Below are 57,328 nucleotides of genomic sequence, written 5' to 3'. Positions count from 1 at the left end.
AGGCCCTGGAGCAGGCGTGGGGCAGCCACTCGCCCCTCAAGCTGATCCAGCAGGACGACGCCGAGGCGTGCGGCCCCGACGGATGCGCGGTGCCGCAGAACTGACGGGGACGGCAAAAGCGCAGGTCGGGGCGGATCCATAAGCGCTGCTTGGTGAAACCACGTAGAAGTCGGCAATGGACGGGGAGATGCCCGGGCCGCAGAGTGGTCCCATGGAGACCTTCGAGACCCTCGTCCGAGCCGAGTTCGCCGCGAAGAACACCTATCTCAACACCGCCAGCACCGGGCTGCTGCCGGTCCGCGCGGTCGACGCCATGCGGGCCGGCGTCGAGTCCGTGGCGGCCGGGCAGCCGCAGGACATGTTCGCCGACGTGGAGGCGGCCCGCGCCTCCTTCGCCCGCCTGGCCGGCGTCCCGGACCGCCGTGTCGCGGCCGGGGCCTCCGTCGCCGTCTACAGCGGACTGATCGCCGCCTCGCTGCCGGAGGGCGCCGAAGTCCTCACCGCCGAGGCCGACTTCACCTCCGTGGTGAACCCCTTCCACGTGCGCAGCGACCTCAAGGTGCGCACCGTGCCGCTGGAGCGGATCGCCGAGTCGGTGCGCCCCGGCACCGCGCTCGTCGCGGTCAGCGCCGCACAGTCCGCGGACGGCCGGATCGTCGATCTGCCGGCGCTGCGCGAGGCCGCGCGCGAGCACGGGGCCCGTACGTACATCGACGCGTCCCAGGCCATCGGGTGGCTGCCGATCGAGGCGGGCGCGTACGACTATGTGTCCTCCGTCGCCTTCAAGTGGCTCGTCTGCCCGCGGGGCGTGGCTTTCCTGGTCGTTCCGGAGGACCTGGGAGGACTGAACCCGATCTTCGCGGGCTGGGTCGCGGGAGAGCACCCCTGGGACAGCTGCTACGGGCCGGTCGAGGAACTCGCCCACTCCGCACGGCGGTTCGACGAGAGCCCGAGCCTCTTCTCGTACGCAGGCGCCCGCCACTCGCTGGAGCTGATCGAGGAGTTGGGCGTGGACGCCGTGCACGCCCATGACCTCGCCCTCGCCGACCGCTTCCGCGCGGGCCTGGCCGGCCTGGGGCAGGAGCCGGTTCCGGCGCCGGGCTCTGCGATCGTCTCCGTGCCCGGACTCGGCAAGAGGCAGCCGGAGTTGAGCCGGGCGGGGATCGAAGTCTCGGACCGTGCGGGCAACTTGAGGGCCGCGTTCCACCTGTACAACACGGCCGCGGATGTCGACCGTCTGCTGGACGTCCTGTCGGGCTGATTGCGAGACCCACTGGCGCGGGCTCCACGGGGACGCTAGGAAGGGCGTCACGAGGTGGTGGTGCCGGTGGAGCCAACTCTCCACAAGTCCGAACGGCCGCCCGCGGATGCCGAGTTGCATCAGCGGCTGGTGTACGGCGACGAGTCCGCGCTGTCCGAGGCCTACGCGGCGTACGGCGGACTCGTGCGGCGGATCGCCGGGCGCGTCACGAACAGCCCGGCGGCCGCCGAGGACGTGGCGCAGGAGGTCTTCGCCCAGCTGTGGAGCAGGCCGTACGCGTTCGACGCGCGCCGGGGCTCGCTGCGCACCTGGCTGTCCGTGCTCGCGCACCGGCGGGCCGTGGACTGGGTGCGCAGCGAGGCCCGGCATCGCAAGGCCGCCGGGGCGGACGACTCCGCGCTGCACGCCATCCCCGACACCGGGCCCGGGCCCGACGAGGCGGTCGTCGACCGCGAGCGCTCGCTGCTGCTGCACTCCGCGCTGGCCGAACTCCCGCAGCCGCAGCGGGAGGTGGTCCATCTCGCCTACTTCGCGGGCCGCACCTACCGCCAGGCAGCCGTCGAGCTCGGCATCCCGGAGGGCACCGCCAAGACCCGCCTGCGGTCCGCGCTGCGCAAGTTGGCCGAGACTTTGGCCGAGCCGCCGGATCCGGCGTGGGAAAGGGGCGCATGATGGCGACAGGGGAAGGGGGCGTCCGGTGACCGACGACCACGACGGTGCGCCCGAGCTGCTGGCCGCCTGGGCCTTCGGTGCGCTGCAGCCCGCGGACGAGAAGGCGGTACCGGCGCATCTGGCCGACTGCGAGAGCTGCGCGGCGGAGGCGGAACGGCTCCGCGAGACCGTACGGCTGCTGGACGTGTCACCGGGGACGTCCACGGGCAGCGGATCGCCGGCCACGGCCGCGCGGAACGGTTCCGGCGCGGTCTCGCAGAACGGTTCGGCCGCCGGAGTGACGGACACCGAAAGCCCGGGCGGTTCCGCGGATGCGTCCGTCGGCGGCGGTCCGGCCGGAGCGGACGGTGTGCTCGCCCTCGCGCTGCGCTCCAGGCCCGCCCTGCCGCGGGTCGCCGCGCACGCGGCCCCTTACGCGGCCGCCGTCGCCGGACTGCGCGCACTGCTGCGGGAGGTGGACGGCCATGGCCCGTGGGGCACGCCCGTCGTGCACGACTGGGACGTCCGCGACACCGTCGGCCATCTGATCGCCGCCGACGAGCAACTGGCCGTACGTCTGGGCCTTCAGACCCACACACCGCCCTCACGGACCGCCGAGGACACACCGTGGGAGGAGGCCTGGAACACGCGGACCGCCGACGTCATCGCGTACGAGCGGACGCGCGACCCCGAAGAGACGGTGGCCGCCTGGTCCGCGCGGGCCGCCGCACTGCTGGCCACGCCCGAGGCCCGGGATCCCGAACGGGCCGCGCACGCGACGACGTTGATGGGTGTACGGCTGCCGGTCTCCGACCACTTCGTCGTGCGCGCCTTCGAGACGTGGATCCACACGGACGACATCGGCCGCGCGCTCGGTCTCGCCGTGCCGCCGCTCCCGGACGCCCATCTGTGGCGACTGGTCCGGCTCGCCGTACGCATCCTCGGCATGGCACTGGGGCCCACGGCACCGCCGGTGCTGTTCGCGGTGACCGGCGGCGAGAGCTCCACCGAGTGGGTGCTCGGCTCCGAGGACGAGGCTGTCCGGGGCGAACTCGTCCTGGACGCCGTGGACTTCTGCCTGCTCGTGGGCGGCCGGTACACACCCGAGGAGGTTCCGAGGGGCACGGCGGGCGACGAGGCCGTCGTACGCGACGTACTGGAGCGGGCTGCCGCCCTGTCCTGGCTGTAGCGCGGCTCCTACGGCCCGGGGAGCGCCCCCTGGCCCTATGAGCTACGAGCTACGACGAGCCCTGGGCCGGGCAGCCCCCCGTCTCCGTGCAGAGGTTCGCCTCGACCCGGGAGAGGAGAACGACGAGCTGGGTCCGCTCGGCCGCGCTCAGGCCCGCGAGGGTGTGCTCCTCGAGGTCGGCCCAGGCGTGTGTGACCTCGTCGAGCAGTCCACAGCTCTTGTCGGTCGCCTCGACGAGTACCGCGCGCCGGTCCTTCGGATCCGGGCTGCGCGTCACATGCCCGGACTGCTCAAGGCGCTGGAGCATCTTCGTGATCGTGGACGGATCGAGGTCGACCGCCTTGATGAGGTCCGACTGACGCACCGGGCCCCGGTCCCACAGGTGCATCATCACGAACTCCTGCCCGGGGTAGAGCCCGGCCCCGCGCAGCAGCTTGCCCGCGGCCGTGCGGTGCAGCCGGGCGACCCGTGAGATGGCGTGGCTGACCGGGCCGCCGCGCGCGGCGGAGGGCAGCTCGTCGATACAGGCGGGGTCGGCCTGCGGGGCCGCGGCCTCCTGGCTGGCACTCATCTCGACTCCCGGGTTCGTGCGGACGTGCTGTCCACCGTACGTCCCACCGCCTCGCCCGCCTTCTCGCGCCTGCGCCGGACCGTCTTCCGGCCTTCCTCCATCGAGATTACCTTGGCCGACCAAGGAATGGTTTAGGGTGGCTCACGGTTCAGATGATTGGCCGACCATGTAAATATTCTCCGGGAGCTGTTTTGACCACCGCATACGACCCGATCGACCTGTCCGGCACATCCCTCGCCAACCGGATCGCCATGGCGCCGATGACCCGCAGCAGGGCGGGCGAGGGCGGCGCCCCCACCGACCTCACCGTCGAGTACTACGCGCAGCGCGCCTCCGCGGGGCTGATCATCACCGAGGGCATCCAGCCGTCCGCGACCGGCCAGGGCTACCCGGACACCCCCGGCCTGCACAGCGCCGAGCAGATCGCCGCCTGGCGGAGGGTGACCGACGCCGTGCACGCCGCCGGCGGCCGGATCTTCGCGCAGCTCATGCACGCGGGGCGGATCGGCCACCCCAGCCTGCTGCCCGACGGACTCGTCAACGTCGGCGCGTCACCCGTACCGGCCCAGGGACAGGTCTACACGCACGAGGGCCCCCTCGACTTCGTCGCCCCGCGCGAGCTCACGGGCGACGAGGTCCGCGCCACCGTCGGCGAGTTCGTGACCGCCGCGCGGGGCGCCGTCGAGGCGGGCTTCGACGGGGTCGAACTGCACGGCGCCAACGGCTACCTGATCCATCAGTTCCTCGCCCCCGGCTCCAACCACCGCACCGACGAGTGGGGCGGCTCCGTCGAGAACCGCATACGGTTCGCCGTCGAGACCGTGAAGGCCGTCGCCGCCGAGATCGGTGCCGGGCGCACCGCCATCCGGCTCTCGCCCGGCAACCCGTACAACGACATCCAGGAGCCCGAGCCGGAGCCGACGTACACCGCGCTGGTGAACGAGCTGGAGCCGCTGGGCCTCGCGTATCTGCACGTCACCGAGGCGGTCGAGATGCGTGAGCTGACTCTCGAACTGCGCAAGCGGTTCAGCGGAGCCCTCGTCCTGAACCCGGCCACCGAGGGGCCGACCGGACCGGAGTCCCTGGCCCTCGTCGAGGACGGCGTCGCCGATCTCGTCGCGTACGGCCAGCTGTTCCTGGCCAACCCGGACCTGCCGGCCCGTCTGCGGACCGGCGGTCCGTTCAACGACCCCGACGGGGCCACGTTCTTCGGCGGGGACGCGAAGGGCTACACGGACTACCCGGCGCTGTAAGGCAGTTGGCCCGGTGTCCGTCTCGTACGAGACGGACACCGGGCCAATCACCCGTGGGCGTAGGTCACTTCACCGGGGTGAAGTCCCGCGCTCCGATGAAATCGGGCCGGCGTACCGGCGCCGAGAACGGCTCCACCGCCGCGTTCTCCACGCTGTTGAACACGATGAAGACGTTCGAGCGCGGGAACGGCGTGATGTTGTCGCCGGAGCCGTGCATGCAGTTGCAGTCGAACCAGGTCGCCGAGCCGGCCTTGCCCGTGAAGAGCTTGATGCCGTGCTTGGACGCGAACTTGGTGAGCGCCTCGTCGGAGGGCGTGCCCGCGTCCTGCATCTGCAGCGACTTCTTGTAGTTGTCCTTCGGCGTGGCTCCGGAACAGCCGAGGAACGTGTTGTGCGACCCCGGCATGATCATGAGGCCGCCGTTGGTGTCGAAGTTCTCGGTCAGCGCGATCGAGACGGACACCGTCCGCATGTTCGGCAGACCGTCCTCGGCGTGCCAGGTCTCGAAGTCGGAGTGCCAGTAGAAGCCGCTCGCACCGAAGCCGGGCTTGACGTTGATCCGCGACTGGTGGACGTACACGTCCGAGCCGAGGATCTGCCGGGCACGGCCGACCACGCGCTCGTCGCGTACCAGCTGGGCGAAGATCTCACTGATCTTGTGGACCTCGAAGACCGAGCGGATCTCCTGCGACTTCGGCTCCACGATCGAGCGCTCGTCGGCACGGATCGCCGGGTCCGTCACCAGGCGCTCCAGCTCCGCGTGGTAGAGCGCGACCTCGTCCTCGCCGATGATCTGGTCGACGGCGAGGAAACCGTCACGCTCGTACGACTGCAGGTCGGCCCCGGGGATCGGTCCCGGCGTGCCGGGCTCGCTCCACACGACCGGGTCCTGCCGGGGCACGGACACCTCGCTGGTGCCGCGGCTGGGATACAGGTCGGTGATGGTCGTCATCGGTTCAGACCTCCTCGGGCTCGGTCAGCAGGGGGTAGACGCCGTTCTCGTCATGGTCCTCCCGTCCGGTCACCGGCGGATTGAAGACACAGATGCAGCGGAAGTCCTCCTTGATCCGCATCGTGTGCCTCTCGTGCCCGTCGAGGAGGTACATGGTTCCCGGCGTGATCGTGTACTTCTCGCCGGTCTCGTCGTCGGTGAGTTCGGCCTCGCCCTCCACGCAGACGACGGCCTCGACGTGGTTCGCGTACCACATCGACGTCTCCGTACCCGCGTAGAGGATCGTCTCGTGCACGGAGAAGCCGACCCTCTCCTTGGCGAGGACGATGCGCTTGCTCTCCCAGGTACCCGACGCCGATTTCACGTGTCGGTCAGTGCCTTCGATCTCCTTGAACGAACGGACTATCACGGTGCTGCGAAGCCTCCTTCAGGCTGATGTGCGGCTGGTGCGGTTGGTGTTGCCGGTGTGGCTCAGGCCGTCTCGCGGACGGCGCGGGCGAGGGTGCGCAGGCCCTCGTCCAGCTCCTCGGGGGTGATGGTGAGCGCCGGGAGGAGTTTCACGACCTCGCTCTCCGGGCCCGACGTCTCGATGAGCAGGCCGAGTTCGAAGGCCCGCTTGGCGATCCGGCCCGCGCGCGCCTTGTCGTGGAACTCCATGCCCCAGACCAGGCCCCGGCCGCGGTACTCCTTGACGTCGGCGAGGTTCTCCTCGGTGATCGAGATGAACGCCTCCTCGACCTGCTCGCCACGGGTGCGGGTCTGCTTCTCCATGGCGGGACCGTCGGACCAGTACGCCTCCAGAGCGGCGGCGGCCGTCACGAACGCGGGGTTGTTGCCGCGGAAGGTGCCGTTGTGCTCGCCCGGCTCCCAGATGTCCAGCTCGGGCTTGAACAGGCAGAGGGACATGGGCAGTCCGTAGCCGCTGATGGACTTGGAGACGGTGACGATGTCGGGGGTGATGCCCGCCTCCTCGAAGGAGAAGAACGCCCCGGTCCGGCCGCAGCCCATCTGGATGTCGTCGACGATCAGCAGCATGTCCTGGCGCTCGCACAGCTCGGACAGAGCGCGCAGCCACTCGGGGCGTGCGACGTTGATGCCGCCCTCGCCCTGCACGGTCTCGACGATCACGGCAGCGGGCTTGTTGAGGCCGGAGCCCTGGTCCTCCAGGAGCCGCTCGAACCAGAGGAAGTCCTCGACCTTGCCCTCGAAGTAGTTGTCGAAGGGCATCGGCGTGCCGTGCACGAGCGGGATGCCGGCGCCGGCCCGCTTGAAGGCGTTGCCGGTCACGGCGAGCGAGCCGAGCGACATGCCGTGGAAGGCGTTGGTGAAGGAGACGATCGACTCCCGCCCCTTGACCTTCCGGGCCAGTTTCAGCGCGGACTCGACGGCGTTGGTGCCGGTCGGGCCCGGGAACATGACCTTGTACGGCAGGTCGCGGGGCCGCAGCACCAGGTTCTGGAAGGACTCCAGGAAGCCGCGCTTCGCGGTCGTCGACATGTCGAGACCGTGCGTGACGCCGTCGCGTTCCAGGTAGTCGATGAGGGCGCGTTTCAGTACGGGGTTGTTGTGGCCGTAGTTGAGTGATCCGGCGCCGGCGAAGAAGTCGAGGTACTCATGGCCGTCCTCGTCGAACATGCGGCTGCCCTGCGCGCGGTCGAAGACGGTGGGCCAGGCGCGGCAGTAGCTGCGCACCTCCGACTCCAGGGTCTCGAAGACGCTCAGGTCGGGCTGGGTGATGCTCACGGAGTTGCTCCTCAAGGCGTGGGGGGTTCGTCAGTGCGACAGGGGGCCGATGCGGTACAGCACCTCTGGGTCGTGCGGTCCGTCGGGGAAGTGCGCTGTGTCGAACAGGACCTCGCGCTCGACGGTCGCTCCGTGGCGTGCGGCATACGACGTGAACAGCCGCTCGGAGGCGGTGTTGCCCGGCGTGATGGTGGTCTCGACGGTGGTCAGCTCGTGTGTGCGGGCGATCCGCAGGGTCAGTCCGTCGAGGAGCGCGGCGGCGAGGCCGCGTCCGCGCTGTTCCGCGTCGACGGCCACCTGCCACACGAGAAGCGTTTGCGGGCGCTCGGGCCGGATGTAGCCGGTGACGAAGGCGACCGGCTCGCCGTCGGCCGTGCGCGCCACCGCGGAGGTGCCGGCGAAGTCACGGCACCACAGCAGGTAGCTGTAGGAGGAGTTCAGGTCGAGGTTCCCGGAGTCCTTGGCAATGCGCCAGAGCGCGGCTCCGTCCACCACGTGCGGACGGTCGATCCGCAGCCCTTCCGGCATTTCCAGGAATTCCGCTTGCAGGTCTGCTTGTGCGGCGGTCATGCGGATTGAATTTACCCAGCGAAAGTTCAAATTGCATCGCCGGATGGGGTTACGCCAAGGCGTCCGATGTGTTATCACGCGGGCGCGGACGCCGCGTACCACCGGCCGGAAGCCGCCACTTTATCCTGAAAATAATGGAGAAAACGGGCGTCCTGTGTGTTGCGTCACAGCCGTGTAATCACCACGAGATCTGCCCGAATTAAGAGGTTGGTGTTCGCGAAATCTTAGCGTTTAGGTTCGGAGAAAGCGGGCAGAAGAATACGGGGAGCTGCACTGAATAAGACCCCCGAAAAGTGCCGAGAAATAGCCCCCGGATAAATCGAACCGGAATTCCCCGATCCCCCACCGCCCCGCTGGTCAGGCGCCTGTGACCCCGTCGATCCGCTCCCTGACGATGTCCGCGTGACCGTTGTGCCGCGCGTATTCCTCGATCAGGTGGACAAGGATCCAGCGCAGACTGACCTCCAGCCCGGCCACCGGCCCCTCGACAATCCGGCCGAGGTCGTCGAGCGACCGTCCGGCGGACAGCTCCTGCCCGCGCCCGACCTCGCGGCGCCAGTCCGCCAGCGCGTCGTCGAGCCCGCGCTCCGGGTCGAGGGCGTATCCGCCGGCGCCGTCCTCGTACAGCGTCGGCACGTCGAGTCCCGCGAACACCGCCTGGAACCAGTTCCGCTCCACCTCGGCCAGGTGCTGCACCAGCCCGAGCAGCGTCAGCTCCGACGGCGCGGCGGACGCCAGCCGCACCTGGCCGTCGTCCAGCCCCGCACACTTCGACTCCAGGGTGGCCCGGTGGAACGCGAGCCGGCTCTCCAGCATGGGCCGCTCCGCTCCGGTCATGAGCGGGATGGGGCGGCCGTCCGGCAGGGTCTGGTACGTGTCGGTGGTCACGCTCGGCAGCATGGCACCGGGCGTCCGCCGTTACGACCCCGCCGGCCGAGGCTCAGGTGCCGTCTCTCAGGTCCGCCGGCCAGTCCGGGCGGTATTCGATGTGGTCGTAGGTGACCACGCAGCCCTCGCCCATCGGGGACTGGGTCATGAAGCCGATCAGGGCGGCGCCGGTCTCCTTCTCGTCGGCCAGGGTGAAGAGGCGGACGAAGGTCCAGCGCTTGCCGTCCCTCGACGCGTGGAAGGCGAAGGCGCGGCCTGTGCGGCTGATCCTCAGCCACACCGAACTGCCGTCCACCGCGAAGGAGTTGGCGTCGTCGGAGTGGCCCCGGGTGACGACCGTGCAGACGGTGGGCACGTCCGGCGAGTTCTCCAGGCAGAGCTTGGCCCAGGCCCGCTCACCCACGTGTACGTACAGCACGCCCGCGTCGAAGGCCCCGGCGAAACCGACCGTGACCCGGGCGATGAGCTGGAAGTCCCCCTCCGGCGACCCGAGCAGCCGGGGGGCGTCGGACGCGGGGTCCAGCCCCTCGTCGGTCGGCGGCACGAACCGGTCCTGCCGCGCCCCCGCCCACCCGGTGAGCACCCCGTCCTCGTACGACCAGTGCCCGTCGGGCCCGTACGTCCGGAGAGAAAAGGGAAGTTCGGGAAGTTCCAAGTCCATCCCCCGAGTCTGTCAGGTCCACCCCCACGCCCAGAAAGGGGCGCGGGGCCGTATCACCGCACGGCTGCGCCGCAGGGGGCGCCCCTCAACGGGCACGGGGAACTGCGCGATCAGCCACAGCGGGCCCGCAGCCGCGGAACGGCCACGGGCCCGACGGCGCACCCCGCGGAGCGCTACCGCTGCAGACGCCCGTCGTACCGCCGCGGCAGCCCCAACGGGTTGTCGTCACGGAGCTCCGCCGGCAGCAGCGCCTCCGGCGTGTTCTGGTACGCGACCGGCCGCAGCCACCGCTCGATCGCCGTACCGCCGACCGACGTGGACGTGGACGTGGTCGCCGGGTACGGCCCCCCATGGTGCTGGGCGGGCGCGACCGCGACGCCTGTCGGCCACGCGTTGACCAGGACGCGCCCCGCGAGCGGCGTCAGCTCGGCGAGGATCTCCGCACCGCGTCCCTCGCCGGCGGTCTCCTCCGTGGAGAGGTGGACGGTAGCGGTGAGGTTGCCGGGCAGCCGGGCGAGCACCGCGTTGGCCTCGGCCTCGTCCTCGTAGCGCGCGACGACGGTGACCGGCCCGAAGCACTCCTCGAGGAGCAGGTCGTACTCCCCCTCGCTCGCGAGCCGCTCGGCCGGAACCGTCAGGAAGCCGGGGCTCACCGTGTGCTCACTGCCCGCGCCCGGGGTCACCGGGGCGTCCACGTCGGCGAGTTCGGCCCGCTCGGCGACCCCCGCGACGAAGTTGTCACGCATGCGGTGGTCCAGGAGAACGCCCGCGTCCGTGTCGCTCACCGCGTCGGTGAGCGACTTGACCAGGCGGTCACCGGACGCGCCGGACGGCGCCAGCACCAGCCCGGGCTTCACGCAGAACTGGCCGACACCCAGCGTCATGGAGCCCGCCAGCCCCGTACCGATCGCCTCGGCGCGCTCGGCGGCCGCGGCCTCGGTGATGACGACGGGGTTCAGGGAACCCAGCTCGCCGTGGAAGGGGATCGGCGCGGGCCTGGCGGCCGCCGCGTCGAAGAGGGCACGTCCACCGCGTACCGAACCGGTGAATCCGGCGGCCGTGACCAGCGGGTGCTTGACCAGCTCGACACCCGCGTCGAAGCCGTGCACCAGACCGAGGACACCGTCCGGGATGTCGTGCTGGGCGGCGGCCCGGCGCAGGACGGACGCGACCAGCTCGGACAGGCCCGGGTGGTCGGGGTGTGCCTTGACGACGACCGGGCAGCCCGCGGCGAGCGCGCTCGCGGTGTCGCCGCCGGGCACGGAGAAGGCGAAGGGGAAGTTCGAGGCCGAGTAGACGGCGACGACGCCCAGCGGGACCTTGTATCGGCGCAGGTCCGGGATCGGCGGGGTCGCGGTGTCGTCGGGGTGGTTGATCACGACCCCGAGGAACTCGCCCTCGTCGACGATGTCCGCGAAGGCCCGCAGCTGGTAGCAGGTGCGGGCGAGCTCGCCGGTGAGCCGGACCGGGCCGAGCGCGGTCTCCGCGTCCGCGGCTTCGACCAGGTGGTCCTTGGCGCTTTCGAGCTGGTCGGCCGCGGAGCGCAGGAAGGCCGCGCGGACGGTGCGGTCGGCGAGTGCTCCCCGGGCGGCGTGGGCCGCGCGGACGGCCGCGTCCACCTCCTGGGCTGTGGCTTCCACCGCAACCTGCTCGCGCTGCTTCCCGGTTCGGGGGTCGACACTCCAGACTGGTGCTGCTGCCACCGCGGGTCCCTCCAGATGTAATGCCGCAGTACGTGTGCCACTCACCAGCGACGTTCGATATGCTGAACGCTGTCTCTGGTGGTGAATATGCTGTGGAGACTATTTCCCGGCCAACTAGGGGGTCAAGGCGATGTCGGCAGTCGAGACGGGCGGCGGGGCACAGGTCAAGTCCGCGGTGCGGACGGTTGAATTGCTCGAGTACTTCGCCGGACGCCCGGGCATGCACTCCCTGGCCGCCGTGCAGGAGGCAGTCGGGTACCCCAAGTCCAGTCTCTACATGCTGCTGCGCACGCTTGTCGAGCTCGGCTGGGTCGAGACGGACGCCACGGGCACGCGGTACGGCATCGGCGTACGGGCGCTGCTCGTCGGTACGTCGTACATCGACGGCGACGAGGTCGTGGCGGCCGCGCGGCCGACGCTGGACCGGCTCTCCGACGACACGACGGAGACGATCCACCTGGCGCGCCTCGACGGCACGAACGTCGTGTACCTCGCGACCCGCCAGTCCCAGCACTACCTCCGCCCCTTCACGCGCGTGGGCCGCCGGCTGCCGGCGCACTCCACCTCGCTCGGCAAGGCGCTCCTCGCCACGCACACCGACGAGCAGGTACGGAAGCTGCTCCCGGAGACGCTCCCCGCGCTGACCGAGCACACGATCACCGACCGGGAGAAGCTCATCGAGGAGCTGCACCAGGTGCGGGAGCAGGGGTTCGCGGTGGACCGCGAGGAGAACACGCTCGGGCTGCGCTGCTTCGGCGTCGCGATCCCCTACCGGACGCCCGCCCGGGACGCGATCAGCTGCTCGGTGCCGGTGGCGCGGCTGACGCCCGCTCACGAGCAGATGGTGAAGGACGCTCTGTTCGACGCGCGCGACCGACTGACACTCGCCACCCGGAGGCTCTGACATGTCCGAAGTGAAGGTCGTGCTCCGTGCGATCCACGACAGCGATCTGCCGGTGTTCTTCCGGCAGATGATGGATCCCGAGTCGGTGCGGATGGCCGCGTTCACCGCGAAGGACCCGACGGACCGGGACGCCTTCGACGCCCACTGGAAGCGGATCCGCAGCCTGTCCGACGTCGTCAACCGTACGGTCCTCGTGGACGGTGACGTGGTCGGCAACGCGGCGGTGTACGGCCCGCCGGACGAGCGCGAAGTCACGTACTGGATCGACCGGGCGTACTGGGGGCGGGGGATCGCCACGGGCGCGTTGCGGGCGCTGCTCGATGCCGTGCCCGAGCGTCCGTTGTTCGCTCGGGCGGCGGCGGACAACGCGGGGTCGTTGCGGGTGCTGGAGAAGTGCGGGTTTCGCGTCTCCGGGCGGGACAGGGGTTTCGCGAATGCGCGGGGCGAGGAGATCGACGAGGTTGTGCTGACGCTGGAGGGGTGAAGCCCCTCCGGGGTGCCGGTGGGGCGCCGATGGGGCTGCGGGTCGTTGCCGGGTGCGGGTTGTGTGCGGCGGGTCGCGCAGTTCCCCGCGCCCCTCAAGGGGCGGGATCCCTGCGGCCCCGCCTGCCTGAGCGGGCAGGACCCTCCCCCGTGCGGCGGAGATGGATCGTCGTTGCGCAGGACGTGGTCCGGTGGGGTGGGGCGGGAGCGTGGGTGGCATGACGCAGATGCTCTCCTCCGGTTCCGGCTCCTCCCGTCCCGGCTCATCCGCTTCCGCGCCCGCCTCCCCGGCGCCCCTCGGCCCGAGTCGTGTCCGGCGGGTGCTGTGCGCCGTCGCCGTCGTGGCCTGCCTGCCGTACATCGCGCTCAAAGCCACCTGGCTGGGCGGGAGTCGGCTCGGGATTTCGCCGGGCGGCCGACGACGCTGATGAACCTCACCTACGCTGGTCAGATGATCGTCGGCACCCTCGTGGCGGGCGTCGGTGCCTCCGTCCTGGCGAAGCGGTCGACGTGACCGCACTCGCCCGGACCCTGTTCGGGAGGCGGACGCGTCGCCGGTGGATCCATCTGATCCTCGGCGGCGCGCTCGCCATGCCGTACGTCTTCGTCGGCGAGCTGATCGTCGGCCCGTTCACGAACTCCGAGAACCTGTTCAGCTCGCTGCCCCACCAGCTTTTCGCCTTCGGTGCCGGGCTGCCGCTCGCCGCGATCACCGGGCTGTTCCCGCTGACCCGGCCGATGTCGGTGGCCGTGGTCCGGGCCCTGTGCGGGGTCGACGGCGACCGCCTCGCCGACGGGCCCGCGCGCACCCGCCAGGCGAAGGGACGTACGGCGGTGTGGTTCACGCTGCACCTGGGGTTCGGCGGAGTGATCGCCGGAATGTCCCTCGCGACGCCGCCCTTCGCGGTGGTGCTGATCGTGCTGCCGCTCTTCGTGGCGCTGCGCGACTCCCGGCTCGATCTGCCCGAAATCTTCGACCACACCTGGGCGTTGGCGCTCTCCCCGGTCGCGGGTGCGGCGATGCTGGCGGCCCTCGCCGGCTCCGCGGCGGGCGCGGGCGCGCTGCTGGCCCGCTGGGCGCCGGATCTGCTCGGGCCCACCCCCGAGGACCGGCTCGCCGCCGCCGAGGCCCACGCCGCCGACCTCGCCGTGCGCAACCGGCTGGCCCGCGAGCTGCACGACTCCGTCGGCCACGCGCTGAGCGCCGTCACGCTCCAGGCGAGCGCGGCCCGCCGGGTCCTGGACAGCGACCCGGAGTTCGTGCGCGAGGCGCTGGCCGCGATCGAGGACACCACCCGGCGCACGGTGGGCGAACTCGACGCCGTACTGGGCGTGTTGCGCGATGCCGACTCCCCCGGCGGCGCGCCGGGCGTCCCCGGCTCGGCCTCCACGCCCGCTCCCTCGCCCACGCTCGCCGCTGACCTCGACGGTCTGCTCCGCCGCACCCGTGCGGGCGGCCTCGGCGTGGCCGTCGCCATGGAGGCGGACCCCGAGGCGCTGCCCCCGCTCGTCTCCCGCGAGGCGTACCGCATCGTGCAGGAGGCGCTGAGCAACGCCCTCAAGCACGCCGGACCCGGGACGTCCGTGACGCTCCGGATCAGGGTGGTCCTCGACGGCAAGGAGCTGGCCATCACCGCCGAGAATCCCGCGCCGACGGCAGTGGTCCCCCGTCCCGGCGGCGGCCACGGGCTGCGCGGGATCGCCGACCGGGCCCGGCTCCTGGGCGGCACCGCGGAGTCCGGGCCGGTGGACGGGGTGTGGCGCCTGCACGTACGACTCCCTCTGGAAGGACCCGTATGACCATCCGGATCGTCCTCGCCGACGACGAGCGCATGGTGCGCACCGCGCTGCGCGCGATCCTGACGGCCGAGCCAGATCTGGAGGTCGTCGGCGAGGCGGCCACGGGTGCCGAAGCCGTGTCCGTCGTCCGCGGGCTGACGCCGGACGTCGTCCTCATGGACGTCCGTATGCCCGAGATCGACGGCATCCGCGCCACCGAGCAGATCCTGGCGACGCTCCCCGATCCCCCACGCGTCGTCGTGGTGACCACCTTCGAGAACGACGCGTACGTGTACGAGGCGCTGCGCGCCGGAGCGTCCGGTTTCCTCCTCAAGCGGACCGACGCCGACTCGCTGGTCCAGGCGGTTCGGCTGGTCGCGCACAGCGACAGCCTGCTGTTCCCCGCGGCGGTGCGTGCGCTCGCCACCGAGTACGGCCGGGCGAAGGCCGCACCGCCGGCCTGGGTGGCGAGGCTCACCGGCCGGGAGAGCGAGGTCCTGCGGCTGATGGCCGCCGGGCTCACCAACGCCGAGATCGCCGACCGCATCGGTGTCGGGCCCGCGACGGTGAAGACCCATGTGGCGGCCGTCCTGGCGAAGACGGCGACCCGGGACCGTACACAGGCGGTGATCGCGGCGTACGAGGCGGGCTTCATGAAGGACACGGCCTCGTGAGGGCGACGGCTGAGGGGCGCGGCCGAGGGGCCCGGTTTGATGAACGGCACATGAGAAATCCGGGCGGGCGGGAACGATCGGGCGCGTCCCGGTCGTCCTCCAAGCGGGATGAACAAAACGATCAGGCGCGCCTCCGTCTTCACCCTGCTGCTCGTCCTCGCCCTGCTTGTCCGGGCGACCTGGGTGCAGTTCTACGAAGGCCAGGCGCTCGCGGACAGCAAGGACAACCGACGGAACGCGATCGAGCAGTACGCGTACCCGCTCGGGAACATCATCGTGGCCGGCAACGCGATCACCGGTTCCGCGCAGACGAAGGGCGGCGACCTCAAGTACAAGCGCACGTACACCGACGGCAGCCTCTACGCGGCGGTCACGGGCTACAGCTCGCAGGTGTTCGGGGCGACGCAGCTGGAGGGCATCTACAAGGATCTGCTCGACGGCACGGACACCCGTCTGAAGGACCCCCTCGACACGATCACGGGCAAGCGCGCCGACCCGGGTGACGTGGTCACGACGATCGACCCGGACGTGCAGAAGGCGGCGTACGAGGCGCTCGGTGACAAGAAGGGCGCGGCCGTCGCGATCGACCCGAAGACCGGCAAGATCCTCGGCGTCGTGTCCACCCCGTCGTACGACCCCTCGGCGCTCAGTGCCGGCGACTCCGACGCCTGGACGAAGCTGACGAAGGACTCGGAGAAGCCGATGACGAACCGGGCGATGCGCCAGCCGCTGCCGCCGGGTTCGACGTTCAAGCTGGTCGTCGCGGCCGCCGCGCTGGAGGACGGCCTGTACTCCTCGGTGGACACGAAGACCGACAGCGAGAACCCGTACACACTGCCGGGCACGACCAGGGTCCTGGAGAACGAGAGCAAGTCCGCGCCCTGTGAGAACGCGACGATCCGTGTCGCCCTCCAGTACTCGTGCAACAACGTCTTCGCGAAGATGGCCGTCGACCTGGGCCAGGACAAGCTGAAGGCGATGGCCGAGAAGTTCGGCTTCAACGACAAGTCGCAGGACGTGCCCGTGCGGGCGTACGAGAGCGTGTATCCGTCGGACATGGAGAAGTCGTCCACGGCGCTGACGGGCATCGGGCAGTTCGACGTGACCGCGACGCCGTTGCAGATGGCCATGGTGTCGGCCGCCATCGCCAACGGCGGCAAGCTGGTCTCGCCGCACATGGTGTCGCAGATCAGTGACGCGGACGGCAACGTGCTGGAGAACTACGACGACTCGACGGACTCGAAGGAGATCGTCAGCTCGTCCACGGCCGAGCAGCTGCAGTCGGCGATGCAGACGGTCGTCGACGAGGGTACGGGGACGAACGCGCAGATCTCCGGGGCGACGGTGGGTGGCAAGACGGGTACGGCGCAGCACGGTGAGAACAACAGCAAGACGCCGTACGCGTGGTTCACGTCGTACGCGAAGGATGACTCCTCGGGCAAGGAGGTTGCCGTGGCCGTCCTGGTCGAGCAGTCGAATGCGGCTCGGTCGGAGGTCAGCGGTAATGGTTTGGCTGCGCCGGTCGCCAAGGCGATGATGCAGGCCGCGCTGAAGAACTGACGGTTCCGGTCGGTTGGTTGGCTGCCGGCCGGTGAGGGCTGGTCGCGCAGTTCCCCGCGCCCCTCAAAAGCCTGCGGTTCCCCGGGCCCGGCAAGGGTCGCGGGGAACCGCGCGTCTTTCAGGGGTGACCGTTACTTCACGCCCAAGATCTGTTCGATCGGGTCGATGGCGAAGTAGATGAGGAACAGCACCGACGTTCCCCACAGGAGCCAGTGGACCTCCTTCGCCTTGCCGAGGACCGTCTTGATCAGGACGTAGGCCAGGAAGCCCGCCCCGATGCCGTTGGTGATCGAGTAGGTGAAGGGCATCACGGCGATCGTCAGGAACGCCGGGATGGCGATCTCGTAGCGGTCCCAGTCGATGTGCTTGACCTGGGTCATCATCAGGAACCCGACCGCGACGAGAGCGGGGGCGGCCGCCTGGAGCGGGACGATGGTCAGCAGCGGGGTCATGAACAGGGCGAGGGCGAAGAGCCCGCCGGTGACCAGGTTCGCGAAGCCCGTGCGCGCGCCCTCGCCGACTCCCGCCGCCGACTCGATGTACGAGGTCGAGGAGGAGGCGGAGGCCGCGCCGCCCGCGACCGCCGCTGCGCCGTCGATGAGCAGGACGCGGCCGAGGTTGGGGACCTTGCCCTCCTCGTCCAGGAGCCCGGCCTCGGCGCTGATGCCGACGACGGTGCCCATGGTGTCGAAGAAGTCCGACAGGATCAGCGTGAAGACCAGCAGTACAACGGTGATCACGCTCGCCTCACCGAAGGCGCCGAACAGGCTGAAGTCGCCGAGCAGCCCGAAGTCCGGCGAGGCCACGATGTCGTCGGGGATCTTCGGTGTGGTCAGGCCCCAGCTCTTGATGTCAGCGATCTCGTTGATGATGATCGCGACGATCGTCATGGTCACGATGCTGATCAGGATCGCGCCCTTGACCTTGCGGGCGAGCAGCCCGATGGTCAGCAGCACACCGAGGCAGAAGACCAGGATGGGCCAGCCTGCCAGCGCGCCGGTGCCGCCCAGCTGCACCGGAACGGTCGTGTTCGCGACGTCCGGGATGCGGGTGACGAACCCGGCGTCGACGAAGCCGATGAAGGCGATGAACAGGCCGATGCCGACGCTGATCGCCTGCTTGAGCGGCTGCGGTATCGCGTGCATGACGGCCTCGCGCAGACCCGTCACCACCAGGACGCAGATCAGCAGGCCCTCAAGGACGATCAGGCCCATCGCGTCGTCCCAGCTCATCAGCGGGGCGATCTGGAAGGCGACGACGGCGTTGAGGCCGAGCCCGGCGGCGAGCGCGAGCGGCAGGTTGCCGCCGACGCCCATGATGATCGTCATCACGGCGGCCACCAGTGCGGTGGCGGTGACCAGCTGGACGGTGTCGAGCTGGTCGCCGAACTTGTCCTTGGCGCTGCCCAGGATGATGGGGTTCAGGACAAGGATGTAGGCCATCGTGAAGAACGTGGCGAAGCCGCCGCGTACCTCACGGGCGAAGGTGGAGCCCCTGGCGGAGATCTTGAAGTACCGGTCGACGCTGTTCGCCGGGGGTGGTCCGGCGCTCGGCCGGTCTCCCACCTTCTGAGTTTCGGACATGGCGGATGCTCCTCGTTACCTGCGTGATCAGTGTGCGGATGCTGGCTGGATTGTTCCCTCGTTGAACCGTTTTCAGGTTTTCCCCGTGTTACGGAATCGAGTTCGGCCCGCCATACGATGTTCGAAGCGCTGTACGAGCGCCTGATACTCTCTCGGATCTCGCCCCACAGGACACCGTTCCTTCACACCCGCAACGCAGGGGCCGTATACGCACGTACCCCGTGAGAGCCGTCAGGCGTACCGCGCAGGAATCGACAGGGAGAGGTTCGCCCGTGGGCACTGTCGTCGACGACGCCGCCTCCGTGGAGTTCCACGATTTCTTCGAGCGCCACTACGCGGAACTGGCGCGCCTGGCCCATCTGTTGACCGGCGAGTCGGACGCCGCCGACGATCTGGCGGCGGACGCGCTGCTCGCGCTGTGGCACCGCTGGGACCGGGTGCGCGCGGCGGACCACCCGGTGGCGTACGCGCGTGGCGTGGTCGCCAATCTGGCCAGGAGCCGGATCCGCAGTGCGGTGCGTGAGCGCAGACGGATCACGCTGTTCTGGTCGCAGCGCGAGGACAAGACCGAGAATCCCGACATACCGGGCATGGTCGATGTCCAGGGAGCCCTGCGCAGACTGCCGTTCCGCAAGCGGGCGTGCGTGGTTCTGCGGCATGCTTTCGACCTCTCGGAGAAGGACACCGCGCTCGCCCTCGGAATCTCGGTCGGTACGGTGAAGAGCCAGACGTCGAAGGGGATGGCGGAACTGCAGCGGTTGCTGGGGTCCCAGGAGGCCCCGCGGCGGATGCACGCGGCGGTACTGCGTGCCACCGGAGCCGAAGGGAGGGAACGATGAAGGACGTGCACGAGGAGCTGCGCGCCACGCTGCGGGACGCGGCCGAGGCGCATCAGCCCGACCGCGCGCACATCCTGGCCCGTGTCGAACGCGGCATGGCCGACACGGAGAGTGCCCGGCACCCCTCCCCCCGGTCGTCCCCGCTCGGCTGGTTCCGTGTCGTCGGCGCCACGGCTGCCGCCGCCGGTGTACTCGCGGTGGGCGGCTACGCGGTCGCGTCCGCGGTGAAGGACGACAAGGCGGCCGATCAGACGGTCGCGGTCTCGCCCACCCCCGATCCGTCGCCGGAAGCGACGAGCCGTGCTCCGATCCCGCCGGACCCGGCCAAGCCGTCGCCCCCGCCGGACAAACCGAACACGCCGAGCACGCCGACGTCGGAGCCGACGCGGTCCGCCCCGGTCGCTCCGCCCGCGAAGGCGGACAACGAGGACGGCCCGCTGTGGTCGGACGGCTCGGTCGACCCGCACAGCAACGAGTTCTGGGCGCAGAGCAATGTGACCCTGAAGACGAGCAAGCAACTCACCGCGCTCACCGTCGTGTTGAAGGTCAAGCAGACCGGCGGGGTCACCTCGACGGGTGCCTGGCGCTCGGCGCCCGAGGACGACTTCACGGTGACCGTCGACGAGAAGGACGGCTTCCTCGTCTACACGTGGGTGCTCAAGTCGGGCCGCACGGTGTGGCCGGGCGAGTGGGTGTTCGCGGGCCAGTACGACCACGACCGCGGCGGCCGCGACGCCGGCGACGACACATACGCGGTCGGCGCGCAGGCCGGGGACGAAAAGCTGGGCGTGGCGGGCGACTTCGGGCGCGACGCGTCGGACGACGACGGCGACTCGTAAAAAAGTTCCGACGGGCGGCAACCCCCGCCTTCCGGGTGGCGACCAGGAGACGCAAGGTCACTCTCCCCCCACCTGAAGGAATCGGGACATGACTTCACGCGTGGAACCGGAACGCCGTGCACGTCACCGTCGCAGGACCGGCCGGAGGCGTGCCGTCGTAGGCGGGCTCTCCGCGTTCGCCCTGACCGGAGCCGCCATCGTCACCAGCACGATGATGTCCTCGTCGGCGAGCGCCGCCACCACCTGGCCGACCGCCAACGGCAGCGAGGCCGTCTCCGCGACGATCCCCGTGTCGGGGACCCGGGACGGCGGAATGAAGCGCTACTACGGCAGCGGCGATCTGGCCGGTGACGGCCAGGAGGAGGGCCAGGACCCGATCTTCCGGCTCGCCGACGGCGCGACGCTGAAGAACGTCATCATCGGCAAGCCGGGCGCCGACGGCATCCACTGCCAGGGCAGCTGCAATCTGCAGAACGTGTGGTGGGAGGACGTCGGCGAGGACGCGGCCACCTTCCGGGGCGGCAACTCGGCCACCTACACCGTGTACGGCGGCGGCGCGAAGAAGGCCGCGGACAAGGTCTTCCAGCACAACGGCGGCGGCAAGCTCGTCGTCTCCAAGTTCGCCGCCCAGGACTTCAAGACCCTCTACCGCTCGTGCGGCAACTGCTCGACGCAGTACAAGCGCACCTCGATCTTCAACACCGTCGAGGTGACCGCGCCGGGTTCACGGCTGGTCGGCATCAACACCAACTACGGCGACACCGCGGCCCTGCGGGGCATCACGATCATCGGCGACAGCGGCAAGAAGATCGTGCCGTGCCAGAAGTACATCGGCAACAACACCGGTGCCGAGCCGCCGACGAACGGCTCGGGGCCCGACGGCACGCACTGCAACTACACCACCTCCGACCTCACCTACCAGTGACGTACGACCAGGAGCTCCGCACTTGAGCACGCACAAGAAGCACCTCACCCGTCGTCGGCTGCTCGCCTCGTCCGCCGTGGGCGTGGCCGGCACCGGCGCGGCGGTCGTGACCGGCACCGGGCTGCTCTCCCCGGCGTCGGCCGCGACGTTCGGCTACACGGACGACGGCTCCAACTACGTGATCGACACGGGCGCTTCGCTCGTCCTCAAGGTCTCCAAGTCGACCGGCGACCTCAACTCGCTGGTCTACAAGGGCAAGGAGTACGAGGGCTTCGAGGGCAAGCACTCGCATGTCGAGACGGGGCTCGGCGCGTCCACCGTCACCATCAAGCAGGTCGGCACGACGATCCTGGTGAAGGTCGCACGCGGATCGATCACCCAGTGGATCGCCGCCCGCAGCGGCCAGAACAACGTCTACCTGTGGACCGACAAGGCGGACTCGTCCTTCACGGCGACCCGGTTCATTGTTCGTATCAAGCCCGGCATCTTCCCCAACTCGGGTGCCGACGCCTGGACTTCGTCCGACACGACCATCGAGGCATCGGACGTCTTCTCCCGCTCGGACGGTACGACCCACTCCAAGCACTACTCGGGCAAGCGCGTCATGGACTACGAGCACATCGGCTTCACGACCGGTTCGGCCGCGCTGTGGCTGGTGCGTTCCAACCACGAGAAGGCCTCCGGCGGCCCGTTCTACCGCTCACTGTTGCGGCACACCAACTCCACCAGCGCGGCTCTGTACGAGATCCTGCACTACAACCAGTCGCAGACGGAGCCCGAGCGGTACGGGCTGCAGGGCCCGTACGTCCTGAGCTTCACCGACGGCGGCGCGCCCTCCTCCTCGCTGTCCCACGCCAACCTCGACACCTCCTGGGTGGACGGCCTGGGCATCACCGGCTGGGTGGGCAAGTCCGGGCGCGGCAAGGTGGCGGGCGTCGGCCTCAAGGGCATGGACGCGGACTACGCGTACACCGTGGGCTTCGCCAACTCCGCCGCCCAGTACTGGGCGAAGGCCGCCTCCGGCACGGGCGCCTTCTCGTGTCCTGGGATGCTTCCGGGCACGTACACGCTGACGGTCCACAAGGGCGAACTCGCCGTCCACACCCGGGAGGTGACGGTCACCGCGGGCGGCACGACGGCCCTCAACAGCATCACGATCAGCGGTGACCCGAGCACCGCGGGCACCATCTGGCGGCTCGGCGACTGGGACGGCACGCCCGGTGAGTTCAAGAACGCCGACCTGATGACGTACGCGCATCCGTCCGACGGCCGCGCCTCGAAGTGGACCGGCAACGTCACCATCGGCAGCGGCGGCGAGGCCGCGGCCTTCCCCTGCTACATCTGGAAGGACGTCAACGACGGCGTCCTCGTCTATTTCAAGCTGACGGCCGCGCAGGCAGCTGCCGCACACACCCTGCGCGTCGGGGTGACGACGGCCTACATCAACGGCCGCCCGCGCGTGACGGTCAACGACTGGGTGTCGGCGATTCCGGCAGCTCCGTCACAGCCCTCGACACGGTCCCTCACCACGGGCTCCTACCGGGGCAACAACCACACGTTCACGTACAACATCCCGGCGACCGCCTGGAAGTCGGACACCGGTCAGTACAACATCCTCAAGCTGAACGTGGTCAGCGGCTCGACGGGCTCGGCGTTCCTGAGTCCGGGCACGTCCTTCGACTGCATGGACCTGCTGTCCTGACCTCAGAGCCCGTCTCGCGCCCCGGGGACGTAGAACCCGGCGGAGCTGTTGCCGTGGGCCTCGTTGTCGTCGAGGACATGAGCGACCGAAGCACCCCCTCCGCCGAGTTCGAACCCGTGGCCGCCGCCCTCGAAGGCGCGGTCCTTCCAGCGGTTCTTCCCGTTCCCGTACGCCGACGAGTGCTCGACGGTGACCGGACTGGAGAACTGCCAGAGATCCAGGCCGTCGTCGGAGTTGTCGTAGAGACGGGCGCCGACGATCCTGTTGCCCGTGCCGGAGCCGAACTTCACGCCGATACCGTCCGCGTTCCGGCCGTGCCCCGCGGCGTCGTAGTTGCCGTAACTGCGCAGGTTCTGCACGAGGTTGTCCGTAGTGCCGTCCCCGCGCAGCGTGAACCCGGAGTCGCCGTTGTCCGCGGTGACCAGATTCCTGAAGACGCCTCCGACGGACGAGGTGGCGACGAATCCGAGGGCCGGCGAGTTCTGCCAGGTGATGTCCTCGACGGTCCAGTGGTCGCCGTCGATCCCGGCGAGCGAGGATCCGGCGGCCAGCTTCGCACCGTCGATCCGTACCTTCTCGCCGTCGTGCGCCCGGAGCGTGATCCGGGCCGAACTCGTGCCGTTCGCGGCCGACTTGAGGGTCCGCGTCGGGTAGTACGTGCCGCCGCGCACCTGGATGGTGGTGCCGGCCACGGCGTTCCCGACGGCGGACTCCAGCTGCGCCGCGGTCGACACGGTCACCGTCGTGCCGGCGGCGCTCGCCCCGTCGGGCGAGAGGCCGAGGTAGACGCCTCCCGCCCCGGAGGCGACGACCACCGCCGTGGCGACGGAGAGGGTGCCGGTCCTGCGGTGCCGTCCGGTGCCGAGACGCACGGGGACGATCCTTTCCTGGGGAACGGGGGGAGAGGCGGGGCCGGGGCCGCTTTCTTTTCTCGGCCCCGCCTCTGATCCCTGGTCGCCGCCTGCCCGGAAAAGGTTGCCGGGCCCGCGCGAAACGAATCGAAACTTTCGCTCGCCCCAGGTCCGCTTCCACCGATTGACGGCCCCGTCCGCCACTGGTGACACTCCCAGAGCAGTCCATCCCAACAGAATCCACCAGACCCCCACAGGATGTGTCATGCGCCCCCGCACCGTGCGAACGCTCCTGATCCCCCTCTTCGCCCTCCTCCTGAGCCTGCTCGCCGCCCCACCGAGTCCGGCGGCCCAGCCCGAAGCACCACCCGGAGCACCCCACGTGAGCAAACAGAAGTACGCCGGCTACCTCTTCGCCTACTTCACCGGCGAGGGCACGGCGGACGGCGAGCAGATCCGCTACGCCCTCAGCCGGGGCAACGACCCGCTGCACTGGCGGGAGCTGAACGGCGGCAAGCCGGTGCTCACGTCCACGACCGGCGAGAAGGGCCTGCGCGACCCGTTCGTGATCCGCTCCCCCAAGGGCGACAAGTTCTACATGATCGCGACCGATCTGCGCATGTACCAGAACTCCAGCGGCAGTTGGGACGACGTCCAGCGCCACGGCAGCAAGTCCATCATGGTCTGGGAGTCCACCGACCTGGTCCACTGGACCGACCAGCGCCTGGTGAAGGTCTCACCGGACAGCGCGGGCAACACCTGGGCGCCGGAGGCCTATTGGGACGACAAGCTCGGTGAGTTCGTCGTCTTCTGGGCGTCCAAGCTGTACGCCGACGACGACCCGGACCACACCGGCTCCACGTACAACAAGATGATGTACGCGACGACGAAGGACTTCCGCACCTTCAGCGCGCCGAAGGTCTGGGACGACCCCGGCTACTCGGTGATCGACTCGACCGTCGTGAAGAACAAGGGCACTTACTACCGCTACACCAAGGACGAGCGGGACCCCACCTCCTCCAGTCCCTGCTCGAAGTTCATCACCGCGGAGAAGTCGACCTCGCTCACGGACACCTCGTACGACTTCGTGTCGGACTGCATCGGCAGCGGCTCGATCGACCGCGGTGAGGGCCCGACGGTCTTCAAGTCCAACACCGAGGAGAAGTGGTACCTGTTCATCGACGAGTACGGCGGCCGCGGCTACGTGCCCTTCGAGACCACCGACCTCGACTCGGGCAAGTGGACGATGTCGAAGAACTACCAGTTGCCCGCCAGCCCGCGGCACGGCACGGTCATGCCGGTCACGCAGGCGGAGTACGACCGGCTGCTCGCCGCGTATCCGGTGAGCGGCACCTCGGTCGTGGACGCGACGGTGAAGGACCAGAAGGGGTACGCCATCGTCACCGAGGCGGCCTCGAAGGTCGTGCTGCCGATGAAGCCGGGCGAGAACCTCTCACGGCTCGCGCCGAAGCTCTGGCTCGGTGAGGGCGCCACGGTGAGCCCGGCGTCCGGCACGCGCCGCGACTTCCGCAAACCGCAGAAGTACAAGGTGACGGCGGCCGACGGCACGACCCGCACCTGGACCGTCGAGGCCGTGCCGACCCGCAGCCCGGTCCTGCCGGGGCTGTACGCGGACCCCGACATCCAGTACCTGGACGGCCGTTACTGGATCTACCCGACGACCGACGGCTTCCCGGGCTGGAGCGGCACGAAGTTCAAGGCCTTCTCGTCGAAGGACCTGGCCCACTGGAAGGACCACGGCGAGATCCTCGACCTGGGACCCGACGTGTCCTGGGCCGACAAGAACGCGTGGGCCCCGGCGATCGCCGAGCGCGACGGCAAGTACTACTTCTACTTCTGCGCCGAGCAGCAGATCGGCGTGGCGGTGGCCGACTCCCCCGCCGGTCCCTTCAAGGACGCCCTCGGCAAACCCCTGGTGGCGAAGGGCGGTTCGCTGCAGGGCCAGATGATCGACCCGGCGGTCTTCACGGACGACGACGGGACGTCGTACCTCTACTGGGGCAACGGCCACGGTTACGTCGTCCCGCTGAACGACGACATGGTGTCGTTCGACGCGTCGAAGGTGCAGGACATCACCCCGGACAACTTCCGGGAGGGCGCCTTCGTGGTCGAGCGCAAGGGCACGTACTACTTCATGTGGTCCGAGGACGACACCCGCAGCGAGAACTACCACGTCGCCTACGCGACCGGTCCCTCCCCGCTCGGCCCGTGGACCAAGCGGGGCACGATCCTGTCCAAGCGCCCGGAGTACGGCATCCTCGCCACGGGCCACCACTCGGTGGTCAACGCCCCCGGCACGGACGACTGGTACATGGTCTACCACCGGTTCGGCCTGAACGGGCCGGGTCTGGCGGGCGGGGACGGCACGCACCGGGAGACGACCATCGACCGCATGAAGTTCGCGGCCGACGGCACGATTCTGCCGGTGGTGCCGACCCTGGAGTCGATCAGGCCCGTGCGCCGGTAGTACCGGCTCAGTCCATCGTCGCGCCGATGGTGGTGCTGCCCGTGGTCAGAAACGTGGTCACGGGCAGCGCACCGTTCGACTGGCGGGCGTTGTACGTGGTCGTCGCGCTGGTGGACCGGAAGGCCGGCGTCGAGATGCCCGAGTCCCAGTTGTTGCCGGACGAGACGACCGACGAGCCCTTGTTCACCGAGCCGCCGCTGTTGCTCACCGCCAGGTTCTTGCCGAGCCTGGCGGCGCCGGTGGCGAAGTAGTAGCCCCACTTGGCGTTGGCGTAGGCGGTGGTGCGGTTGATGACGATGGCGCCCTTGTTGCTGTTCTCCGTGAAGCCGTTGCCCGCGTTGTCCCAGGCCGCGGAGTTGTTGACGACGTGGGCCACGACCTCGCCGTCGCCGCCCAGCTTGTAGCCGTTGCCGTCGCCTGCGAAGGCCGAGTCGCTCCAGCGGTTCCTGCCGTTGCCCATGGCCCAGGTGTGCTCGACGGTGACCGGCGACGAGAACGACCAGAAGTCCAGGCCGTCGTCCGAGTTGTTGTAGAGGCGCGCCCCGGTGACGAGGTTGCCGCTGCCCGAACCGAACTTGATGGCGATGCCGTCCGCGTTCTCACCGTGGTTGGCGGCGTCGTAGTGGCCGTAACTGTCGATGTTCCGGACGGTGTTGTTGGTGGTGCTGTCCCCGGTGAGCGTGAATCCGGAGTCGCCGCCGTTGATCGTCTTGATGTTGTCCCAGACGGTCGAGGCGCAGGACTGGCAGACGACCGCGCTGTCCGGGGAGTTCTGGAAGGTGATCCCCGAGACCGTCCAGTAGTCGGCGGTCAGCTTGAAGATCCAGTCTCCGTCGGGAAGGTTCGAGCCGTCGATCTTCACGGCCTCGGAGCCATAGGGCTGGAGGTGGATCCGGCTGGAGGACGTGCCGTTGGCGGTCGACTGGAGAGTGGCCGTCGGATAGTAGGTGCCGGCACGCACCTGGATGACGGTGCCCGCGGTGGCGTTCTTGATGGCGTTGGACAGGTCGGTGGAGTTGCTGACGACCACGGTCGCGGCCTGCGCCTGGGTGGGGATCACGGCGAGCCCGGCACCGAGGGCGAGAACTGCGCCCAAGGACAGAGCGGTTCGACGGGACATGGGTGTGGGGACCTTTCGTCGAGCGGTGTGGGGAGAGCTGCCGTTCACAGGGCGGAGTCGAGCCATGCGAAGACCTCGTCCTGCTGGGGCGCGGTGAACACGTGGCCCAGCTCGGGCCAGACCTTGGTGCGCAGCTGCTCCTCGGCATGACGTGAGCGCCAGACGGCGTGCAGCTTCTCGTGCGCGACCCGGACACCTTCAGCGGTGAACAGCGTGTCCAGTGCACCGTGGAAGAAGAGCATCGGCCTGGGTGCGGCGATGCTCGCCACGTCGGGGATGTCGAGGTGCCGGGCAAGCCCGGGGTGGAGCATGTAGTACGCCGACTGCCCGCGCAGCGTGTTGTTGCCGGGCACCATCATTTCCCTGAGCCCGGTCATCCAGGAGACGCTCGCCGCGGCCGCGATGTCGTCGCTGAGCGCGGCGGTCTGCCAGGCTCGGTAGGCGCCCATGGAGAAGCCGAGGGCCGTGACCCGCCGCCGGTCCACACGGTCGAGGCCGGCCAGGAAGCGGGCGGCACGTACGTCCTCGCGGGCCATGAGCCCGGCGAGCGAGGAGCCGAGGTTGTAGAAGTTGCTTGCCAGGGCCTGCTGTTGCTCGTAGGTGATCGGCCCCCGGTCGCCCCAGCCGAGCGCGTCCAGGGCGAGGACGACATATCCGCGCCGGGCCAGTTCGTCGCCGACGAACCGTCCGCTGAAGTACCGGTCGGCCCAGGCCTGGGCGGACGCGAGGCGCGCCTCCCCCGTACCCCAGGGCCTGACCAGCTTCTCCTTTCCGATGTCGAACTTGGAGCCGTGGTCGTGGAGCAGCAGGACCGCGGGGAAGGGCCCCGGGCCGTGCGGGGTGAGCAGGGCGCCGCGGACGCGCTCGTAGCGGGTGAGGGCGAGGGTCACCGACTCCCGTGTGTACCCGTCGCCTTCGGCACGATCGCCGAACTCCGGGGCGTACGACGTGTCTTCGTCCCGCTCCACGAGCAGATGCTCCTCGACCTTGGCACGGGCGGCCCGCCGCCAGGCCCGGAAGTCCCGGACCGGGGAGGTGCCCCAGGCGAGCGGGAAGCGGAGCTCGTCCTTGAGGAGGGGGTGGAAGTCGGGGAGGTTGCCTTCCACGATGCCGACCGCTTCGGCCGCGCCGTCCGCGTCGGCCACGCCATCCGGGTCCGCCGCACGGGCCGGGGACACGCCGGCTCCGACTCCGGCCCCGGCGAACAACCCGGCCGCTCCCGCTCCGGCCACGAACGTCCGCCTCCCCAGGTGGTGTTGCTCAGGACCGGCACTCATAAGGCCTCCAGTCCCCGAGATACGTCTCACGGGTGTGCGAGGCGGCCTCCGCGTCCGTGAGCTGCGGCCGGTTCTCCGGCACCGGAATCACCGCGCCAGGACCGGAGTTGGCGTACTCCCGGAAACGCATGGTCTGCCACGGATACGCCTCGCGCATGTTGGTGTAGGGCTCGACCGCGTCGATGCCGGACCCCAGCCAGGTGTCCCGCACGACGAGCGAAGGCCAGGCGGTCGTCTCGTACGACGGCACCCACGGCCGGGCGATCCTGTACGCGGCGTCCTCGGCACCCGAGGTGACCCGGCACCGCACGGCGAGGAAGCCGTACGGATTCGCGCGTGCCGTGGCCGGGGCGAACACCATGCCCTCGGGCTTGAACGTGACGTCCCGGTCGAGGGTGTGGAAGTGGCACCGTTCGAAGACGGCCCGCGCCCGCCCGAACACGAAGTCCACGTCACCCTCGGCATAGCAGTCCCGGTAGTACTGCCGGTCGAATGCGTCGAGCGCGGTGGTGTCCGCGAACAGCGTGTCCTGGTGGCCGAGGAACCGCACCCGCTCGAAGTGCGACCGGTCCCCGGTGACGTACGCCGCCACGGCCTGTGTGCCTGTGATGTCGGGGTGGTCGGCGCGCAGCCAGTCGTTGGCCAGGGTGAGGTCCCGGACGGTCAGACCGGGCGCCGCCGAGGTGAGGGTGGCGGAGCCCGCGGTGCCGTAGGTGCCGCCCTCGGGCCTGGGAGTGCCGTTGGCGTTGTCGAAGACGACCACGGCGGCCCGTGGATCGCGGGACGCCCCGCGAAGCGTCAACTCCCCCTTGTCGGCAGGGATGTCGACGACTTCACGATACGTACCCGGATGCACGACGATCGTCCATCCCTCCCCGTCCACGGCGTCCACCGCGTCCTGGACGGAGCCGCCGGGGCGGACGTGCAGGACGCGGCGGCGGGCCTCCGCGAAGGCGGGGGTCGTGCCGACGGCCACCAGGCCACCGGCGATCCCGGTGAGCAGTGTGCGCCGGCGCATGTCAGCACCCCTTCCAGGGCGTCCAGTCACCGAGGTACTCGGCCCGGGTGGCGGACGCGGCCTCCGCCTCGGTGAGCTGGGGCCGGTTCTCCGGTACGGAGACCACGGCGCCCGGCCCGGTGTTCCGGTACTCGGCGAACCGCTGGTCCTGCCACGGGAAACCCGACGACATGTTGGTGTAGGGCGCCACCGCGTCGATGCCGGCGCTCATGCGGGTCCCGCGCACGGTGAGCATGGGCCGTGCGGTGGTGTCCGAGCTGGGCACCCACGGGCGGGCCAGCTTGTAGTAGGCGTCCGGCGCCTCGCTGGAGATCCGGCCACCGGTGACCAGGTAGCCGCGCGGGTTGGCGCCCGAGGTGGAGGGCGCGAAGACGAACCCGTACGGGGCTCCGGTCAGATCGTTCCTGGTCAGCGTCCGGAAGTGACAGTTCTCGTACACGGCCGTGGCCCGCCCGAACACGAAGTCCACGTCACCCTCGACGTAACAGTCCCGGTAGTACTGCCGGGCGAATGTGCCGAGCGCCATCGAGTCGGCGTACAGCGTGTCCTGGTGGCCGAGGAACCGGCAGCGCAGGAACGCCGACCGGTCGCCCTGCACCTTGATGGCGACGGCCTGGGTGCCGCTGATCCCGGGGTGGTCGGCGCGCAGCCAGTCGTTGGCGAAGGTGAGGTCCCGCGCGGTGAAGCCGTCGGCCTGCACGAGGGTGGTCGCCGACCCGGTCGTACCGTACGTGCCGCCGCCGGGTTTCGGAGTACCGGCCGCGTTGTCGTACACGACCACGACGTCCCGCGCCTCGCCGGAGGCCCCGATCCAGGTCATGTCCGTACGGGCGACGCTCACGGCGGTCGTTTCCCGGTACGTGCCCGGGGCGATGACGAGCGTGTATCCACTGCCGCTCACGGCGTTCACGGCAGCCTGGACGGTGGTGTGGTCGCCGAGGCCGCCGGCGTGGACGTACAGGGTGCGCTCGTTCAACCGGGCCGACGGCGAGCCGTACCGCCCGAAGGGGGACCGCCCGCGCGCGTGGGCCTGGGAGGAGACGCCCAGAGCGAGCGCGGCTCCCACGCTCGCGACGACGAAGGACCGTCTGCCGACCGACGTGCCTGATGCCGCCGTGGCTCCTGCTGCTGATGCCGGCAAGGTCATGATCAGCAGACCTTTCCGGCGCCGGCGCGGCTGTTGACGATGCCCGGCACGGCCCGCGGCGAGTCGACCTTCGTACGGAGGGTGGGCTTCCAGCCGGCGCCGGACTGGAGGGTCTCCTCGGGAATCTCCGCGTTGTGGACGGCGATGAGGTCCGTCCGCTTGCCGTTGACGTAGTTGTTCTCGGCGGTGAGGGGCGCCTCGTTCCACTTCTTCAGGACCTTGCCGACGGCGGCTCCGGCCGGCAGCGAGATCGCGTTGTCACTGGCGTAGAGCTGCGAGGAGATGCCGACGCCGAAGATGTAGTAGTCGGACTTCTGGTTCTCTGCCACGACGTAGTGGTTGTTGTAGACGTCGACCTGTCCGAACCGCACACGCGGAGAGCGCTGAAGGATCCCGTCGAAGCGGTTGTGGTGCATGGTGACCTTGAGCTTGCCGGCGTCCGTGGTGGCGGTGCTGTCGCTGTTCCCGATCAGCATGTTCTTGTCGTGGTCCTGGAAGCGGTTCCAGGACACCGTCACGTGGTTGGCGCCGCGCACGATGTCCGTCAGCCCGTCGTGCTGCTGGAAGACCTTGCCGAAGTAGACCGGCCGCTCGCTGTCGGGGTAGCGCCCGTCGGTGAACGTGTTGTGGTCGATCCACACGTGATCGGTGCCGAAGACGACCACGGCGTCGTACTCGGAGTTCCAGTTGCCCGTTCTGTTGTCGTCGGTCGGGTCCCACTTCGGGAAGCAGTCGAGCGGGGCCTCGATGGTGAGGTTGCGCATGATGACGTTCGAGACGCCCTTGATCTGGAGGCTGCCGCCGAGGATGCCGGAGTTCTTGCCGACACCGACGATGGTGGTGTTGCTGGGGATGTTGGCCTTGATCTCCGAGTCCTGGTTGGCGGCGGACGCGACCCGCGCGTCCTCCTGCGGACCGCTGGCGACCTCGTCGTTGCCCCAGACCGCCGGGTCGTAGTCCTTGAGGTACTGCTGGAGGTCGTAGCCCCCGGCGACGAAGGCCTCGCACCCCTCGGAGACGGCGTCGATCATGCCCTTGACCTTGATGATCTTCGGGGCGTTCCCGCCGGCCTTCAGCGCGGCCTTGAACTCCGCCCAGGTGGTGACGGTGTGGACGTGCGAGGAGTCGGCGGCCGAGCCACCGGTGGTACCGGTCCCTTCGGAGCCCCAGCCGTCACCGGCGCCGAGGACTTCGCGACCGAGGTCGCGCCCCTGCGAGTGAGCGATGCCGGTCCCGGACACCCCGAGTACGAGAGCGGTGCAGCCGACGACAGCGGTGATGGCATGGGCATGCCAGATACGAGCACGCATGGATGCGGTTCCTTTCAGAACAAGGGAATCAGGGACGCCCGTCGAGGGGCGCGGGGAACTGCGCGACCAGCCGCAGACGGCCGGCAGCATCGAATCGGCCTGGCAAGTCGGCCGCTACGCCTCGGGCCAGGTGATCCAGGACTCGGGGATCTGCTCGTCCAGACGACGGACATCCCGCGGTGCAAGCACCCGCTTCCGCACCAGGCCAGCGACGACCAGTCGCGCCACGGCGATGGCCCCCGGCGGATTGAAATGCGTGTTGTCCTGCTCGGCATCGGTCCAGTTGAAGTACTTCTTCGTCTCCTCGACACCGAGCCGCTGCCAGAGGGCGATCGACGACGCCTGAATATCGAGCAACGCCACCCCCTCCTCCTCGGAGAGGGCCCGAACGGCCGCGGGATATTCGCCATGGGTCCCCACGGCATTCCCGTCGGCGTCGAACTTCCGGCGCTCCACGGATGTGGCCAGCACGGGCCGGGCACCCCGCGCCCGCGCCCCGTCGACGTACTGACGGAGATAGTCCTGATACGTCGTCCACGGCTCGGTGTACCGGGTGTGATCGGCGACCTTGGAGTCGTTGTGCCCGAACTGAACGAGAAGGAGATCACCGGGCCGGATCGCGGCGAGAATGACGTCGAGACGCCCTTCGTCGATGAAACTCTTCGAACTACGCCCGTTCACCGCATGGTTGGCGACAGCCAACTGCTCTCGCAGAAAGAACGGAAGCGCCATGCCCCAGCCGGTCTCGGGCGCGGCATCGGCGTATTTCTGGGCGGCGGTGGAATCACCGGCGATATGGAGCGTGCGCCCACGGGGCCGCCCCGACGGGGAGGCGGCAGTGGCGGGCCCCGTCGCCGCGACGGCGAGGGGAACGGCGGCAAGCGCCGCGGTGGTGACCTGTCTGCGGGTGAGTGACACGACGATGTGCCTTTCGGGCATGGGAGAGCTGCGGTTGGTGCAGGAGGTGGCGCCTTTCACACAGGGGGTTCAGCTGTTTCGGGCAGCAGGAGGCTCGGCGCTTCCTGGCAGGCCGGGGGAATTCGCCCCCCTTCAGGGGCGCGGGGAACTGCGCGACCAGCCACAACGGCCCCGCAGTTCCCCACGGTCAGTCCAATTCCCCAGCCTGAGAAGTGCAGGCCCCGCCTAGCCCTTCTGCTCGTTCCACTCCGTCTGAGCCTCATTGAGCTGATCGGCCAGAGTGTTCAGGAAGTCCTTGGCACTCATCGACCCGTTCATGACCTTCTGGAACGCCGGCTCGTTGTCCGTCTTGGAAATGGTGTTCCAGTCGGGCAGGTAGTACGGCAGCTGAACGATGGTCGTGGAACCGTCGGACAGCGCCTCGGCGGCGAGCTTCGTGGGCTCGGCCTTCGAGACCCACGCGTCCTTCGCCGCGTCGTTGTTCGACGGCACCTGCCCCGCGGACTCGTTGAACATGGAGTTCTCCGCCTTCGAGGTCGCGAAGTCGATGAACTTCCAGGCGGCGTCCTTGTTCTTGGAGCTCTTGAACAGGCCCAGCCCGTCCACGGGGTTGGACACCTGGACCCGCTTGCCACCGGGTCCGACCGGCTGCGGAATACCGCGGAACTTGTCGACGCCGAGCGCCTTCACATGGTCCTGGTACGAGCCCAGGTTGTGGTTCAGCATTCCGATCGTGCCGGAGTCCCACTGGGCGACCATCTTGGTGAAGTCGTTGTTGAGGTCGGCGGCCGGGGTGACCTTCTTGAAGAGGCCCACGTACTTCTCCAGGGCCGCCACGTTCTTGGGGTCGTTGACCGTGGTCTTCTCGTTGCCGCTGTCCCAGAAGGACGTGATGCCGGACTGCCCGTACATCGCGTCGAGCGCCTGGGCTATGGAGCCGGCGCCACCGCGGATGGTGTAGCCGAACTCGTTCTTGCCCTTGTCGGTGAGCTTGTCGGCGGCCTCGTAGAACTTGTCCCAGGTGCTCGGCTCGTCCAGGCCCGCCTTCTTGAACAGGTCGGTGCGGTAGTAGAGGACGCCGTTGTTGGCGGAGGTCGGGATCGAGTACAGCGTGTCGTCCCGGCCACCGGCGGCCTTCAGCGACTTGACCATGTCCTCGTTGAGCTTGCCGTTGAGGGAGGACTTGCCGAGGCGGTCGTCCAGCGGCTCCAGCGCGTTCTGGGCGGCGAACCCGGCGAGCATCGCCGCGCCGACACCGCCGACGTCCGGCAGCCCGCCGCCCTGGAGGGCGGTGTCGACCTTGGACTGGTACTCGGTGGAGGCGATCCCGACGTACTTGACCTTGATGTCCGGGTTCGCCTTCTCGAAGTCGGCGATGATCTTCTTCCAGACGTCGGTGCGAATACCGCCGTTGTTGTCCCAGAAGACGATCTCGCCCTTGCCACTGCCGTCGGCGCCCTTGTCACCGGCCGACCCGCTGCCGTCGTCGCCGCAGGCCGTGGCGGTCAGCGCGAGTACGGCGCTCAGGGCGACGGCGGCTGTCGAACGGCGCCCGCCTCTGCTGCTCCTGTGAATGCTGGTCTTCATCATCGGCTCTCTTCTTCTGGATCCAACGAGGGTTGTGTCGCTGTGAAGTTGTGGGGCTGTGGGGAGTCATGTGGGGCCGGTGGGTGTCAGTGGCGGGTGTGCAGCGCCTTCTGCGGACCGGAGAACCTGGACACGAGCGCGGGAACGGCCGCCGCGGGGTCGAGCCGGTAGTCGTAGAGGTCCCGCGGGTCGAAGGCCGTGCCCCACGTCTCCTGGCGCCCGCTCGTGTTCTTCAGGATCGAGCCGCGCTGCACCAACTCGGCGGTGGTGTCCGCCTGGTAGGGGTGCTGGACGTCCTTGTAGTAGCTGTTCTCGATGACCATCCTGGTCTTGCCGCGGGACCAGTTGCCGTACGTCCATACGGGGTCGCCAGGGTCCGCCTGGGCGGTCATGTAGTTGTTGTAGAGGTGTGCGTAGGCGCAGTTGTCGGCCGACGGGTTGCGCTGCTTCGTACCGCGGAACCAGTTGTGGTCGATGGTGATCTGCGTCTTCACGTTCGGCGTCCAGCCGATGCCGAGGGTCTTGTTGTTGTTCTCGAAGCGGTTGTAGGAGACGGTGACGTACTCGCTGTCCTTGCGGATGTCGAGCTGCCCGTCGCAGATCCGCGAGAAGCGGTTGTGGTCGACCCAGACGTGGTGGACGGTGTCCATCTGGATGCCGTCGAAGTCGGTGTCCTTGCAGTCCCAGTTGCCCTCGACGTACGAGTCGCGGATCGTCAGGTTGCGGATGATCACGTTGTGGGTGCCGGGCGTGAGGTGCAGCTCGCCCTGGACGAGTTCCCCGGCCGTGCCGACGCCGATGATGGTCTTGTCCGAGGCCACGACGACGTTCGCGCCGAACGGCTCGGCCTTGATCGTCCCGGCGACCCGGATGACGTACGGCTCCTCGGCGGCCGCGTAGCGCTCCAGGCCGGCCTGGGTGGTCACGGTGACGACCTTGCCGCCGGCGCCGCCGCTCGTACCGCCTTCGAGGGAGGCGAACCCGTGCGCCTTGTCGGGCCCGCGGGGGGACACCGGGATGGCGTCGGCGGTCGCCTCGGCCGAAGTGACGGCCCCGAGCCCCAGCGAGGCCACCAGAGCGGTGACCGTGACCAGGATCCGGCCGAGCCCGAGCCCGGAACCCGGTCTCGGCAAGCGCTTGCTACGGAAGTGCGTCATTGCGGCTCCCAACAGGCTTACAACGGTGATGACTTGAAGCGGTCAGGCAGGTGGCGCGGTGATGCGGAACTGCGTGAACGTGGCCGCCCCGGCGTGTCCCCCGCCGGTCGGTGCGAGTGCGACGAGACCGAGCAGGGCGCCGACCCAGCGCCAGGGGGTGGCGGCGAAGACCTGGCCGGAGGACTCCCAGCCGGACCCGAGGTCGTGGGAGAAGCGGCAGCGCGCCCCGGCGCCGGCCTCGACCCGCAGCCGCGCCCGTCCCTCGGGGGCCGCCCGCGGATGCGCGGCGTCCCGCTCCCGCTCGGCCACCGACTCGGCGAACCGGTGCACGAGGTGGACCGTCCCGTCTGCCCCCCGTTCGAGTCCGATCCAGCTGAACGCGTCGCCCAGGACGGCGAGTCCGGCCCGCGCGCCGGGCTCCTCGGCGTCGAGCCGCAGCTCGACCTCGACGGTGCACGGGGTGCCGGGCAGCCGCTGGGTGAGCACGTTCGGTAATTTGCGCAGATCCTGCGCGTCGACCGTCCGTACGCAGGCCAGCCGCAGCCCGTCGCCCGAGTGCTGGGTGGCCCAGCCGTCCTGCGGGTTGGCGGTCCACTGCCACTGCCGCCCGAACCGTCCGCCGGGGAAGTCGTCGTCGGTGGCGGGCGCCGACAGCGGCTGCCGCGGCAGGCCGGGCTTGCGGTGTACGGCGACGGGGGCGCCCTCGTCCCCGAGGACCGGCCAGCCGTCCGTGCCCCAGCTCATCGGCTGGAGGTGGACGACCCTCCCGTACGCGCCCTTCTCCTGGAAGTGCGCGAACCAGTGCTCGCCGGACGGGGTGGTCACCCAGCCGCCCTGGTGGGGGCCGTTGACGTCGGTGTCACCCTGCTCCAGGACGACCCTCTCCTCGTACGGTCCGAAGAAGTCGCGGGAGCGCAACGCGCCCTGCCAGCCCGTCTCGACGCCGCCGGCCGGGGCGAAGATCCAGAACCAGCCGTCGTGCCGGTACAGCTTCGGCCCTTCGAGCGTGAACCAGCCGGGTATGCGGTCGCCGTCGACGATCACCTTGCCGTCGTCGAGCAGGCCGGTGGCGTCGGGCCGCATCCGATGGCCGGTGAGCCGGTTCTTGACGCCGGAGCGTGACTTGGCCCAGGCGTGCACGAGGTACGCCTCGCCGGTGTCGTCGTCCCACAGCGGGCAGGCGTCTATGAGTCCCTTGCCCGCCTTGACGAGGTGGGGGCGGGTCCAAGGGCCGCGTATCTCGGGGGCGTTGACCTGGTAGATGCCGTGGTCGGGGTCGCCCCAGAAGATCCAGAAGCGGTCGTCGTGGTGGCGCAACGACGGTGCCCAGACACCGCAGTCGTGGCGTGGCTTCCTGAACTCCCGTGCTGGTTCGAGGAGTTGTAAGGCGTGGCCGACGAGCGTCCAGTTGACCAGGTCCCGGGAGTGCAGCAGCGGCAGGCCCGGGACGCGGCCGAAGCTGGAGGCGGTCAGGTAGTAGTCGTCGCCGACGCGGATGAGGTCGGGGTCGGACCAGTCGGCGTTCAGGACCGGGTTGCGGTACGTGCCGTCGCCGAGGTCGGCGGTGAAGGCGGGTGTGCTCTGGCCGCTCATGGGCTCACCGCCTTGCGGACGAGGGCGGCGGCCCCGCCCCGGTCGAGGCGGCCGTCGGCGACGACGGTGACGACCCGGCGAACGACGGTCTCCCCGGCCGGGATCGGCAGCCGTTCCTCGTGGGCGAGGGACGAGCCGACACCCGGGTACTCGGCGGTGCGCACGAACCACGGGTCGCGGCGGGTCTGCTCGGTGGCCCCGGCGAACACCAGCGTCCAGTTGGCGCCCGCGAGCGCCAGCCAGTCGGCCCGTGCGCCGTGCACGGCCCCCTCGCCCTCGGTGCCGGCCGTGAACACTTCGGGCGCCTCGGCCTCCTTGCGGGCCCGCCAGAAGAAGCCGCCGTAGGCCGCGCCGGTCCTGCCGTTGGTCGCCGGGCTGCCGATCGACAGGGGCTCGGCGGTCGTGTTGGTGAGCGAGAACGTGAAGTCCAACGCCCAGGCGGTGTCGGTGAGTTCGGTCGCCGCGGCCGTACGCCGCTCGCGAAGCAGCTCACCCCCCGCCGCGACCCAGCGCAGCTCCTCCACGAAGCCGTCGGGGTCGCACAGCTGGAACGTGGAGTGCCGCTGGGCTCCGTGGTTGTCCAGCTCGGTCGGCCCCTGGTCGCGTACGTACGTGCGACCGCCCCAGAAGTTGTACCCCTCGACGTCGGGAACGGCGACACCGACGCCGAGGTGGTGGATGTGGTCGGCGGGGCCGATCTCGGTGACAGCAGTGCCGGCCAGGGTGGTGACGGGGTGGAAGTACGGGCGCGGCGACAGCTTCGGCGGCAGCTCGGGCCGGGTGATGTAACGGCCGACCGGGCGGCCCGCGACACGCAGGACCAGCGACTCGTTGTTCATCAGGTACTCACCTCTTTCGGGAGCGCCCAGGAGGCGCCCAGCTCGGAGTAGAGGGCGAGGGTGTCGGCGGCGGCCGTGACGAGTCCGTCGACTCCGTGCACGACCCGGCGGTTCTCGTCGGCTTTCAGGTACCAGGCGTCGGCGGGCAGTGCGACGGGGTCCGGCGCCTGTCGAATCGCTTCAACGACCTTCATGAAGGCGCCCGTCGAGTCCGGCGCGACCAGCAGTTCGGCCCGGCCTTCGAGGTGCTCGACAAGGTTCTCCAGCAGGTCGGTCCTGCCGTACGTGATCTCCTGCGGGCCGTGCCCCGAGCGCTGGACGAGGACGCGGTCCTGCTTGTACCAGAAGGTGATCCGGCCGCTGGTGCCGTGCACGAGGACGTACGGCTCGTCGGGGTGCTCGGCGCACAGGGTCGCGGCGACGGTGATCCGGTGGCCGGCCGCGGTGGTGACGCGGACGCAGGAGGTGTCGTCGGACTCGATGTCGTTGGCGCGCAGCAGCTCGGTCTCGATGCCGGTGACGTCCTCGGCGCGGGTGGCGCCGTCGAGGGCGAGGGCGGTGGCGACGGCGTGCGCGAGGGGGTTGGTCAGCACCCCGTCGACGACGTCGGCCCCGTTCATCCGGCGCCGCCCGGCCCAGGGTGCGCGGCGGTAGTACTCCTCGGCGCGCGCCCAGGCCCCGGCCCCGCCGATGCCGTCCACCCGGCCGATCGTGCCCTGCGCGACCAGCTCCCGGATCGCGGGCACGGCCTGCGAGCCCAGCGACTGGAAGCCGATCTGGCAGACCACCCCGGCCGCGGCGACCCCGTCGGCCATCCGGCGGAACTCGGCGTACGAGGGAGCCGGCGGCTTCTCCAGCAGCACGTGTACGCCCTTGGCGGCGGCTGTCAGCGCGAGGTCGGTGTGGGTGGGGATCGGCGTGCAGATCACGGCGATCGTGGCGCCGGTGGAGTCGAGCAGGGCGCCGAAGTCGGCGGACTGTTCGGGGAGTTCGCCGGGCGCGGTGAAGGCGCCCAGCTCCGCCTCGGTGAGCGGGGTCAGCTCGCAGATCCCGGCGAGGCGTACCAGGCCCTTGTCCTGGAGGCGGCGGATGTTCGCGAGGTGCCAGTGGCCGTGACCGCGGGCGCCCGCGAGGACGACGGGGAGGGGGTACTCGTGCGAGGGCAGGGACCCTGAGGAAGAGTTCATGGGCCCTATCGAAGCGGTTCCGGGCCCGGTGGCGGTGCTCATCGGATCCTCCCCGCTCCCGCGCCGCGCTCGACGTCGCGGTCGGCCTTCGCGGCGCTGTCGACCGTGCCGTGCAGCGTGGGGGTCCAGCCGACGTCGGCGGTCAGGTCGCGCTCGCTGCCGGAGTTGTAGGCGTTGTAGACGGCGAGCAGGTCGACGGGGAAGCCGTTGAAGAGCGTCCCGGTCTGGTGCAGGGCCGTGCCGTTCCAGCTCTTCACCAGGTCGGCGACCTCGATGTGGCCGGGGGTGGTGAACGCGTTGTTCTCGGCGTGGACCGCCGACTCGGTGGAGACGCCGAGCGAGTAGCGGTAGTCGTGGGCGTCGGCCGGGACGACGTACCGGTTGTTGTAGACGTGCACCTGCCCGAAGCGGACGCGCGGGGCGCGCTGGACTACGGACTCGAACTCGTTGTGGTGCAGGGTGACGCGCAGCCTGCCGCGGTCGCCGGTGGCCGTGTCGCCGTTGCCGATCAGCATCGCCTTGTCGTGGTCGGCGAACCGGCTCCAGGAGACGGTCACCAGGTCGGAGGCGTTGGTGATGTCCAACAGGCCGTCGTGGCGCAGGTAGTTGCGGCCGAAGTAGGTCGGCTCGTCCTCGTCGGGGTGGCCCTTGTCGGAGGCCGTGACGTGGTCGATCCACACATGGGTGGCGCCGCGCAGCCAGAGCGTGTCGTACGCCGTCTTCCAGTCGCCGAGGCCACCGGTGTTGGGCTGCCAGACGGGGAAGCAGTCGTAGGCGTCCCGGAGTTCGAGGTTGCGGACGATGACGTTGTCGGCGTCGCGGACCTGGAGGCTCGCGCCCTTGAGTACGGCGCTGTCGCCGAGCCCGACGATGGTGGTGTTGGAGCCGACGGTGAGCTCCACACGCGAGGCCTGGGCCGCGGCCGAGGCCTGGCGGGCCTCCTCCTGCGGGCCGGACGGCTTGGCCGCCCGCCAGGTGCGCGGGTCGTACGCGGCGAGGTACTTCTTCAGGCTGTAGCCGTCGGTCGCGTAGTCGTCGCAGTCCAGCCGCTTCCCCGCGTCGTCGGTGTTGGCGTCGATCGTCCCGGCGACCTTGATGATCTTCGGGGTCGCGCTGCCGCCGTCGAGGGCGCGGACCAGCTCGGTCCGGTTCCGTACGGTGAAGACGTGGGCGTCGTCTGCGGAGGAACCCCCCGTGGTACCTCCGTCGGCGGCGGCCCAGCCGTCGTTCGCGGGCAGGGTCTCGCGGCCGATGTCACGGGACTCGGCGTTCGCCGGTGCCCCCAGCGCGGCCAACAGTCCGCAGGCGAGGGTGATTTGGAGGACGCGGCGCCCTCTTGTCGTGCGCGGCAGGAAGGTGCGTACTCCTCTCATCCCTTCACCGCCCCGGCGCTGAAGCCCGTGATCAGCCACTTCTGGATGAAGGCGAAGACGATCACGACGGGCACGGCCGCGATGATGCCGCCGGCGGCGAGTGCGCCCAGGTCGACGCTGTCGGCGCTCATCAGGCTGTTGAGGCCGACGGGGATCGTCTGCTTGTCCTGGTTGCTGAGGAACATCAGGGCGAACAGGAAGTGGTTCCAGGAGTGCACGAAGGCGAAGGAGCCGACCGCGATCAACCCGGGCCGCAGCAGCGGCAGGACGACGACCCGGAAGCCCGTGAAGCGGTTGCAGCCGTCGACCCAGGCGGCCTCTTCCAGCGAGTACGGCACGTTCCGGATGAAGCCGCTGATCAGGATCATCGACAGCGGCAGCTGGAAGACCGTCTCGGCGATGATGACGCTGCCCAGCGAGTTGATCATCTGGAGCTCGGCGAAGATCTGGAACAGCGGCACCAGGAGCAGCGCGCCCGGCACGAACTGGGAGCAGAGCAGCGCCAGCATGAAGGCGCGCTTGATCTTGAAGTCGAAGCGGGCGAGGGCGTAGCCGCCGGCCAGCGCGACGAGCGTGGTCATGAAGAGCGTGGCGACGCCGACGTAGACGCTGTTCTCGAAGTACGTGCCGAAGCTGCGCTCGTTCCAGACCTTCTCGAAGTGCTCGAAGGTCATGGGCCAGGGCACGAGCGAGGTCGAGCCGGGCTTGCGCAGGGCGAAGAGCAGGATCCAGTAGAAGGGGATGAGCGTGAAGAGCAGGTAGATGCCGAGCGGGACGTAGATCTGCCAGCGCGGGGCCTCGTCCCAGGCGCGCCTGCGCTTCCCCGGGCGCTGCGGCGGCTCGTCGGCCACCGGTGCGGGCACGGCCGGAACGACGGTGTCGATGTCCTTGGTGATCACTTGTCCCCGCCTCCGAACTTGCTCAGCCGCAGATAGACCATCGAGAAGAAGAGCAGAATCACGAACGCGACCGTGGTCAGGGCCGATGCGTAACCGAAGTTGTGTGCGTCGACGCTGGTGTTGGCGATGTAGAGCGGGAGTGTCGTCGTCTCCCCCGCGGGTCCGCCGCCGGTGAGTGTGTAGAGCAGGTCGACGTTGTTGAACTCCCAGACCGCGCGCAGCAGCGTGGAGAGGATGATGGCGTCCTTGAGGTGCGGCAGCGTGATGTGCACGAACTGCCGGAAGCGGCTGGCTCCGTCGACCTCGGCTGCCTCGTACAGGTCCTTCGAGACGGACTGTAGGTCGGCGAGGATGAGGATCGCGAAGAACGGAACGCCCCGCCAGAGGTCCGCGACCACCGCCGCCGGAAAGACGGTCGAGGTGTCGGAGAGCCAGCTCGTGCCGTAGTCCCCGATGCCCATGTCGGCGAGGTAACGGGTGATGCCCGTCTGGGAGTTGTAGAGGAGCACCCAGATCGCGGAGGTGAGCACACCGGACACGGCCCAGGGCGAGAAGACCAGGGCGCGGCCCAGCGAGCGTCCCACGAAGGTCTGGTTGACGATCAGCGCGAGCGCCAGACCGAACAGCAGCTGCAGCCCGACCTCGACGACGACCCACTTGGCGCTGAAGACCAGCGTGTCCCAGAACTGCGGGTCCTCGGTGAAGGCGTGCACGAAGTTGTCGAAGCCCGCGAAGCCGTTTCGCCACGGCTTGGTGGGGTTGTAGTTCTGCAGGCTGTAGTAGAAGACGCTGAGCACCGGGTAGGCGATGAAGCCCAGCATCAGCAGTCCCGCCGGGGCGATCAGCAGGTACGGGAGCCTGCGGGGCGTAGCTGAGCCACGGCGCCGCCGGGGTGGCGCGGGCTTTTTCGCCACGGCTGCGGCTTGGGCCATGACTGTTCTCCGTTCTCGGGGGTGTGCGGGTGGTGCTGTGCGCTCGTTCCGTTCGTTTCTTCGCTTCGATGGAAGCGCTTGCTATCAGGGCAGTACTTGGTGAAGCGCTTCGCACACTTCGTTCGATATCTCGGACAGAAGAGGGCGCCGACGAGCCGGGCCCTCAGCCCGCGTACGGGTCCTGCACCTTGCCCGGCCGTGCGAGGAACGCGAAGTCGCAGCCGGTGTCAGCCTGGGTGATCTGTTCGTTGTAGAGCGCCCCGTAGCCGCGCTCGTAGCGCTCGGGCGGCGCGGTCCACTCCGCCCGGCGCCGCGCCAACTCCTCGTCGTCCACGTTGAGTTGGAGCGCGCGCGACTCGACGTCGAGCGTGATGGTGTCGCCGGTGCGGACCAGGGCGAGCGGCCCGCCGATGTACGACTCCGGCGCCACGTGCAGCACACAGGCGCCGTAACTCGTGCCGCTCATACGGGCGTCGGAGATCCGAAGCATGTCCCGCACGCCCTGCTTCAGCAGATGGTCGGGGATCGGCAGCATCCCGTACTCGGGCATGCCGGGACCGCCCTTGGGTCCCGAGTTGCGCAGTACCAGCACGGTGTCGGCCGTGATGCCCAACTCCGGGTCGTTGATGGTGCGTTGCATGGTCCGGTAGTCGTCGAAGACGACCGCGGGACCGGTGTGCTTGAGCAGGTGCGGCTCGGCGGCGATGTGCTTGATGACGGCGCCGTCGGGGCAGAGGTTGCCGCGCAGGACGGCGACGCCTCCCTCGGCGGCGACGGGGTTCCGACGGGTGCGGATGACGTCGTCGTTGTGCACCTGCGCGGAGGCGAGCTGCTCGCGCAGGCTGTCGTACGAGACGGTCGGCCGGTCGAGGTGCAGCAGGTCGGTGATCCGCGACAGGAACCCGGGCAGTCCGCCGGCGAAGTGGAAGTCCTCCATGAGGTACGTCCGGCCGCCGGGCCGTACGTTCGCCAGGACCGGCACCGTACGGGCGATCCGGTCGAAGTCGTCGAGGGTGAGCCGGACCCCGGCGCGTCCTGCCATGGCGATGAGGTGGATCACGGCGTTGGTGGAGCCACCGAGCCCGAGGACCGTCGTCACCGCGTCCTCGAAGGCATCGGCCGTGAGGATGTCGGACAACTTCCGGTCCTGCCGGACGAGTTCGACGATCCGCAGACCCGAGGCGGCGGCCATCCTGTCGTGCCCGGAGTCGACCGCGGGGATGCTGGAGGCGCCCGGGACCGTGACCCCGAGGGCCTCGGCCGCCGCGGTCAGCGTGGACGCCGTGCCCATGGTCATGCAGTGCCCGGGCGAGCGCGCGAGGCCGCTCTCCAGCTCGGTCATCTCGCAGTCGCCGATGAGCCCGGCGCGCTTGTCGTCCCAGTACTTCCACATGTCGGTGCCGGAGCCGAGGACCTCGTTGCGCCAGTGGCCGGGCAGCATGGGTCCGGCGGGCACGAAGATCGCCGGCAGGTCGACGGACGCGGCGCCCATGAGCAGCGCGGGCGTCGACTTGTCGCAGCCGCCCATGAGGACGGCCCCGTCCACCGGGTACGACCGCAGCAGCTCCTCGGTCTCCATCGCGAGCATGTTGCGGTAGAGCATCGGGGTCGGCTTCTGGAAGGTCTCGCTCAGCGTCGACACCGGGAACTCCAGCGGGAAGCCGCCGGCCTGCCACACGCCCCGCTTGACCGCCTGGGCACGGTCCCTCAGGTGGACGTGGCAGGGGTTGATGTCGGACCAGGTGTTGAGGATCGCGATGACCGGCTTGCCGAGGTGCTCCTCGGGCAGGTAGCCGAGCTGACGGGTGCGGGCCCGGTGGCTGAAGGAGCGCAGGCCCTCGGTGCCGTACCACTGGTGGCTGCGCAACTGCCTCGGTGCGTCCGGGACTTGGCCCTCGTCCGGGGTGCCGTCGGCGTCCGGTGTCGTCGGTTTGGCGTCGGTCATATGGACCACCCCGCGGCGATGGCGGCGACCTCGGCCCGTTCGGACTCGGGAAGCTGCTTGCTCGGCGGCCGGACCTCGCGGCGGCACAGGCCGAGCGAGGCCAGGGCCTCCTTCACGACCGTCACGTTGTTGGCGGAGTTGTTGGCCGCGCGCAGCTCCTCGAAGCGGCGGATCTGCTCCCAGACCTTCATGGCGCCCGCGTAGTCGCCGGATCGAAGCGCTTCGATCATGTTCAGTGAGACGGCCGGGGCGACGTTCACGAGCCCTGAGGTGAAGCCCGTCGCACCTGCCGAGAAGTACGAGGGCGCGTACGGTTCGGCGAGTCCGGCCACCCACACGAAGCGTTCCAGCCCGGCGTCCCGCGCGAACGCGGCGAAGCGGGCCGCGTCCGGCACGGCGTACTTCACGCCGATGACGTTCGGGCAGGTGTCGGCCAGTTCGGCGAGCCGGGCGCCGGCCAGCACCGGGTTGCGGATGTACGGGACGACACCCAGCTCGGGGACCGCCTCCGCGATCGCCCGGTGGTAGTCGACCCAGCCGCCCTCCGAGACGTACGGGTGGACGGGCTGATGGACCATCACCATCTGCGCCCCGAGCTCACGGGCGTGGCGGGCGGAGGCGACGGCGGTCGGCACGTCGTGCCCGACACCGACCAGGATCGCCGCCCGGTCCCCCGCCTCATCGATGGTCAACTCCGTTACGGTGCGCCGCTCTTCGGGGCTCAGGGCGTAGAACTCGCCGGTGTTGCCGTTGGGCGTGAGGATGCGTACGCCGCCGTCGAGCACCCGGCGCAGCAGGACCCGGTGGACCTCCTGGTCGATCGAGCCGTCCTCGGCGAACGGGGTCACGGGGATCGCCACCACGTCGGCCAGAGCGGCCCGCCCGGCCTCGAACGCGGTCGTGGTCGCGGTCATTCCTGCTCACCCTTTCCCTGGGCCTCGGGGAAGGCCCGTTGCACGAACGAGGCGATGTGCGAGTGCAGGGCGCGCGCCGCGCCGTCCGAGTCGCCGTCGAGGGCGAGCCGCAGGATCTCCCGGTGCTCGGTGGCCTCGCGCTCCCAGGACGGGTTGGCGGCCCAGGCGACCGCGGAGACCAGGGCGGCCTGGTCCCGGACCTCGTCGAGCATCCGGCCGAGCAGCGGGTTGCCGCAGCGGACGTAGAGGGAGCGGTGGAACTCCCGGTTGGCGAGGGAGCGTTGGGCGGTGTCGGTGGCGGCGTCGGCGCGTTCGAGCGCCTCGCGCGCCGTGTCGAGGGAGGAGCCGCGCTGGACGGAGCGCCGCAGCGCCTCCGGCTCCAGGAGCAGCCGCACGTCGTACACCTCGCGCGCCATGTCCGCGTCCACCATGCGCACCGTGACGCCCTTGTACTGGTTCATCACGACGAGTCCGGTGCCGGCCAGGGTCTTGAGCGCCTCGCGCACCGGGGTCTTGGACACCCCGAACTGTGCGGCGAGCTCGGTCTCGACCAAAGCCTGCCCCGGGGTCAACTGCCCGGTGAGGATGCGGTGTTTGATCCCTTCCAGCACGAACTGCGTGCGGGAGGGGATCGGCGTGGGCACAGAGGTCATGCGCGCCTCTCGGGGTAACGGAGTCCTCAGGGATCGAGGGCTCGCGTATCTGATCTCACGTATCGCGTCTCATATATGACGTACGAAGTACGACGCGATGAAAGTAGGAGCGCCCCTGTGTTTCGTCAACGCTTCTGACAAAAGAAGTTCGAGACTTCTGGGAAAAGAAGGCCGAGCGATGCCGGGGCTCGATGCCGCGCCGGCGCCCTCGGAAGACAGGCGAACCCGTTCGCCCTCGCGATGCCGAGGGGATGCCGGCCTCGCGCGCTGCGGGGGTGAGCCCGCCGCACACGAGGCTCCGGCCCACCACGAGCCTCGCCACATCCATGTGCCACTGCAACCCGGCGAAGACACCGGCCGGGACCGTGCTCTGTCAGCCGACGGGCGCCCACCCCGGGTCCCGGCCGCTCAGCCCGATCACCCGGTCCAGCAGGGGCGCCCCCTCCGGCACGGGCACGACCGGCCCGAAGATGGTCCCCCGCGACGGATCGTCCACCGAGGCCGCGAGCATCTCGTACGCCGCGTGCAGGGCGGCCGCGTCGGGGGCGTACGGCTGGCCGGTCGCCCGGGCCAGGTCCCAGCCGTGTACGACGAGTTCGTCGGCGGCGACGACACCCGCGACCTCACCGGGCAGGTCCACACCGCCCGCCCGGGTCTCGCCCGTCCAGGCGGCCGGATCGCGCCACGCCTCGGCCAACTCGCCGAGCACCTTGGGCAGTTCGGCTCGCCAGCCGGGCTCCACGTCCGGCCGTCGGGAGGTGGGGGCGGTGTCGGTCGTGGCCCCGAGGTCCTTGCGCCCGGCGTCCCGGAAGGCCGTGGACAGCCCGAGCAGATGCCCGAGCAGATGACGTACGGCGTACTCCGGACACGGCGTCACGGCGTCCAGCTGCTCCTCGCCCACCTCCTCCGCGAGGCGTGCCACGATCAGGGCCTGCGGCCCCAGGTCAAGGGTGGTGGGGGTGGTGCCGCCGTCGCCCATGCCGGGCTCCTCTCGTCAGGGGGTCTTCGGGGGGTAGACCGTCGGCCGTACGAAAACTCATCGCTCCCGCGCCCCAAGATCGTGCTCAGGAGTCTGGTCAGGCGTTCGAGCCACCGAGATGCTCGGTGCAACCGGGATACCCGGTGCCGGGGACCGCGAAGGGGAGCCACGCCATGAAGGCGATCGTTCAGGATGCCTACGGATCAGCGGACCTCCTGGAACTGCGCGACATCGACCGCCCCGTTCCCGGCGACGACGAGGTGCTCGTCGAGGTGCGCGCGGCCGGTGTCGGCCCCGAGGTGTGGCACCTCATGACGGGCCGGCCCTATGTGGCCCGCGTCGCCCTGGGACTCCGTAAGCCCAAGAACCCGGTACGCGGCTGGGACGGCGCGGGACGGGTCGAGGCCGTCGGGGCGAAGGTGATCGAGTTCAAGCCGGGCGACGAGGTCTTCGGCAACTGCGAGGGCTCGTTCGCCCAGTACGCGCGCGCCAAGGCCGCGAAGATCGCCCTCAAACCGGCCAACCTCACCTTCGAACAGGCCGTCGCCCTCCCCGTCTCCGGCATGACCGCCCTCCAGGCCCTCAGCGGCAAGGGCCGTCCGAAGCCGGGCCAGAAGGTCCTCGTCATCGGCGCCTCCGGCGGCGTCGGCTGCTACGCCGTCCAGCTCGCCGCGATGTACGGCGCCGAGGTCACCGGCGTCTGCGGCCCCACCGGCGCCGACTTCGTACGTTCCCAGGGCGCCTCGCACGTCATCGACTACACCCGCGGGGACATCACCGACGGCCCGCACCGCTACGACGTCATCGTCGACAACGCGGGCCTTCGCCCCCTGCCCCTCCTCCGCCGCGCCCTCACTCCGCGCGGCACCCTCGTCATCGTCGGCGGCGAAGGAGGAACCAGCTTCTTCGGCGGTATGAGCCGCGGCCTGCGGGCCGTCATGCTCTCGCCGTTCACCGGCCAGAACCTCGGCAACCTCATCTCGGTCGCGCGCCGCGAGGACCTGCTCGCCCTCAAGGACCTCGCCGAGCAGGACAAGCTCACCCCGCCCATCGACCGCGTCTACCCCCTCGCCGAGGCGGCCGACGCCATCCGCCACCTGGAGAAGGGCCACCCCCGGGGCAAGATCGTCCTCACCGTCTGAACATCCTCACCAGCCGAACCGGGCGGGGAGCCCACCGGGGCCTCTCCTCATCCCGACGACCCCGCTGCCCCTTCCCCGACGCCCCGAGTAGGGCACCTGCCCGATGCCCGGCCCAGGGCCTTAGGCCCACGATGACCAGGCATGACGACATGGACACAGACGTGGGCGGTGACCCGCGTCCTCAGAGACCGCAACGCGGGTCTGTACCTCGGCGGAGTCGTGGTCTCCGGGTTCGGCTCGTCGGCGATGTGGCTGGTGTCCGGGATCTGGGTGAAGGACCTGACCGGCTCGGACGGCCTGGCCGCCCTCTGCGTCTTCGCTCTCTGGGCGCCCACGCTGATCGGCCCGGCCCTGGGCACCCTCGCGGACCGCACCCGCCGCCGGCCCCTGCTGGTGTGGACGAACCTGGGCCTGGCCGCACTCCTGCTGCCCCTGTTCGCCGTCGACTCCCCCGGCACCCTGTGGATCCTCTTCACCGTGCTCCTGGTCTACGGAGCGGCCGGCGTCGTCCACGACGCGGCGGAGTCGGCCCTGGTGGCCACGGCCGTCGACAAGCAGCTCCTCGGCGACTTCAACGGCCTGCGCATGACGGCCAACGAGGGCATGAAACTCCTGGCCCCGCTCGCCGGAGCGGGCCTGTACGCGGCGTACGGGGGCGCCCGCGTCGCGCTCCTGGACGCGGTCACCTTCGCCCTGGCCGCGGGCCTCTACACGCTCCTGCGCGTACAGGAGCCGAAGCCGCTCACGGCCTCCACCCTGGCCGACTGGCGCACACAAACCGCCGAAGGCGCCCGCTACTTGTGGGGCCACGCGACCCTGCGCCGGCTCGTCCTCGCGGGCGGCACGACCATGCTCTTCTCGGGCCTCAACGGCGCGTTCATCTACGCGGTGGTGGAGGGCCTCGGCCACTCGCCCGCGTACGTGGGTGTCCTGTACGTCGCCCAGGGCGTCGGCTCGGTGGCGGTCGGGCCGGCCGCGGGCCCGCTCATGCGGCGCCTGGGCGAACGCCGGTTCGCTGGGTACGGGATCGCGCTCACGGCCGTGGCGGTGACGGCTCGCGCGCTCCCCTACGACGCGGTGGTCCTCGCCTCGGCCGCGGCGGTCGGCGTGGGTCTCCCCTGCGTACTGATCGCGGCACTCACCGCGGTCCAGCGCGAGACTCCGGACGCCCTGCTGGGGCGCACGACGGCGACCGCCAACACGCTGCTGTTCGCCCCGACCGCGGTGGGACTCGCACTGGGCGCGGGCCTGGTCGAACTCGTCGACCACCGCGTGCTGTTGGCGGTTCTCGGGATCGCACGACTCGTCACGGTCGCGCCCATGTTGCGGTACCGCGCTCCGGCAATGGCGCGGGGAACTGCGCGACAAGCCCCCACCGGACCCGCAGACTGACTACCGCGCTCCCAGCCGGGCGAGCGCCTCCGTCACGAGCGTCAGGTCCTCGTCGGACGCCAACCCCGCGTGATACAGCCGCACTTCGGTGGCTCCCAGCTCGACGGCCCGGGTCACGTCCTCGACGAGTTTCGCGGGGCGGCCGCCCATCCCGCTCACCACGGTGAAGTTGGCCGCCAGCACAGCCCCGTCGACTCCCTGCTCGGCGAAGGGGATCAGCGGCTCGGGCCCCGCGGCGCACGGTACGACCACTCCGTCGGCGACCGACAGGATGTGCCCGGGGCCCACACCGGGGTTCGCACCGACGCGGTAGGAGACCGGGTCCGCGTGCAGCAGGATCTGGAACCCCTCGGGCGCGGCCGCGCGTACGGCGAGGACGGCCTCCGTCTGGAGGGACCGGGCGACCGAGTCACGCCACGCGCGCGTGGCCGTCGCGAGTTCGGCGCCGAGCAGCTTCTCCACGTCCTCCCAGCCCTCGACGGGAGCCTCGCCCCGCCACACGGGCTCCAGGGCACGCCGGACCGCGGCCGCCAACTCCTCGGGGTCGAGGCCCAGTTGCGTATACCCGTCCCCGCACGACGGGCAGAAGCACAGCGACATCAGGTACGTGCCGGCGTCCCCGAGTGCCACGCCCGCCGTCTTGTCGTGGGCGTGCAGATGTGGGAGCCCGTACCAGCCGAGGGACTCCAGCTCCGTTCCCGCGGCGCCGGGACGGACCGCCGCCTCGACGGCCAGATCGACCAGGTACGTGCGCGTGTCGGGCTGCGCGACGCAGGGAGCCCACGAGTAGCGGTCCCCATAGGCGTTGACCACGGAGGTGTCCGGAAACTCCACGCCCATACGGGAGTTGTGCGCGAGCACCACCCAGGTGTGCACATCGAGCCCCGCCTCCGCGAGAGCCGACGCGGCCTCCCCGTACGCGTCTCCGGACGCCCAGTCCCCGGCGGCGTACGGCCGGAGCCTGCGGCCCTGCCACCGCGCGGGGTCCGTCGGGTAGAGCGCGGAGGCGTGCAGCGCTGTGACGATGCGGTGCCGGGGATGGCGGGGAGTCAGGGCGCGCGTGGAGTGGTAGGCGGAGGCGAGCGTCGCCTGCTGTACGCCGAGCCCGGCGATGCGTGCCGCCGCGTCGGGGTCGCCGTTGACGTCCCACGGATAGACGAAGGTCGACGCCTTCACTTGCCCTCCTCCAGAAGCGCGTAGCCCCGCTCGATCAGCTGGGCGAGCTGCTTGACATGCTCCTCGGCCGGCTCGTGCAGCGGCGGCCGCACCTCGCCCACGTCGAGCCCCCGCAGCCGTACGCCCGCCTTGACCAGCGAGACAGCGTACCCGCGGCCCTGGGCGCGCAGTTCGACGAGAGGCCGGTAGAAGCCGTCGAGGAGGCGGTTCACGGTGGCGTCGTCGCCGGAGCCCAGGGCCCGGTGGAAGGCGAGGGCGATCTCGGGCGCGAAGCAGAAGATGGCGGAGGAGTACAGCGTGATGCCGATGCCGCGGTAGGCGAGGCCGGTGAGCTCGGCGGTCGGCAGCCCGTTGAAGTAGAGGAAGTCGCCCGGGTACTCGGACCGCACGGCGCTCACGATGCGCTGCATCAGGTCGAGGTCGCCGAGCCCGTCCTTGAAGCCGATGATCCCTTCGGCGCGGGCCAGCGAGACGACGGTGTCGGGCGTGAACACGGCGTTGTCGCGCTGGTACACGATGACGTCGAGCGAGGTGGCGGCGGCCAGCTCCGAGTAGTGCCGCAGCAGCCCCTCCTGCCCGGCGACGACGAGATAGGGCGGCATGGCGAGCAGCCCGTCCGCGCCGGCCTCCTCGGCGAGCCGCGCGTACCGCACGGCGAGCGCGGTCCCGTACCCGGCGCCCGCGACGACGGGGACGCGGCCCGCCGTCTCCTCGACGGCCGCCCGTACGCAGTCCTGGAACTCCTCGGGCGTGAGCGCGTGGAACTCCCCGGTCCCGCAGCAGGCGAAGACGGCGGCGGCCCCGGCCTCGACACCCCGCCGGACGTGCTCGCGGTAGACGTCGAGGTCGACGGCTCCGTCGCGGTCGTACGCGGTGACGGGGAAGAACAGCGGCCCGCTCGGGATACTGAGTCGAGCGGCAAGGGGGGCTGACGTCACGGGCTCTCCCTAGAGCATGAGCATGCACGCACACGCCGACTCGTGCACGTTTCTGATCCATGTCCATATCCCTGAACGCTTCCACGCTAAGGCGCCCTCTTGGGGGCGGTCAAGCGGGCCAACATGCATTGCGGGAGCAACAAGGGGGCAGAAAGAGCACGGAAGGGCAGCGGATTTCACCACTCCGCGCGACACTTGACGCGGTCCGTCGACGATCCTTAGCGTGTCCACGGATGTGAATGCCGCACACGGTGACGGCTGCTGATTCAAGGAGACCCGAGGATGCCCGCTCCCCGCACCGTTCTGCTCACCGGCGCCGCCGGCGGTCTCGGCACCCTGATGCGCGGACTGCTGCCCGCCTACGGATACGAGCTGCGCCTCCTCGACCTGCTCCCGATCGAGGGCGAGCCGGACGCGATCACCGCGGACCTCGGCGACAAGGAGGCCCTGCGCGAGGCCGTGCGGGGCGTGGACGCGATCATCCACCTCGCGGGCATCTCCCTGGAGTCCACCTTCGAGAAGATCCTCAAGGCGAACATCGAGGGCACGTACAACCTGTACGAGGCGGCGCGCGAGGAGGGCGTCCGGCGCATCGTCTTCGCCTCCTCCAACCACGCGGTCGGCTTCACCCCGCACCCCGAGGGCGAGGCACCCCACGCCCCGGACACACTCATCCCCATCGACACCCCGCGCCGCCCGGACACCTTCTACGGACTGTCGAAGTCGTTCGGCGAGGACCTGGCGCAGTTGTACTGGGACAAGCACGGCCTGGAGACCGTCTCCGTGCGGATCGGCTCCTGCTTCATGGAGCCGACCAGCGTGCGCATGCTGTCGGTCTGGATGAGCCCCGGCGACGGCGCCCGCCTCTTCCACGCGGCCCTGACCGCCGAGGACGTCGAGCACACCGTCGTCCACGGCTCCTCCGCGAACACCCGCCTGTGGTGGGACCTGACCTCCGCCCGGGGGCTCGGCTACGAGCCGCAGGACGACTCGGAGCAGTACGCCGAGAAGCTGATCGCCGAGCAGGGCGAGCTGGACCCGCACAACCCGGACCACACCCGCCTGGGCGGACACTTCGTGACCAACCCGCCGGTCTGGCCGTACTGACGCTCGCGTCCGGGCCGGAGCTCCCGTTCGGTCGCACCCGCCACCGCCGGCACATCCGGCCACCACGCACGGACCACCTCACGGGGCCGACGGGCACCGAACGGGCCCGCCCGCCCCGCAGTTCGGGCATGCTCACTGCCCGAATTCCGCTGCACCGCAGGTCCGGCACGGGCAGCCGTCGCTCGTTACGGTCACATACGGGCGCCATCGGGCCCGCAACAGACCTGGTCAGTGGCGCGTACCCGCTGTAGAACTTCCCCCATGGGCCCCACCGGGCCCGAACGGGCAGTGAGCACGGAGAGCGGGTGTCGGGCATGAGCGCGGAAGAACGTCAGCGGGAGATCGTGAAGAGCGCCCGCCGCACCGGCGCCGTCGATGTGAACGAGCTCGCCGCCGAGCTGGGCGTCGCCAAGGAGACCGTACGACGGGATCTGCGAGCCCTGGAGGACCACGGACTCGTCCGCCGCACGCACGGCGGCGCCTATCCGGTGGAGAGCGCCGGCTTCGAGACGACGCTCGCCTTCCGCGCCACCAGCCATGTGCCCGAGAAGCGCCGGATCGCGGCCGCCGCGGCCGAGCTGCTCGGGGACGCCGAGACGGTCTTCGTCGACGAGGGGTTCACCCCGCAGCTCATCGCCGAATCACTGCCCAGGGACCGGCCGCTGACCGTGGTCACCGCGTCCCTGGCCACCGCGGGAGCGCTGGCCGAGGCCGACAACACGACGGTGCTGCTGCTCGGTGGCCGGGTCAGGCCCGGCACCCTCGCGACCGTCGACCACTGGACGACGAAGATGCTCGCCGGGTTCGTCATCGACCTGGCGTTCATCGGAGCCAACGGCATCTCGCGCGAACACGGCCTCACCACCCCCGACCCGGCCGTCAGCGAGGTCAAGTCACAGGCCATCCGGGCCGCCCGGCGCACGGTGTTCGCGGGGGTGCACACCAAGTTCGGCGCCGTGAGCTTCTGCCGGTTCGCGGAGATCAGTGCACTGGAGGCGATCGTCACCAGCACCCTCCTGCCCACGTCCGAGGCCCACCGCTACTCGATGCAGGGCCCTCAGGTCATCCGGGTCTGAAACAGAGACCGCACCCCAGTCCCCAAAGAGTTCGAAAAAACAACTGACCCACTACAGAGGCATCACACTCCCCTGTTTCATCCCATATGTACTGATACATCCAGGAGCGATCCATGCGAACCCAGAGCCGACGGAGGCCGCGCGCGACGCTCGTCGCGGCCGCCGCAGGGACGCTGCTCGCCCCGCTGCTCTCCGGTTGCTGGGCCGGAGCGGGCGGAGCGGGCTCCGGTGGCAACTCCATCAACGTCCTCATGGTCAACAACCCGCAGATGGTGGAGTTGCAGAAGCTCACCGCCGCCCACTTCACCAAGGAGACCGGCATCAAGGTGAACTTCACCGTGCTGCCGGAGAACGACGTCCGCGACAAGATCAGCCAGGACTTCGCCAACCAGGCCGGCCAGTACGACGTCGCCACCCTGTCCAACTACGAGATACCGATCTACGCCAAGAACGACTGGCTGCACGAGATGGACTCGTACGTCGCGAAGGACCCGAAGTACGACGAGCAGGACGTCCTCAAGCCCATGCGCCAGTCCCTCACCGCGGACGACGGCAAGCTCTACGGGCAGCCCTTCTACGGCGAGTCGTCCTTCCTGATGTACCGCAAGGACGTGTTCGAGGCGAAGGGCCTCACCATGCCCGAGCGCCCCACCTGGACCCAGGTGGCCGACCTCGCGGCCAAGGCCGACGGTGCCGAGTCGGGCATGAAGGGCATCTGTCTGCGCGGCCTGCCCGGCTGGGGCGAGGTCATGGCCCCGCTCACCACGGTCGTGAACACCTTCGGCGGCACGTGGTTCGACAAGGGCTGGAAGGCGCGGCTCGACTCCCCCGAGTGGGAACGGGCGGTGAAGTTCTACGTGGACCTCGTCCGCGACCACGGCGAGGCAGGCGCACCCCAGGCCGGCTTCGCCGAGTGCCTCAACAACATGACCCAGGGCAAGGTCGCCATGTGGTACGACGCCACGTCCGCGGCCGGTTCCCTGGAGTCGGCGAAGTCCCCGGTCAAGGGCAAGATCGGCTACGTACCGGCGCCCGTCGAGAAGACCGAGTCCTCCGGCTGGCTCTACACCTGGGCCTGGGGCATCCAGGACGCGTCCCGGAACCCCGACAAGGCCTGGAAGTTCGTCTCCTGGGCGTCCAGCAAGGAGTACGAGCAGCTGGTCGGCGACGAGATCGGCTGGTCCAACGTCCCGGCCGGCAAGCGCGCCTCCACGTACACCAACGCCGACTACCGCAAGGAGGCCGGCGCCTTCCAGGAGATGACCAAGGAGGCCATCGAGGGCGCCAGGCCCACCGACCCCGGCGTACAGCCGCGGCCCGCGCCCGGCATCCAGTTCGTCGGCATCCCCGAGTTCACCGATCTCGGCACCAAGGTCTCGCAGGAGATCAGCGCGGCCATCGCCGGACGCCAGTCCGTCGAGTCGGCCCTGAACAAGTCCCAGAAGCTGGCCGAGGAGATCGCCGAGGAGTACGAGGGACGATGACCGCCACAACAACGGCTCCCATAGCCGCACCATCCGTACACACCGAGAAGCGTCCCTCGGGCCGCATGCGCGCCTGGGCGACCCGGGCCCCGCTCCTCCCCGCCCTGATCTTCATGATCGCCGTGACCCAGCTCCCCTTCGTGGCCACGCTGGTGATCTCCTTCTTCGACTGGAACTCCCTCTACCCGGACGCCCGCAGCTTCACGGGCTTCGGCAACTACTCCGAGGTCCTCACCGACGCGGCCCTGCGCAAGTCGGTGTGGACGACCATCCTGCTGACAGTCGCCGTCGTCCTGGCCAGCCTCGTCCTGGGCCTGGGCCTCGCCCTCCTCCTGGACCGGAAGTTCCGGGGCCGCGGCCTGGTCCGTACGCTCCTGATCGCACCCTTCCTGGTGGTCCCCGTGGCGGCGGCCCTGCTCTGGAAGCATGTGCTCTACAACCCTGAATACGGCCTGCTCAATGGGTTGTTGCACTATGTGGGCGGACCACAGCCGGACTGGATCTCCAACACCCCGCTGCTCGCCGTCGAGATGTCCCTCGTCTGGCAGTGGACGCCCTTCATGATGCTGATCCTTCTGGCGGGGCTGCAGAGCCGCGACCACCAGCAGATCGAGGCCGCGAAGGTCGACGGCGCGAGCGACTGGCAGGTCTTCCGCTATCTGACCCTGCCCCACCTGCGCCGCTACCTCGAACTGGGCGCCCTGCTGGGCTCGATCTACATCGTCCAGAACTTCGACGCGGTCTTCACCATCACATCCGGCGGCCTGGGCACCGCGAACCTGCCCTACACCGTCTACCAGAGCTTCTACCAGGCCCACGAGAACGGCCTCGCCTCCGCGGCCGGCGTCCTGGTCGTCATCGGCTCGATCATCATCGCGACCTTCGCGCTGCGCGTGGTCTCGTCCCTGTTCCGCGAGGAGGTGGGCCGCGCATGAGCGCCACCGCTGTACGTGTACGTCCCCGCACTGCCGAGTCCGGCCACCCCGGTCCCCGCCGCCCCAAGGGAAGGGGCCTCGGCCTGGTCGCCTGGCTGGCCGGGATCGTCTTCTTCCTGCCCATCGCCTGGATGGCCCTGACGTCCTTCCACTCCGAGGAGGACGCGGCGACCAATCCCCCGTCCTTCGGGGCCGCCCTCACACTCGACGGCTACCGCGAGTTCTTCGGCGCGGGCGGCGGCGCGAGCCCCTGGCCGTCGCTGATCAACTCGACGGTGGCATCGCTGGCGTCAACGCTCCTGGTCCTCCTGCTGGCCCTCCCCGCGGCATACGCGCTCTCGATCCGCCCAGTGAAGAAGTGGACCGACGTCCTGTTCTTCTTCCTCTCCACGAAGATGCTCCCGGTGGTCGCGGGCCTCCTGCCCATCTACCTCTTCGCGAAGAACACGGGAATGCTGGACAACATCTGGCTCCTGGTCATCCTCTACACCTCGATGAACCTGCCGATCGCGGTGTGGATGATGCAGTCGTTCCTCTCCGAGGTCCCGGTGGCGATCATCGAGGCGGCGCAGATAGACGGCGCGAAACTGCCCACGATCCTCGCGCGGGTCGTGGCCCCCATCGCCCTCCCGGGCATCGCGGCCACAGCCCTGATCTGCTTCATCTTCAGCTGGAACGAGCTGCTGTTCGCCCGAGTGCTCACGGGCGTGGTGGCGGAGACGGCCCCCGTCTTCCTCACCGGCTTCATCACCAGCCAGGGCCTGTTCCTGGCGAAGGTGTGCGCCGCGTCGCTCGTCATCTCCCTGCCGGTGCTCGCCGCGGGGTTCGCCGCCCAGGACAAACTCGTCCAGGGCCTGTCGTTGGGAGCCGTGAAATGAAGGCCGCAGTCATCGAGTCCGTGGGCCGTGCCGTCGTGGCCGAGGTCCCGGACCCGACGCCGGGCCCCCGCGAGGTCGTCGTGGAGGTCGCCGCCTGCGGCCTGTGCGGCACCGATCTGCACATCCTCCAGGGCGAGTTCGCGCCCAAGCTGCCGATCGTGCCGGGCCACGAGTTCGCGGGCGAGGTGGTCGGGGTGGGCACCCAGGTTACGGAGCTGTCGCTCGGCGACCGGGTGGCGGTGGACCCCTCCCTCTACTGCTACGAGTGCCGGTTCTGCCGTAC

Annotated in this window: 53 protein-coding genes and 1 pseudogene (2 of these 54 cut by a window edge); 24 read left to right on the top strand and 30 right to left on the bottom strand. The window is 69.8% G+C overall.

The window, feature by feature from the left end:
• The 4 genes from OG718_RS40395 to OG718_RS40380 all read left to right on the top strand — a co-directional run.
• Window positions 1-104: the final stretch of a DsbA family oxidoreductase gene (locus OG718_RS40395; protein WP_143637150.1), read on the top strand. 610 nt of this gene lie to the left of the window's left edge; only the last 104 of its 714 coding nucleotides appear in the window; its start codon lies beyond the left edge, outside the window; its stop codon occupies window positions 102-104.
• 107 nt (window positions 105-211) lie between these two features.
• Complete coding sequence (locus OG718_RS40390; protein WP_143637152.1) at window positions 212-1,261, top strand: aminotransferase class V-fold PLP-dependent enzyme; 1,050 nt, start codon at window positions 212-214, stop codon at window positions 1,259-1,261.
• 54 nt (window positions 1,262-1,315) lie between these two features.
• On the top strand, window positions 1,316-1,933 hold the full coding sequence (locus OG718_RS40385; protein WP_143637155.1) for an RNA polymerase sigma factor: 618 nt from the start codon (window positions 1,316-1,318) through the stop codon (window positions 1,931-1,933).
• 25 nt (window positions 1,934-1,958) lie between these two features.
• Window positions 1,959-3,101: a maleylpyruvate isomerase family mycothiol-dependent enzyme gene (locus OG718_RS40380; RefSeq protein ID WP_143637158.1), complete on the top strand. Its 1,143-nt coding sequence runs from the start codon at window positions 1,959-1,961 to the stop codon at window positions 3,099-3,101.
• Window positions 3,102-3,150: 49 nt separating this feature from the next.
• Here the strand turns inward: OG718_RS40380 and OG718_RS40375 are convergent, their stop codons facing one another.
• On the bottom strand, window positions 3,151-3,672 hold the full coding sequence (locus OG718_RS40375; RefSeq protein WP_143637161.1) for a MarR family winged helix-turn-helix transcriptional regulator: 522 nt from the start codon (window positions 3,670-3,672) through the stop codon (window positions 3,151-3,153).
• Between the two features lie 191 nt (window positions 3,673-3,863).
• On the opposite strand from OG718_RS40375, the gene OG718_RS40370 reads away from it, so the two are divergent.
• A complete protein-coding gene (locus OG718_RS40370; RefSeq protein WP_143637163.1) occupies window positions 3,864-4,925 on the top strand; it encodes an alkene reductase in 1,062 nt (353 codons plus the stop codon).
• Between the two features lie 64 nt (window positions 4,926-4,989).
• Here the strand turns inward: OG718_RS40370 and thpD are convergent, their stop codons facing one another.
• From thpD to OG718_RS40335, 7 genes are all read right to left on the bottom strand, one after another.
• On the bottom strand, window positions 4,990-5,877 hold the full coding sequence (gene thpD, locus OG718_RS40365) for an ectoine hydroxylase (protein ID WP_143637166.1): 888 nt from the start codon (window positions 5,875-5,877) through the stop codon (window positions 4,990-4,992).
• Between the two features lie 4 nt (window positions 5,878-5,881).
• The gene (locus OG718_RS40360) at window positions 5,882-6,286 is read right to left on the bottom strand and encodes an ectoine synthase (protein WP_143637169.1); all 405 of its coding nucleotides are present in this window, start codon (window positions 6,284-6,286) and stop codon (window positions 5,882-5,884) included.
• 62 nt (window positions 6,287-6,348) lie between these two features.
• On the bottom strand, window positions 6,349-7,620 hold the full coding sequence (gene ectB / locus OG718_RS40355; RefSeq protein ID WP_306940666.1) for a diaminobutyrate--2-oxoglutarate transaminase: 1,272 nt from the start codon (window positions 7,618-7,620) through the stop codon (window positions 6,349-6,351).
• Between the two features lie 30 nt (window positions 7,621-7,650).
• On the bottom strand, window positions 7,651-8,190 hold the full coding sequence (ectA, locus tag OG718_RS40350) for a diaminobutyrate acetyltransferase (RefSeq protein ID WP_143637175.1): 540 nt from the start codon (window positions 8,188-8,190) through the stop codon (window positions 7,651-7,653).
• 357 nt (window positions 8,191-8,547) lie between these two features.
• The gene (locus tag OG718_RS40345; protein ID WP_143637178.1) at window positions 8,548-9,090 is read right to left on the bottom strand and encodes a DinB family protein; all 543 of its coding nucleotides are present in this window, start codon (window positions 9,088-9,090) and stop codon (window positions 8,548-8,550) included.
• A gap of 40 nt (window positions 9,091-9,130) precedes the next feature.
• Complete coding sequence (locus tag OG718_RS40340) at window positions 9,131-9,739, bottom strand: DUF1349 domain-containing protein (protein ID WP_143637180.1); 609 nt, start codon at window positions 9,737-9,739, stop codon at window positions 9,131-9,133.
• Window positions 9,740-9,912: 173 nt separating this feature from the next.
• Window positions 9,913-11,442 (bottom strand): aldehyde dehydrogenase (NADP(+)), encoded by a 1,530-nt coding sequence (locus tag OG718_RS40335; protein WP_143637183.1) that lies wholly within the window; start codon window positions 11,440-11,442, stop codon window positions 9,913-9,915.
• Between the two features lie 130 nt (window positions 11,443-11,572).
• On the opposite strand from OG718_RS40335, the gene OG718_RS40330 reads away from it, so the two are divergent.
• The 6 genes from OG718_RS40330 to OG718_RS40305 all read left to right on the top strand — a co-directional run bounded on the left by OG718_RS40330 (window position 11,573) and on the right by OG718_RS40305 (window position 16,842).
• The gene (locus OG718_RS40330) at window positions 11,573-12,346 is read left to right on the top strand and encodes an IclR family transcriptional regulator (protein WP_055616458.1); all 774 of its coding nucleotides are present in this window, start codon (window positions 11,573-11,575) and stop codon (window positions 12,344-12,346) included.
• A gap of 10 nt (window positions 12,347-12,356) precedes the next feature.
• Entirely contained in the window at window positions 12,357-12,830 is a 474-nt protein-coding gene (locus tag OG718_RS40325; RefSeq protein WP_328847914.1) for a GNAT family N-acetyltransferase, read from the top strand.
• 217 nt (window positions 12,831-13,047) lie between these two features.
• Entirely contained in the window at window positions 13,048-13,257 is a 210-nt protein-coding gene (locus OG718_RS40320) for a hypothetical protein (protein ID WP_186001172.1), read from the top strand.
• A gap of 82 nt (window positions 13,258-13,339) precedes the next feature.
• The gene (locus OG718_RS40315; RefSeq protein ID WP_328846522.1) at window positions 13,340-14,629 is read left to right on the top strand and encodes a sensor histidine kinase; all 1,290 of its coding nucleotides are present in this window, start codon (window positions 13,340-13,342) and stop codon (window positions 14,627-14,629) included.
• Window positions 14,626-15,282 carry a response regulator transcription factor gene (locus OG718_RS40310; RefSeq protein WP_328846521.1) on the top strand — a complete coding sequence of 219 codons (657 nt, stop codon included), beginning with the start codon at window positions 14,626-14,628 and terminating at the stop codon, window positions 15,280-15,282. The genes OG718_RS40315 and OG718_RS40310 overlap by 4 nt, the downstream gene beginning before the upstream one ends.
• Window positions 15,283-15,390: 108 nt before the next feature.
• A complete protein-coding gene (locus OG718_RS40305; RefSeq protein ID WP_143637195.1) occupies window positions 15,391-16,842 on the top strand; it encodes a peptidoglycan D,D-transpeptidase FtsI family protein in 1,452 nt (483 codons plus the stop codon).
• A gap of 131 nt (window positions 16,843-16,973) precedes the next feature.
• On the opposite strand, the gene OG718_RS40300 is transcribed toward OG718_RS40305, so the two are convergent.
• On the bottom strand, window positions 16,974-18,425 hold the full coding sequence (locus OG718_RS40300) for an NCS2 family permease (protein ID WP_143637198.1): 1,452 nt from the start codon (window positions 18,423-18,425) through the stop codon (window positions 16,974-16,976).
• 272 nt (window positions 18,426-18,697) lie between these two features.
• On the opposite strand from OG718_RS40300, the gene OG718_RS40295 reads away from it, so the two are divergent.
• The 4 genes from OG718_RS40295 (at window position 18,698) to OG718_RS40280 (ending at window position 22,730) form a co-directional block, all read left to right on the top strand.
• A complete protein-coding gene (locus tag OG718_RS40295) occupies window positions 18,698-19,264 on the top strand; it encodes a SigE family RNA polymerase sigma factor (protein ID WP_143637201.1) in 567 nt (188 codons plus the stop codon).
• A complete protein-coding gene (locus OG718_RS40290; RefSeq protein ID WP_143637205.1) occupies window positions 19,261-20,103 on the top strand; it encodes a hypothetical protein in 843 nt (280 codons plus the stop codon). The genes OG718_RS40295 and OG718_RS40290 overlap by 4 nt, the downstream gene beginning before the upstream one ends.
• Window positions 20,104-20,191: 88 nt before the next feature.
• Complete coding sequence (locus OG718_RS40285) at window positions 20,192-21,028, top strand: pectate lyase (RefSeq protein WP_143637208.1); 837 nt, start codon at window positions 20,192-20,194, stop codon at window positions 21,026-21,028.
• Window positions 21,029-21,050: 22 nt separating this feature from the next.
• Window positions 21,051-22,730, top strand: a complete 1,680-nt coding sequence (locus OG718_RS40280; RefSeq protein WP_328846520.1) for a rhamnogalacturonan lyase B N-terminal domain-containing protein — start codon at window positions 21,051-21,053, stop codon at window positions 22,728-22,730.
• Window positions 22,731-22,762: 32 nt separating this feature from the next.
• Here the strand turns inward: OG718_RS40280 and OG718_RS40275 are convergent.
• Window positions 22,763-23,602 (bottom strand): annotated as a pseudogene (locus tag OG718_RS40275) (right-handed parallel beta-helix repeat-containing protein); the annotation flags it as partial.
• Between the two features lie 244 nt (window positions 23,603-23,846).
• Between OG718_RS40275 and OG718_RS40270 the strand changes: the two are divergent.
• On the top strand, window positions 23,847-26,069 hold the full coding sequence (locus OG718_RS40270) for a family 43 glycosylhydrolase (protein WP_328846519.1): 2,223 nt from the start codon (window positions 23,847-23,849) through the stop codon (window positions 26,067-26,069).
• Window positions 26,070-26,076: 7 nt separating this feature from the next.
• On the opposite strand, the gene OG718_RS40265 is transcribed toward OG718_RS40270, so the two are convergent.
• From OG718_RS40265 to OG718_RS40180, 18 genes are all read right to left on the bottom strand, one after another.
• Window positions 26,077-27,189: a right-handed parallel beta-helix repeat-containing protein gene (locus tag OG718_RS40265; RefSeq protein WP_143637221.1), complete on the bottom strand. Its 1,113-nt coding sequence runs from the start codon at window positions 27,187-27,189 to the stop codon at window positions 26,077-26,079.
• 44 nt (window positions 27,190-27,233) lie between these two features.
• Window positions 27,234-28,466: a dienelactone hydrolase family protein gene (locus tag OG718_RS40260; protein WP_328846518.1), complete on the bottom strand. Its 1,233-nt coding sequence runs from the start codon at window positions 28,464-28,466 to the stop codon at window positions 27,234-27,236.
• Window positions 28,450-29,484, bottom strand: a complete 1,035-nt coding sequence (locus OG718_RS40255) for a pectinesterase family protein (RefSeq protein ID WP_328846517.1) — start codon at window positions 29,482-29,484, stop codon at window positions 28,450-28,452. Before OG718_RS40255 ends, OG718_RS40260 begins: the two co-directional genes overlap by 17 nt.
• Window position 29,485: 1 nt before the next feature.
• Entirely contained in the window at window positions 29,486-30,631 is a 1,146-nt protein-coding gene (locus OG718_RS40250; protein ID WP_143637229.1) for a pectinesterase family protein, read from the bottom strand.
• Between the two features lie 2 nt (window positions 30,632-30,633).
• On the bottom strand, window positions 30,634-31,941 hold the full coding sequence (locus OG718_RS40245; RefSeq protein ID WP_328846516.1) for a pectate lyase family protein: 1,308 nt from the start codon (window positions 31,939-31,941) through the stop codon (window positions 30,634-30,636).
• A 114-nt stretch (window positions 31,942-32,055) separates the two neighbouring features.
• On the bottom strand, window positions 32,056-32,859 hold the full coding sequence (locus OG718_RS40240) for a rhamnogalacturonan acetylesterase (RefSeq protein WP_328847913.1): 804 nt from the start codon (window positions 32,857-32,859) through the stop codon (window positions 32,056-32,058).
• Window positions 32,860-33,084: 225 nt separating this feature from the next.
• Entirely contained in the window at window positions 33,085-34,446 is a 1,362-nt protein-coding gene (locus OG718_RS40235) for an ABC transporter substrate-binding protein (protein ID WP_143637972.1), read from the bottom strand.
• Between the two features lie 86 nt (window positions 34,447-34,532).
• Entirely contained in the window at window positions 34,533-35,603 is a 1,071-nt protein-coding gene (locus OG718_RS40230) for a pectate lyase family protein (protein ID WP_143637234.1), read from the bottom strand.
• Window positions 35,604-35,645: 42 nt separating this feature from the next.
• The gene (locus OG718_RS40225; RefSeq protein ID WP_328846515.1) at window positions 35,646-37,196 is read right to left on the bottom strand and encodes a glycoside hydrolase family 43 protein; all 1,551 of its coding nucleotides are present in this window, start codon (window positions 37,194-37,196) and stop codon (window positions 35,646-35,648) included.
• Window positions 37,193-38,035, bottom strand: coding sequence for a PmoA family protein (locus tag OG718_RS40220; protein WP_398937243.1), 843 nt, complete (start codon window positions 38,033-38,035; stop codon window positions 37,193-37,195). The genes OG718_RS40225 and OG718_RS40220 overlap by 4 nt, the downstream gene beginning before the upstream one ends.
• The gene (locus OG718_RS40215; RefSeq protein ID WP_143637242.1) at window positions 38,035-39,222 is read right to left on the bottom strand and encodes a Gfo/Idh/MocA family protein; all 1,188 of its coding nucleotides are present in this window, start codon (window positions 39,220-39,222) and stop codon (window positions 38,035-38,037) included. The genes OG718_RS40220 and OG718_RS40215 overlap by 1 nt, the downstream gene beginning before the upstream one ends.
• A gap of 38 nt (window positions 39,223-39,260) precedes the next feature.
• Window positions 39,261-40,595, bottom strand: a complete 1,335-nt coding sequence (locus OG718_RS40210; protein ID WP_328846514.1) for a pectate lyase family protein — start codon at window positions 40,593-40,595, stop codon at window positions 39,261-39,263.
• Window positions 40,592-41,494, bottom strand: coding sequence for a carbohydrate ABC transporter permease (locus OG718_RS40205; RefSeq protein ID WP_055616477.1), 903 nt, complete (start codon window positions 41,492-41,494; stop codon window positions 40,592-40,594). The genes OG718_RS40210 and OG718_RS40205 overlap by 4 nt, the downstream gene beginning before the upstream one ends.
• Window positions 41,491-42,426 (bottom strand): carbohydrate ABC transporter permease, encoded by a 936-nt coding sequence (locus tag OG718_RS40200; protein WP_055616478.1) that lies wholly within the window; start codon window positions 42,424-42,426, stop codon window positions 41,491-41,493. The genes OG718_RS40205 and OG718_RS40200 overlap by 4 nt, the downstream gene beginning before the upstream one ends.
• A 163-nt stretch (window positions 42,427-42,589) precedes the next feature.
• Entirely contained in the window at window positions 42,590-44,371 is a 1,782-nt protein-coding gene (gene araD, locus OG718_RS40195; RefSeq protein WP_260695190.1) for an L-arabinonate dehydratase, read from the bottom strand.
• Window positions 44,368-45,285, bottom strand: coding sequence for a dihydrodipicolinate synthase family protein (locus OG718_RS40190; RefSeq protein ID WP_143637246.1), 918 nt, complete (start codon window positions 45,283-45,285; stop codon window positions 44,368-44,370). The genes araD and OG718_RS40190 overlap by 4 nt, the downstream gene beginning before the upstream one ends.
• A complete protein-coding gene (locus OG718_RS40185; protein WP_143637249.1) occupies window positions 45,282-45,938 on the bottom strand; it encodes a GntR family transcriptional regulator in 657 nt (218 codons plus the stop codon). Before OG718_RS40185 ends, OG718_RS40190 begins: the two co-directional genes overlap by 4 nt.
• A 373-nt stretch (window positions 45,939-46,311) precedes the next feature.
• Window positions 46,312-46,917, bottom strand: coding sequence for a TIGR03086 family metal-binding protein (locus OG718_RS40180; protein ID WP_328846513.1), 606 nt, complete (start codon window positions 46,915-46,917; stop codon window positions 46,312-46,314).
• A gap of 173 nt (window positions 46,918-47,090) precedes the next feature.
• Here OG718_RS40180 and OG718_RS40175 point away from each other — a divergent pair, with 173 nt between their 5' ends.
• A complete protein-coding gene (locus tag OG718_RS40175; protein WP_143637254.1) occupies window positions 47,091-48,059 on the top strand; it encodes an NAD(P)-dependent alcohol dehydrogenase in 969 nt (322 codons plus the stop codon).
• A 141-nt stretch (window positions 48,060-48,200) separates the two neighbouring features.
• Window positions 48,201-49,451: an MFS transporter gene (locus OG718_RS40170; RefSeq protein ID WP_143637257.1), complete on the top strand. Its 1,251-nt coding sequence runs from the start codon at window positions 48,201-48,203 to the stop codon at window positions 49,449-49,451.
• Here the strand turns inward: OG718_RS40170 and OG718_RS40165 are convergent, their stop codons facing one another.
• Both OG718_RS40165 and OG718_RS40160 read right to left on the bottom strand, forming a co-directional pair.
• Complete coding sequence (locus OG718_RS40165) at window positions 49,452-50,627, bottom strand: hypothetical protein (protein WP_143637260.1); 1,176 nt, start codon at window positions 50,625-50,627, stop codon at window positions 49,452-49,454. It lies immediately after the preceding gene.
• Window positions 50,624-51,565 carry a 5-dehydro-4-deoxyglucarate dehydratase gene (locus OG718_RS40160; RefSeq protein ID WP_143637262.1) on the bottom strand — a complete coding sequence of 314 codons (942 nt, stop codon included), beginning with the start codon at window positions 51,563-51,565 and terminating at the stop codon, window positions 50,624-50,626. Before OG718_RS40160 ends, OG718_RS40165 begins: the two co-directional genes overlap by 4 nt.
• A 282-nt stretch (window positions 51,566-51,847) precedes the next feature.
• On the opposite strand from OG718_RS40160, the gene OG718_RS40155 reads away from it, so the two are divergent.
• From OG718_RS40155 to OG718_RS40130, 6 genes are all read left to right on the top strand, one after another.
• The gene (locus tag OG718_RS40155) at window positions 51,848-52,672 is read left to right on the top strand and encodes an NAD-dependent epimerase/dehydratase family protein (protein ID WP_143637265.1); all 825 of its coding nucleotides are present in this window, start codon (window positions 51,848-51,850) and stop codon (window positions 52,670-52,672) included.
• Between the two features lie 305 nt (window positions 52,673-52,977).
• Window positions 52,978-53,748 carry a DeoR/GlpR family DNA-binding transcription regulator gene (locus OG718_RS40150; protein ID WP_143637268.1) on the top strand — a complete coding sequence of 257 codons (771 nt, stop codon included), beginning with the start codon at window positions 52,978-52,980 and terminating at the stop codon, window positions 53,746-53,748.
• Between the two features lie 113 nt (window positions 53,749-53,861).
• Entirely contained in the window at window positions 53,862-55,232 is a 1,371-nt protein-coding gene (locus tag OG718_RS40145) for an ABC transporter substrate-binding protein (RefSeq protein WP_143637271.1), read from the top strand.
• The gene (locus OG718_RS40140; protein ID WP_143637274.1) at window positions 55,229-56,167 is read left to right on the top strand and encodes a carbohydrate ABC transporter permease; all 939 of its coding nucleotides are present in this window, start codon (window positions 55,229-55,231) and stop codon (window positions 56,165-56,167) included. The genes OG718_RS40145 and OG718_RS40140 overlap by 4 nt, the downstream gene beginning before the upstream one ends.
• Window positions 56,164-57,045, top strand: a complete 882-nt coding sequence (locus tag OG718_RS40135) for a carbohydrate ABC transporter permease (protein WP_143637277.1) — start codon at window positions 56,164-56,166, stop codon at window positions 57,043-57,045. The genes OG718_RS40140 and OG718_RS40135 overlap by 4 nt, the downstream gene beginning before the upstream one ends.
• Window positions 57,042-57,328, top strand: partial view of a zinc-dependent alcohol dehydrogenase family protein gene (locus OG718_RS40130; RefSeq protein ID WP_328846512.1) — the start only. Its footprint extends 703 nt past the window's final position; 287 of the gene's 990 nt are visible here — the first part of the coding sequence; its start codon is at window positions 57,042-57,044; its stop codon lies beyond the right edge, outside the window. The genes OG718_RS40135 and OG718_RS40130 overlap by 4 nt, the downstream gene beginning before the upstream one ends.

It is taken from the genome of Streptomyces sp. NBC_00258 (assembly GCF_036182465.1).
Lineage (GTDB): Bacteria > Actinomycetota > Actinomycetes > Streptomycetales > Streptomycetaceae > Streptomyces.
This window is presented reverse-complemented; position numbering and strand designations above follow the sequence as displayed.

Coding starts and splice junctions, on each gene's coding strand:
- OG718_RS40390 (WP_143637152.1), top strand. CDS start 212: ATGGAGACCTTCGAGACCCTCGTCCGAGCCGAGTTCGCCGCGAAGAAC.
- OG718_RS40375 (WP_143637161.1), bottom strand. CDS start 3,672: ATGAGTGCCAGCCAGGAGGCCGCGGCCCCGCAGGCCGACCCCGCCTGT.
- thpD (WP_143637166.1), bottom strand. CDS start 5,877: ATGACGACCATCACCGACCTGTATCCCAGCCGCGGCACCAGCGAGGTG.
- ectA (WP_143637175.1), bottom strand. CDS start 8,190: ATGACCGCCGCACAAGCAGACCTGCAAGCGGAATTCCTGGAAATGCCG.
- OG718_RS40345 (WP_143637178.1), bottom strand. CDS start 9,090: ATGCTGCCGAGCGTGACCACCGACACGTACCAGACCCTGCCGGACGGC.
- OG718_RS40340 (WP_143637180.1), bottom strand. CDS start 9,739: ATGGACTTGGAACTTCCCGAACTTCCCTTTTCTCTCCGGACGTACGGG.
- OG718_RS40330 (WP_055616458.1), top strand. CDS start 11,573: ATGTCGGCAGTCGAGACGGGCGGCGGGGCACAGGTCAAGTCCGCGGTG.
- OG718_RS40320 (WP_186001172.1), top strand. CDS start 13,048: ATGACGCAGATGCTCTCCTCCGGTTCCGGCTCCTCCCGTCCCGGCTCA.
- OG718_RS40310 (WP_328846521.1), top strand. CDS start 14,626: ATGACCATCCGGATCGTCCTCGCCGACGACGAGCGCATGGTGCGCACC.
- OG718_RS40305 (WP_143637195.1), top strand. CDS start 15,391: ATGAACAAAACGATCAGGCGCGCCTCCGTCTTCACCCTGCTGCTCGTC.
- OG718_RS40300 (WP_143637198.1), bottom strand. CDS start 18,425: ATGTCCGAAACTCAGAAGGTGGGAGACCGGCCGAGCGCCGGACCACCC.
- OG718_RS40290 (WP_143637205.1), top strand. CDS start 19,261: ATGAAGGACGTGCACGAGGAGCTGCGCGCCACGCTGCGGGACGCGGCC.
- OG718_RS40285 (WP_143637208.1), top strand. CDS start 20,192: ATGACTTCACGCGTGGAACCGGAACGCCGTGCACGTCACCGTCGCAGG.
- OG718_RS40270 (WP_328846519.1), top strand. CDS start 23,847: ATGCGCCCCCGCACCGTGCGAACGCTCCTGATCCCCCTCTTCGCCCTC.
- OG718_RS40265 (WP_143637221.1), bottom strand. CDS start 27,189: ATGTCCCGTCGAACCGCTCTGTCCTTGGGCGCAGTTCTCGCCCTCGGT.
- OG718_RS40260 (WP_328846518.1), bottom strand. CDS start 28,466: ATGAGTGCCGGTCCTGAGCAACACCACCTGGGGAGGCGGACGTTCGTG.
- OG718_RS40255 (WP_328846517.1), bottom strand. CDS start 29,484: ATGCGCCGGCGCACACTGCTCACCGGGATCGCCGGTGGCCTGGTGGCC.
- OG718_RS40250 (WP_143637229.1), bottom strand. CDS start 30,631: ATGACCTTGCCGGCATCAGCAGCAGGAGCCACGGCGGCATCAGGCACG.
- OG718_RS40245 (WP_328846516.1), bottom strand. CDS start 31,941: ATGCGTGCTCGTATCTGGCATGCCCATGCCATCACCGCTGTCGTCGGC.
- OG718_RS40235 (WP_143637972.1), bottom strand. CDS start 34,446: ATGAAGACCAGCATTCACAGGAGCAGCAGAGGCGGGCGCCGTTCGACA.
- OG718_RS40230 (WP_143637234.1), bottom strand. CDS start 35,603: ATGACGCACTTCCGTAGCAAGCGCTTGCCGAGACCGGGTTCCGGGCTC.
- OG718_RS40225 (WP_328846515.1), bottom strand. CDS start 37,196: ATGAGCGGCCAGAGCACACCCGCCTTCACCGCCGACCTCGGCGACGGC.
- OG718_RS40220 (WP_398937243.1), bottom strand. CDS start 38,035: ATGAACAACGAGTCGCTGGTCCTGCGTGTCGCGGGCCGCCCGGTCGGC.
- OG718_RS40215 (WP_143637242.1), bottom strand. CDS start 39,222: ATGAACTCTTCCTCAGGGTCCCTGCCCTCGCACGAGTACCCCCTCCCC.
- OG718_RS40210 (WP_328846514.1), bottom strand. CDS start 40,595: ATGAGAGGAGTACGCACCTTCCTGCCGCGCACGACAAGAGGGCGCCGC.
- OG718_RS40200 (WP_055616478.1), bottom strand. CDS start 42,426: ATGGCCCAAGCCGCAGCCGTGGCGAAAAAGCCCGCGCCACCCCGGCGG.
- araD (WP_260695190.1), bottom strand. CDS start 44,371: ATGACCGACGCCAAACCGACGACACCGGACGCCGACGGCACCCCGGAC.
- OG718_RS40190 (WP_143637246.1), bottom strand. CDS start 45,285: ATGACCGCGACCACGACCGCGTTCGAGGCCGGGCGGGCCGCTCTGGCC.
- OG718_RS40185 (WP_143637249.1), bottom strand. CDS start 45,938: ATGACCTCTGTGCCCACGCCGATCCCCTCCCGCACGCAGTTCGTGCTG.
- OG718_RS40180 (WP_328846513.1), bottom strand. CDS start 46,917: ATGGGCGACGGCGGCACCACCCCCACCACCCTTGACCTGGGGCCGCAG.
- OG718_RS40175 (WP_143637254.1), top strand. CDS start 47,091: ATGAAGGCGATCGTTCAGGATGCCTACGGATCAGCGGACCTCCTGGAA.
- OG718_RS40170 (WP_143637257.1), top strand. CDS start 48,201: ATGACGACATGGACACAGACGTGGGCGGTGACCCGCGTCCTCAGAGAC.
- OG718_RS40155 (WP_143637265.1), top strand. CDS start 51,848: ATGCCCGCTCCCCGCACCGTTCTGCTCACCGGCGCCGCCGGCGGTCTC.
- OG718_RS40145 (WP_143637271.1), top strand. CDS start 53,862: ATGCGAACCCAGAGCCGACGGAGGCCGCGCGCGACGCTCGTCGCGGCC.
- OG718_RS40140 (WP_143637274.1), top strand. CDS start 55,229: ATGACCGCCACAACAACGGCTCCCATAGCCGCACCATCCGTACACACC.
- OG718_RS40135 (WP_143637277.1), top strand. CDS start 56,164: ATGAGCGCCACCGCTGTACGTGTACGTCCCCGCACTGCCGAGTCCGGC.